Source organism: Mycobacterium kyogaense, from assembly GCF_036946525.1.
GTDB classification, from domain to species: Bacteria; Actinomycetota; Actinomycetes; order Mycobacteriales; family Mycobacteriaceae; genus Mycobacterium; species Mycobacterium kyogaense_A.
In genome coordinates, this window is the sequence record NZ_JAQIIY010000017.1 from 1 (window position 1) to 57469 (window position 57469).

The following is a 57469-nucleotide window of genomic DNA, read 5'->3' on the forward strand; positions in this document are numbered from 1 at the left end:
CCGAGAAGGATCCCGACCGCGACACTCCCGACGTGGACAAGGACAGCGGCGAACCGACCGCCTAACGCGTCGCGACTGGATCGCCGCGGCGCTTGGTCTCCAGCCGATACCACGTCCACCAGAACAGCAGTGCCGACGCGATCGACCCCGCCGCGGCCAACCACTGCGAGCTGAGGAACAGCCGCCACGACGTCGGCTCGTCCTCGACGTGAGCCGCCACCGCGTGCAGCATCTGGATCCCGCCGAGGCCGAGGCACGCCGCACCCACGACACCGACGGCGACGACGAACACCGTCCGCAGGAGGTAGCGCTGCGGACTGGGTGACACGACAGCGCGGATCCGGCCGGTGCGCGACAGCAGCAGCGCGGCCAGGCATGCCACGGCCAAGGCCACCGCATCGGCGGCCAACGTGTCCGACAGCCGGTGCGCCTGGATGATCACCGTGTACGCGCCGATGCCCACCGCCCACGTCAACGTCAGGAACATCGCGACACCGCGGAAGCGGTACGGCATCACGATCATCGTCGCGAACAACAGGCACATGGCCGCCGTGGTGTGTCCGCTCGGCAAGGTGTTCTCCGCGAACTGCCCGTCGACCGTGGTCAGGTCGGGCCGGGACAGCACGTGGTACTTCAGGATCTGCGTGACGGCCTGGCCGCCCAGGATCACGCTCACCCCCGCGACCGCCAGCCACACCTGGCGCCGCAGCAGGCCGATCGCGGCAACGAGCACCGTGGCGGCGATCTGGGAACTGACCGTGATGGTGTGGAACGCCCGCAGGGCGACCCGGTGCAGTTCGGGATCGACCTGATCGGCACCGCGCAGCGCGGCGTCCTCGATGCGCTGACCCAGCGTGGTCTGGACGGCCAGGAGGTACACCGCGACGAAGAACAGCAGGGCCCACGATCAGCACGGCCGCCCACTGCCGGCGAGCGCGCCGCAGCCGGTCATCCCCGACGTCGGCGATGCGCCGTCGCGCCCTGGTCACCGGCCATCCCCCCGTCGGCGCTCGCGAAAACAGGAAACGCCCAAACCGGCAATCGGTTTGGGCGTCGTCTCTGTCGGGGTGGCGGGATTCGAACCCACGACCTCTTCGTCCCGAACGAAGCACGCTACCAAGCTGCGCCACACCCCGTGTGAAGCCACGACAGCGTATCGCACGGCCCCGGTGTGAAGCCAAACGCATGACACGCCGCGGGATGGAATGGGTATGTCAGTGGTGTTGTGCACACTGACGAACAGCAACGATCGAAACGAGGCAGGTCATGACCGGACTGGGTGCTTCCCTCTACCTGGGCTTCTTCGCGCTGGCAGCGCTCTGGTTGTTCCTGACTTCCGACGGGCCCCTGTCGCCGCTGTCCCGTCGGTCGCAGGATCAGGGCCAGCGTCCCGATCGTTCGAACTCGGCGAGCACCTCGGCCGGTTCCGACGGATCGAGTCCGTGGCTGCTCAGCCACTCGTCGCAGAAGTAGGTGTCGGCGTAGCGTTCACCGCCGTCGCACAGAAGCGTCACGACCGAGCCGGACCGGCCGGCCTCTGCCATCTCACACAGCAGCTGGAACGCGCCCCAGACATTCGTCCCGGTCGACGGACCCACCCGTCGGCCCAGCACCCGGCTCACGTGGTGCGCAGCAGCGACCGATGCCGCGTCGGGCACCACCACCATCCGATCGACCACACCCGGCAGGAACGACGGCTCCACCCTCGGACGGCCGATGCCCTCGATGCGTGAGGAATGTCCGGTGACCACATGCGGGTCGTCAGACTCGTACGACGGATAGAACGCCGAGTTCTCCGGGTCGACCACGCACAGCCGCGTCGGATGCCGGCGGTAACGCAGGTAGCGGCCGATCGTCGCGCTCGTACCGCCCGTCCCGGCCCCCACCACGATCCAGTCCGGAATCGGATGGGTCTCGCGCACCATCTGATCGAAGATCGACTCGGCGATATTGTTGTTCCCCCGCCAGTCGGTGGCCCGCTCGGCGTTGGTGAACTGATCGAGGTAATGCCCGCCCGTCTCCTCGGCCAGCCGCTGCGCCTCCGCGTACACATGCGCCGACTCGGTGACGAAATGGCAACGACCACCCTGTGATTCGATCAACGCGACCTTGGTCGCACTGGTCGACGCCGGCATCACGGCGATGAACGGCAGCCCGATCATCGATGCGAAGTACGCTTCCGACACCGCCGTCGAGCCCGAGGACGCCTCGATCACCGTGGTTCCCTCGCAGATCCACCCGTTGCACAACGCATAGAGGAACAGCGAGCGCGCCAACCGGTGCTTGAGGCTGCCGGTGATGTGGGTGCTCTCGTCCTTGAGGTACAGGGCGAGATCGCAGTCCTGCCCCCACCGCGACGGCAGCGGGTAGCGCAGCAGATGGGTGTCGGCGCTACGGCGCGCATCCGCCTCGATGAGCCGCACGGCGCTGTCGACCCACGAACGGGACCGGTCCTGCGCGGCCGACGTGGCCGGGTGGCTCACCGCGCCGATACGGTCGGATGCGACTGTCCGGCAACGCTTCCGGCGTCAGAGCCGCCCGTCGGGGCGGCGATCAGCGTCAGCAGCGTCGCCTCCGGGCGGCAGCAGAACCGCAGCGGTGCAAACGGCGACGTGCCGATGCCCGCCGACACGTGCAGCTGGGTGCGTGCACCCCACCGGGACGGGCCCTTGACCCGCGAGCGATCCAGCTCGCAGTTCGTGACGATCGCGCCGTAGAACGGCAGGCACAGCTGCCCGCCGTGGGTGTGCCCCGCCATCACCAGCTGATAGCCGTCGGCGGCGAAACGGTCCAGCACCCGCGGCTCGGGGGAATGCGTCAACCCCAGCGTCAGGTTCGCCGTCGGATCGGCCGCTCCTTCGATGGTGGCGTAGCGGTCCCGCGACAGGTGCGGATCGTCCACGCCGGCCGCCGCGATCCGCAGACCTGCGACGTCGAGGTCACGCCGCGTGTGCGTCAAGTCCAGCCAACCCCGCTCGGTGAACGCCGCGCGCAGATCCTGCCAGGGCAGCGGTTCACCGTGGATGCGGTGCGTCGGCTTGGTCAGATAGTTCGCGGGATTCTTCAGCCGAGGCGCGAAATAGTCGTTGCTGCCGAACACGAAGACCCCGGGCACCGACAACAGGTCGCCCAGCGCCTGCACCACGGCAGGTACTGCCTTCGGGTGAGCCAGGTTGTCCCCGGTGTTGACCACCAGATCCGGCTGCAGACTCGCCAGATCACGCAACCAGGCCTGCTTGCGGCGCTGCCCCGGACGCATGTGAATGTCGCTGATGTGCAACACCTTCAGCGGTGACGAACCCGGCGACAGGACCGGCATCGTGGCCTCCCGCACCACGAACGCATTGCGTTCGATCACCGAGGCGTATGCGATGCCGGCCACGAGCGCACCGGCTGACACGAGGGTGGTGTTCTTCGCGGCGGTCTTCACCGTCGAACCAGCAGAACCAGGCATCGCACAAGCGTACTGCCACCGGCTGTGCCGCGAGCGGCGCGCGTCGATCAGGGCGGTGGTGGCGGCGCGGGTGGCGGCGGTGGGCCGAGCACCGGCACCGTGATCGGCGGTAGACCCGGGATGTTGATCACGGTCTCCCCGACCGGAGGCGGCGGGGCACCCGGAGGCAGCGCGCCCGGCGGGGGCGGCGGCGGGGCCGGAGCGATGCCGTTGGAGATCTGGATCGTGATGATCGACCCCGGCACCGTCTGCCCACTCGGCGACGTCCCGACGACCGTGCCGTAGGACGACCCGCTGTTGACCGGGGTGGCCTGATCGGCGACCTGGAAGCCCGCCTCCCGCAGCCGTGCCCGCGCAGTGTCCTGGCTCATCCCGGCCACGCTGGGCACCCGCGAACCGGGCGCCCCGTCGACGTATCGAGGATCGGTTGGCGGCAGCGTGACGTCGGTGAACGGGGTGGTCAGGGGCTCCATCGCGGTGAACCAGGTGCGCGCCGGCTCGTTGCCGCCGAACAGGTTTCCGTCACCGCACTGACGCAGCGGGAACGAGCACAGTTCGCCCGGGGAGTTGGAATCGTCGTAGATGTAGTTCGCGGCCGCGAAATGGTTCGTGAAGCCCAGGAATCCCGACGAGCGGTGCGCCTCAGTGGTACCGGTCTTGCCGGACATCGGCAGGTTCCAGCCGACCGAGCCCGCCGCGCCGGCTGCGGTGCCCCCGCCCTGGTCGTCCTTGCTCATCGCATTGGCCAACGTGTTAGCCAATCCCTCGGGCACCGCCTGCTCACACGTCTCCGTCGTCACCGAGACCTCTTCGCCGCGGCGATCCAGGACCTGCGCGATCGGGTTGGGCGGGCACCACGTGCCGCCGGAGGCGAGCGTGGCGGCGACATTGGACAGTTCCAGCGCGTTCACCTCGACCGGACCCAGCGTGAACGATCCGATGTTCTGCCGTTTGATGAAGTCGGCGAGGCTCTCATTGCTCTCGGGGTCGTAATCGCGTGCGGTTCCGGGCAGCGCATAGGAGCGCAGCCCGAGCCGCACCGCCATGTCGACCGTGCGCTGCACGCCGACCTGCGCGATCAGCTTCGCGAACGCCGTGTTCGGCGACGTCGCCAGCGCATCGGTGACACTCATCTGGCCGCGATAGTTGCCCGCGTTCTGCACACACCACGTCGCCGGGGGGCAGCCCTTGGCGCCGCCGGAACCCAGCCCCTTGGCCTCGAACCGTGACGGTGCATCGAGGGTGGCGTTGATGCCCATCCCCATGTCCAGTGCCGCGGCAGTGGTGAAGATCTTGAAGATCGACCCGGCGCCGTCACCCACCAGGGAGAAGGGCTGCGGCTGCATCGTTTCGCCGGCGTCGAGGTTCAGCCCGTAGGTCCGGTTGCTGGCCATCGCCAGCACCGGGTGGGACTCCTTACCCGGCTGGATCACGCTCATCACGCTCGCGACACCGTCAATGTCTGGAGCGGCGATGCTGGTGATCGACGACTTCACGGTGTTCTGTACGTCGGGGTCGAGCGTCGTCTTGATCAGGTAGCCGCCCTTGGCCACCTGGTCCTTGCTGATCCCGGCCCGGGCCAGGTAGTCGAGTGCGTAATCGCAGAAGAAGGCCCGATCGCCGGCGGCGATGCAGCCGCGCGGCAATTCCTTCGGCGCGGGCAGGATGCCGAGCGGTTCCTGCTTGGCGGCGCGCAACGCGTCGGCCTGGTCGGGGATGTTCTCGATCATCGTGTCGAGCACCAGGTTGCGCCGCGCCAGCGCCCCGTCGGGATTGGTGTAGGGGTTCAACGTGCTCGTGGACTGCACCATGCCGGCCAGCAATGCGGCCTGCTGCCAGTTCAACTCCGAGGCGTTGATGCCGAAGTAGGTCTGCGCCGCGTCCTGGATACCGAAAGCGCCGTTACCGAAGGAGACCAGATTGAGGTATCGGGTCAAGATCTCCGGTTTGGTGAACGTCTTGTCCAGCGTCAGAGCCATGCGGATCTCGCGGAGCTTGCGCGCCGGGGTGGTCTCGATGGCCGCGCGCTTCTCGGCGTCGGTCTGAGCGATCACGAGCAGCTGGTAGTTCTTCACGTACTGCTGTTCCAGCGTCGAGCCACCGCGGGTGTCGAGGTTGCCCGACAGGTAGCCGGAGAGCCCCGTCAGCGTGCCCTGCCAGTCCACCCCGTTGTGCTCGGCAAACCTCTTGTCCTCGATCGAGACGATCGCCAGCTTCATCGTGTTGGCGATCTGATCGCTGGGGACCTCGAAGCGCCGCTGGCTGTAGAGCCACGCGATGACATTGCCCTTGGCGTCGACCATCGTCGACACCTGGGGCACCTCGCCCTCGACGAGCTGGGCCGAGCCGTTGGCCACCACGTCGGAGGCGCGGTTGGACATCAGACCCACCCCGCCGACCACGGGGAACATCAAACCGGCGGCGACGACGCTGGCAAGAAGGACGCACCAGCCGAGCTTGATGACCGTGACCGCCCGCGGCGGCCGGGCCCTCTCGTCCTGCGGCATGGGTACAGAGTAGCGACGCCGGTCCAGCACACCGCCGTCGAGCGCCCCCTCCTGACTCCTGGCAGGACCTGACAAACGCCGAGGTCGCGCATCAGGTTCGGCACTGTACCGCCGTGACGGCACGGTTGTCCCAAAAAAGTGGTCACGAACGTATTGCGCAAAACGCCGGTGACCACCTAAATTGAGCGCACGGTGCGATACAGGTCACACAAGACCCTCGCAGTGTGGCGTAGATCGCACTCAGGTGATCGACGTCGGGGAATCAGCCGTCTGCGTTGTCGGGGCGCGGCCAGAACTAAGGGGATCGCTGGTGTCAGTTACCAAGCCCGCCGCTCGCAAGAACACGGTGAATGAGACTGCCGAGTCCATTCTGCACGGCAAAGAGGCAGAAGCCCGTATTGCATGGGTTTCGCAGGCCCGGTGTCGCCAGACTGACCCCGACGAACTGTTCGTCCGCGGCGCTGCCCAGCGCAAGGCCGCGGTCATCTGCCGGCACTGCCCCGTGATCGCGGAGTGCGGCGCCGATGCCCTCGACAACCGCGTGGAGTTCGGTGTGTGGGGCGGAATGACCGAGCGGCAGCGTCGCGCACTGCTCAAGCAGCACCCGGACGTGGTGTCCTGGTCGGACTTCTTCGCAGCCCAGCGCAAACACCGCAGCGCGGGATAGTCGCCCCGCCTCGTCAGAGGCGTCAAAATTTGCTTCGCGGACTGACGCGGCCTGACTGGATCAGGCCGCGTTCGTCTGCCCGGTGATCTGATCGGCGATCGCTCGCAGCGCCTCGAGATCCGACACGTCGAACGGCAGGGACGGCACGCCGACGATCGCCACATGGGGGTTGGCGCCGGTGAACCGCGACAGCAGCCGCACCTCCCGCTTGGCTGTCGAGGCCCGGTCGGCGTGCACCCGCAACACCGCGGACGTCAGCGATCCCGGCTCTGCGCCATCGAGCGCATCGGCCGCCTTGTTCGCCGCGTCGGTGGTCAGATCGCACAGCGTCGGATGGGTCCGGTTGAGGATCAGGCCCGCCAACGGCATGCGCTCCGAGGACAACCGGTCGACGAAGAACGACGCCTCCCGCAGCGCATCCGGTTCGGCCGCCGAGACGACGACGAACTGAGTGCCGCGGCGCTTGAGCAGTTCGTAGGTGCGGTCGGCCTTCTCACGGAACCCGCCGAACGTGGCGTCCAGAGACTGCACGAAACCCGCCGCGTCGGAGAGCATCTGCGACCCCAGGATCGTCGACATCCCCTTCATCGCAAGTCCGACCGCACCGGTGACCAAGCGGCCGATGCCGCGCCCAGGTGCGAGCAACAGCCGCCAGAGCCGGCTGTCCATGAAGCTGCCCAATCGCTTCGGCGCGTCGAGGAAGTCCAACGCATTGCGCGACGGTGGCGTGTCCACCACGATCAGATCCCACTTGTCTTCTGCCAGAAGCTGTCCCAGCTTCTCCATGGCCATGTATTCCTGCGTGCCCGCCAGCGAGGTGGCCACGGTTTGGTAGAACTGGTTGTCCAGGATGGCGTCGGCGCGATCGGGTCCCGAGTACTGGACGACCATCTCGTCGAACGTCCGGCGCATGTCCAGCATCATCGCGTACAGCTCACCGGACACCTCCGGTGCCAGCGGGACGCGTTGAGGAACGTTGCCCAGATCCTTGATGCCGAGCGCCTGGGCGAGCCGCTTGGCCGGATCGATGGTCAGGACGACGACGGTGCGGCCGTACTCGGCGGCGCGAAGCGCCATCGCCGCCGCGGTGGTGGTCTTGCCGACACCGCCTGCGCCGCAGCACACGACGACGCGATTGGCCTTGTCGCGCAGGATCGATCCCATGTCCAGGGTCACCGGAGCGGTGCTCATCATCTGCCTCTCGTCACCGCACGCCCTGCTGGGCGAGCGCTTCGGCCAATTCGTACAGACTCCCCAGATCGACGCCGTCGGCCAGCGCAGGCAGATCCAGGCGTGGGACCTCGAGTTCGGTCAGCTGCTCGGCACTCTCGGAACGCGCCGCGATACGCGTCGCGTGCTCGATCGTCTCGGTGAGCAGACCGGCGAAGTCGTTGTCGGACAGAGTGATTCCCGCAGTGGACAGGCTGGCGCGGATCGCATCGGCGTCGACGTCGCCCTCGGCGGCCTTGACCAGATCATCAGGCGGCAGGTAGGCCGGGATGTTGCGGTTGATGATCACCGACCCGATCGGCAGCTCCATCTCGCGCAGTTCGGCGATGGCCTCCAGGGTCTCCTGCACCGGCAGCGCTTCCAGCAGGGTGACGAGGTGGATCACGGTGAGGTCGGAGTGCAGCAGCTTCACCACGCCGTCGGCCTGCGAATGCACCGGACCACCCTTGGCCAGGTCGGAGACGGCCTTGGTGACGTCGAGGAAGCGGGCGATGCGGCCGGTCGGCGGTGAGTCGACTACGACGGCGTCGTAGTACCCGTACTTGCCCTTTGCTTCCTTCCGGGTGCGGGTGACGACCTCTTTGATCTTCCCGGTGAGCAGCACGTCACGCAGGCCCGGGGCGATCGTCGTCGCGAACTCGACGGCGCCGATGCGACGCATGGCCCGGCCCGCCAGCCCCAGGTTGTAGAACATGTCGAGGTATTCCAGGAACGCGGCCTCGGTGTCGATGGCCAGTGCGTTGACCTGGCCGCCGCCCTCGGCGGTCGCGATCTTCACCTCTTCGTAGGGCAGCGGCGGAACATCGAAGAGCTGCGCAATGCCTTGGCGCCCTTCGACTTCCACGAGTAGCACCTTGCGTCCCCCTGCGGCCAGGGCCAGGGCCAGGGCGGCGGCGATGGTCGACTTGCCGGTGCCGCCTTTGCCGCTGACGAAATGCAGGCGCGCCTCGGCCAGCCGCGCCGGCCACGAACCGTGCGGTGAGCCCTCTGCTGTGGTTGCCACCACTGCATGCTAGCCATAGCGATCCGCGCGCCGGATAAGCTCAGCCGCATGAGCGAACAGACCCGCTGGGAGTACGCGACCGTTCCGTTGCTGACACACGCGACCAAACAGATCCTCGACCAGTGGGGCGAGGACGGCTGGGAGCTGGTGTCGGTGCTGCCCGGTCCGACAGGCGAACAGCACGTGGCGTACTTGAAGCGCGCGAAGTGACGCAACCCTGGTCCGAGCGGCTGGACGAGCTGGGCATCGCCCTGCCCGAGGTCGTCGCCCCGCTGGCCGCCTACGTGCCCGCGGTCCGCACAGGCAACCTCGTCTACACCGCTGGGCAACTGCCCATTGCCGGAGGTGAGCTCGTCGAAACGGGCAAGGTGGGTGCCGAGGTGTCCGTCGAAGACGCCGCCCACCTGGCCCGCCGGTGCGCGCTGAACGCGCTCGCCGCCGTGGACGCCCTCGTGGGTATCGACGCGGTGGTGCGGGTGGTGAAGGTCGTCGGCTTCGTCGCCTCCGCACCCGGGTTCGGCGGACAACCCGTCGTCATCAACGGGGCGTCAGAGCTGTTCGGCGAGATCTTCGGTGACGCGGGCGCGCACGCCCGATCGGCCGTCGGGGTGTCGGAGCTGCCGCGCAATGCGCCGGTGGAAGTGGAGATCATCGTCGAGGTCTCCGCCTAGGTCGCTGAGTGGAGCACCCCGCGTACGGACTGCTACGACCGGTCACCGAGACCGCGTCGGTGCTGCTGTGCGACAACCCGGGGCGCATGACACTCGACGGCACCAACACGTGGGTGCTGCGTGGACGCGGCAGCGACGAGATGGTGGTCGTCGACCCCGGGCCGGACGACCGCGACGAGCACATCGAACGGCTCGCGGCGCTGGGCCCGATTCCCCTGGTGCTGATCAGCCATCGGCACGAGGACCACACCGGCGGAATCGACCGGCTCGTCGACCTGACCGGCGCTGTCGTGCGGTCAGTGGGCAGCGGGTTCCAGCGGGGCCTCGGCGGACCGCTGACCGACGGCGAGGTGGTCGACGCCGCGGGCCTGAAGATCACGGTGCTGGCCACGCCGGGCCACACCGCGGACTCGCTGTCCTTCCTTCTCGACGATGCCGTGCTGACCGCCGACACCGTGCTGGGTCGGGGTACGACGGTGATCGACAAAGAGGACGGCGACCTCGGTGACTATCTGGAGTCACTGCATCGGCTGCGCGGTCTCGGCCACCGCACGGTGCTGCCCGGACACGGGCCCGATCTCGAGGACCTGGCCGCAGTCGCCGACACGTATCTGGCGCACCGGCAGGAACGCCTGGACCAGATCCGCGGGGCGCTGCGTGAGCTCGGAGACGACGCCACCGCCCGCGCCGTGGTCGAACACGTCTACACCGACGTCGACGAGAAACTGTGGGACGTGGCCGAGTGGAGCGTGCAGGCGCAGCTGAACTACCTGCGCCGCTGACCCCACCCAAACCGACGTTTGGGTGCGAAAAAGAGGTGATTCCACGCCCAAACCGACGTTTGGGCGGGGTTCTCGCTCGTTACCTCGCTCGGCGGGCCAGGCGCTCGCTGTCGCTGATCAGCACGCTCTTGCCCTCGAGGCGAATCCAGCCGCGGTGAGCGAAGTCGGCCAGCGCCTTGTTGACCGTCTCGCGAGAGGCGCCGACGAGCTGGGCGATCTCTTCCTGCGTCAGGTCGTGAGTGACGCGCAGCGCGCCACCTTCCTGCGTTCCGAACCGCTGGGCCAGCTGCAGCAGCTGTTTGGCGACGCGGCCCGGGACATCGGTGAAGATCAGGTCAGCGAGGTTGTTGTTGGTGCGGCGCAGCCGGCGTGCCAACACGCGCAGAAGCTGTTCGGCGATCTCGGGGCGATCGGCGATCCAGGCGCGCAGCGCCTCACGATCCATCGACACGGCCCGCACCTCGGTGATGGTGGTCGCGCTCGACGTACGCGGACCCGGGTCGAAGATCGACAGCTCACCGAACATGTCCGACGGTCCCATGATCGTCAGCAGGTTCTCGCGGCCGTCCGGCGAACGCCGGCCGATCTTCACCTTGCCGGTGATGATGATGTACAGCCGGTCGCCGGGCTCACCCTCGGCGAACACGGTGTGCCCGCGGGGGAAATCAACAGGCTGGAGCTGCTTGGTCAGCGCGGAAACAGCGCTCGGTTCGACCCCTTGGAAGATTCCGGCCCTGGCCAGGATCTCGTCCACGTTGCCCCTCTTGTAGAAGATGTTGGTGTTCAGACTTACTCGCCGACGTCGGATACGAAGGCCGAATCAGTCTAGAGCCATGTCCTGCCGTGACCTGCTCACGCTACACAGAATTGGCATGTCGGGTCTGCTGAAACCCGTTATTAGCGCCATGCGGGAACGAAGCCAGCGTCGGCAAACCCGACCGCGCCGGTACCGGTGCCGTCGCCTCACGCACCACTCGCCGCCGATTCTGGTCGGTGATCGCGGTGTCCAGTCCGTCGCGCACGAGCGCGTCGACATCGCTGGCCTCGGCCTGATTCAAGAAGTCGGCGACCTCGGCTGCCGAGATGGTCTGCTGGCGCAAGCCAGCCTCCACTCTCTCCAGCCCGAAGGTCGCCAGCATCAACAACCCCGGGATCAGCGCGACGAGCAACCACGACACATGCGGAAGTAAACACGTCCAAGGTCTCGGACGGATCACGAAAAGCCCACGTTAACGACCGATCTGAACACGAGTTGCCGTCGGCCGTGTCGGAGGTGCTCAGTACGCTGGCGAGGTGACCGTGACCAAACGGACCAGCAAATGGGAGAAAGAGACCCACCTGGGTCTGGTGCGGCGCGCCCGTCGCATGAATCGCACGCTGGCCGAGGCGTTTCCGCACGTGTACTGCGAGCTGGACTTCACCAACCCCCTCGAGCTCACCGTGGCCACCATCTTGAGCGCGCAGAGCACCGACAAACGCGTCAACCTGACCACGCCCGCGTTGTTCGCCACCTACCGCACGGCGCAGGACTACGCCCAGGCGGACAGAGCGCAGCTCGAAGAGTTGATCCGGCCCACCGGGTTCTTCCGCAACAAGGCGTCGTCGTTGATCCGGCTGGGGCAGGAGCTGGTCGAACGCTTCGACGGCGAGGTGCCCGCCACCCTCGAGGAACTGGTGACGCTGCCCGGCGTGGGGCGCAAGACGGCGAATGTCATCCTCGGCAACGCGTTCGACGTCCCCGGCATCACCGTCGACACCCATTTCGGCAGGTTGGCGCGGCGATGGCGCTGGACCGCCGAAGAAGACCCGGTGAAGGTCGAGCACGCTGTCGGCGAGCTGATCGAACGCCGCGAGTGGACGCTGCTCAGCCATCGGGTGATCTTCCACGGCCGGCGGGTGTGCCATGCCCGCAAGCCGGCCTGCGGAGTGTGCGTGCTCGCCAAGGACTGCCCCTCCTACGGCATCGGACCCACCGATCCGCTGGTGGCGGCCCCGCTGGTCAAGGGCCCGGAGACCGAGCATCTGCTTGCGCTGGCCGGCCTGTAGAGAGTGCCGATGAGCACGTCGGCACGGTGGAGTGTCGTGGCACTGGTCGTCCTCCTCGCGCTCGGGATCGCGCTGTTCAACGAATTGGCCGACGATCCGACCGGCCCCGCCGCGCCCGCGACACCCGGCGCGGTGTCCCCGCGCGACAAGCGCGACGCCGATACCCCGGCCGCGCTGGCCGGGCCGCGCGCGCAGGCCGCCCTCGCGCCCTGCCCCACCCCCGGCGCCGGTCCAGGTCCGGAGGTGCTGCGCGGCATCGTCGTCGAATGCGCAGGTGACGGAACGCCGGTCGACGTCGCGCGTGCGGTCGCAGGCCGGCCGACGGTGCTCAACCTCTGGGCCTACTGGTGCGGTCCGTGTGCCGACGAACTGCCTGCGATGGCGGAGTATCAACGCCGGGTGGGACCGTCTGTCCTCGTGCTCACCGTGCACCAGGACGAGAACGAGACCGCCGGGTTGCTCCGACTCGCCGACCTCGGCGTGCACCTGCCGACGCTGCAGGACGGACGACGCCAGATTGCCGCTGCGCTGCAGGTTCCCAACGTGATGCCGGCGACGGTGGTGCTCCGCGCGGACGGTAGCGTGGCGCAGATCCTGCCCCGGTCGTTTGCCACCGCCGACGAGATCGCCGACGCAGTGGATCCGACGATAGGAGTGAGGTGAGCTGGCAGATCAGGGACGGTGAACTGACTCCCGACGCCGCACCGCCCTGGCTGGCCCCCCTCGTCACCGATCCGACCGCCGTCAAGGACGCCTACCGCCGGCGGGTGCCCGCCGAGGTCCTCGCCGCGCTGACCGCAGCCAACGCCACCGCAGCCGTCACCGGTGCGCGCCGCGACGCCGCGGTACTCGTGCTGTTCTCCGGCCCCGATGACGGCACACCGGGCGAACTCCCGGCCGACGCGGACCTGCTCGTCACGATGCGGGCCTCCACACTGCGCCACCATGCCGGCCAGGCCGCGTTCCCCGGGGGCGCCGCCGATCCCGGCGACCGCAGTCCCGTGCACACCGCGCTACGCGAAGCCACCGAGGAGACAGGTCTCCAAGCCGCCCGGCTACGCACTCTCGCCACGCTGGACACGATGTTCATTCCGCCGTCGGGATTCCAGGTCGTGCCGGTGCTCGCCTACTCCGCCGACCCCGGCCCGGTCGCGGTCGTGGACCGGTCCGAGACTGCCGTCGTGGCGCGGGTCCCTGTGCGCGCCTTCGTGAACCCGGCTAACCGGCTCATGGTCTACCGCAAGGAGAACACTCGCCGCTCGGCCGGTCCGGCTTTCCTGCTCAACCAGATGCTGGTGTGGGGATTCACCGGGCACGTCATCGCCGCGATGCTCGACGTCGCGGGGTGGACGCAACCCTGGGACACCGACTCCGTCCACGAACTCGGCGATGCAATGGCGCGCGTCGAGGGTGCGGGCAGCTACGGTGAGGTCCAACGATGACATCGTCACAGTGGCTGGACATAGCCGTACTCGCCGTAGCGCTGATCGCCGCCATCTCGGGCTGGCGATCCGGCGCGCCCGGTTCTGTGCTCGCCCTGGTCGGCGTGGTGCTCGGCGCAGTCGCCGGCGTGCTGCTCGCCCCACACGTGGTCAACCACATCGACGGGCCGCGGACCAAGCTGTTCGCCACGCTGTTCCTGATCCTGGCCTTGGTGGTGGTCGGTGAGATCGCCGGCGTGGTCCTCGGCCGCGCAGTTCGCGGCGCGATCCGCAATCCGACTCTGCGCGTGGTGGACTCGGTGATCGGCGTGGCCGTGCAACTGGTCCTCGTGCTGACCGCGGCCTGGCTGCTGGGCACTGCGCTGATCTCCTCGCCGCAGCCCAATCTGGCCGCCGCGGTGCAGGGATCGCGGGTGATCGCCGAAGTCGACTCGATCGCGCCGAGCTGGTTGCGCTCCGTGCCGGGCCGGCTGTCCGGACTGTGGGACACCTCCGGGCTGCACGACGTGCTCAAGGACTTCGGCCCGACGCCGGTCGCCAACGTCGACGCGCCGGACGCGTCGCTGGCCAATTCCGCGGTCGTGGGGACGACACGGTCCAGCGTGGTCAAGGTGCGCGGCGTCGCGCCCAGCTGCCAGAAGGTACTCGAAGGCAGCGGGTTCGTCGTCGCCCCCAACCGGGTGATGTCGAACGCTCACGTCGTCGCCGGGTCGGAGACCGTGACCGTCGAGGTCGACGGAAAGACCTACGACGCCAAGGTCATCAGTTACGACCCCAACGCCGACATCTCGATCCTCGACGTTCCCGATCTTCCGTCCGCGCCGCTGCAGTTCGTCGACACCGAGGCGCCCGCGGGCACCGATGGCATCGTGATGGGCTATCCCGGAGGTGGCGACTTCACGGCGACACCGGCGCGGGTGCGCGAGGTGATCGAGCTCAACGGTCCCGACATCTACCGCAGCACCACCGTGACCCGCGAGGTCTACACGATCCGCGGCACCGTGAAGCAGGGCAATTCGGGCGGCCCGATGATCAACCGGTCGGGCAAGGTGCTCGGAGTGGTGTTCGGCGCGGCAGTCGACGACGTGGACACCGGATTCGTGCTGACCGCCCAGGAAGTGTCCCGGCAGATGGCCAAGGTCGGCAACGTCGCGCCGGTGCCGACGGGCGCCTGCATCAGCGGCTGATCAGCCGTACACCTGACGAAGAAACCGCTCGAGCTGCGCATTGACCGCCTCCGGCGCCTCTTCGTGCGCGAAATGCCCTGCGCCGTCGACGGATACGTAGCGGCCGTGCGGCGCGTATTTCTGTGTGCGGATCACCGGGTCGGCGAGCACATAGGGGTCGGCGTCGCCGCGCAGATGCAGGACGGGCACCCCGATCGGGCGCTTCATCGAACGCATGAACCGGCGTCCCTCGCTGCGCAGCTGGCTGCGTACCGCCCAGCGTTGGTACTCCAGTGCCGAATGCGCCGCCGACGGGATCTGGATCGCCCGCCTCAGAAGGGGCATGGTCTCGGCGAAGTCTGCACCCGCCTGCCACGGCGCGCTGGACCGCGCACGCACGATGCGCTCGAGTTCGGCCCCGTCGTGACGAGTCAGGGATCGTTCCGGCCACATCGGCACCTGATAGCGCAGCATCGACGGCAGCAGCGCCCGGCCCTGATCGCGGCGGCGCACCGTCGAGGCGCGCAGCGCCGCCGGATGCGGTGAGCTGACCACCGCAATCGCGTGCACCACACGGGGGTGCAGGACCGCGGTCGCCCAGCAGACCAGTCCACCGTCGGCATGACCGACCAGCGTGGCGGTGTTGTGTCCCAGCGCCCGCACCAGGCCCGCTGTGTCGCCGGCCAGCGTCCAGCCGTCGTATCCGCGCGGTGGCTTGTCGCTGGCGCCGTACCCGCGCAGATCGACCGCCACCACCCGCGCCCCCGACAACCCCCGCAGCTGGTGACGCCAGGACCACCAGAACGAACCGAATCCGTGCAGCAGGATCACCAGGGGACGGTCGGTCAGCGGCCGGGACTGATCGTCGGCACCCGCCTCTCGCTCGGCCTCGACGACGTGGAAGCGAATGCCGTTGGCGTGCACGTCGAGATGACGCCACGGTCCGCCGATGCGAACGACCGACGGATCGGGTGCGGCCATTACCAGCCGGACGGGTCCGTCGCCGCCGGCTGCTTGCCGTTCGTCGTTCCCGCTGCCGAGACGGCCTTCTTGTCAGCGCCGCCGCTGAACGCCTCAGGGATTTCCTTGACCGATTCGATGGTCTTGCGGGGACCGCGGATGCGCCGCACCTTGAGGAAGCCGACCAGGGCCAACGCCGCGGTCACCACGACCATGATCCCGAACACGATCAGGAACGCCGCCCAGCGCCACAGCCACGTGTCGAGCAGCTCGGCGACGAAGAAGAAGAAAAAGAACGTGGAGTAGAACAGCACCACCAGCGCCAGGATGAAGAAGACGCTGCCGGTGAGGCCCTTCTTGACGTCGCGGGTGATCTCAGCCTTGGCGAGCTCGACCTCGGCCCGCACCAGGGTCGAGACCTGGGCGGTCGCGTCCTTGACCAGGTCACCGATCGACGGGTCCGGCTTCGGCGCGTGCGGATCCACCAGCGGTATGGATGTCACCGTCGCCGGTGCGCCGTTACTGCGATCGCTCACAAGAGCTTCCTTCCCCGCATCTGATCTGGTCGCGGCTTATGTTGCCACGTGGCGTGAAACGAAACGATCCGGCGGTGACGTTAGACTGCCTTGATTCCTTGGTGATTTCTTCTGGCGGGTCGGGCCACGTCGATTGGGGTGAGTGTGAAGACGAACGACCGGCCGGCTGTTTTCTCTGCGATCTGCGCGATTCTCGGGACTTTCGTGCTGCTGAGCGCCGGTATCGCGCATGCTGCCGTCCCCGTCACCCTCGGCGGCGGCTCCGGTCTGGTCGTCAACGGCGACACCCTGTGCACGTTGACCGCGATCGGCTCCGACCGCAGCGGCAACCTCATCGGCTTCACCTCCGCTCACTGCGGCGGGCCCGGCGCAGTCGTCGCCAGTGAGGCCGAGCAGGATGCCGGCATCGTCGGCACCATGGTGGCTGGCAACGACGTCCTGGACTACGCCGTCATCAAATTCGACCCGGCCAAGGTGCGCCCCGTCGACGAGGTCAACGGGTTCCGGATCGACGGCATCGGCCCCGACCCGGTGTTCGGGCAGGTGGCGTGCAAGCTGGGCCGCACCACCGGCTACTCGTGCGGCGTGACATGGGGACCCGGCGAACAGCCCGGCACCATCGTCAACCAGGTGTGCGGGCAGCCCGGTGATTCCGGCGCCCCGGTCACCGTCGACAACAAGCTCGTCGGCATGATCCACGGCGCATTCTCCGAGGACCTGCCGACGTGCGTGGTCAAGTTCATCCCGCTGCACACCCCCGCGGTCACGATGTCGATCAACACGCAGTTGGCCGACATCGCGGTCAAGAACAGGCCAGGGACGGGCTTCGTCCCCGTGCCCTGACCTGACGTTCCTCAGCGGACGGCCCGGCGCAGCCGGATCGCGGCGCTGACGATCAGCGCTATCACCGCACCGACGAGTGCGGCGCCGAGTAGTGCGACACCCTGGGCGATGTCGAAGTTCCAGCCGAGCACATTGATCGTGGTGTGCACCGTGTTCTGCAACACGAACACCAGCAGTGCGACGACGAGCAGGAACGCGACGCCCACCGAGAACTTCGCGGCGACACCGGAACGGCGGGCGGGGGTGTGGGTCGTGGTGCTCATGATCAGTCCATCTCCTCTGTGATTCGTTGTCACAGGTGAGACGGACCTCGGGAGCAGAAACGAACGCCGCGCGGGCGTGATGCTTCACACCCGCGCGACGGGTTTACTTGCTGGCCCGGATGGCCTCGAAAACGCTCGGGTCCACGAGCGTCGACGTGTCACCCAGCTCGCGGCCCTCGGCGACGTCACGGAGCAGCCGGCGCATGATCTTGCCGCTGCGCGTCTTGGGCAGCTCCGGGACGACGTGGATCTCCCGCGGTTTGGCGATCGGGGAGATCTCCCGCGCGACTTCGGCGCGCAGCTCGTCGACCATCGTCTCCTCGCCGCCGTGCGCCGACGATTTGAGGATGACGAACGCACAGATCGCCTGGCCGGTCTGCTCATCGGTGGCGCCGACGACGGCGGCCTCGGCCACCCCGGAATGCCCGACGAGCGCGGACTCCACCTCGGCGGTGGAGATGCGGTGCCCGGAGATGTTCATGACGTCGTCGATGCGGCCCAGCACCCAGATCTCGCCGTCGCTGCCGTAGCGGGCGCCGTCACCGGCGAAGTACCACCCCTGCTCGGCGAAGCGGGACCAGTACGTCTCCTTGAACCGCTCCGGGTCGCCCCAGATGCCGCGCAACATCGACGGCCACGGCTGGTCGAGCACCAGGTAGCCGCTGGTCTGCTCGCCGTGGTCGGTGCCCGGTGAGAGCTCGTTGCCGTCGTCGTCGACGATCTTCGCCGAGATCCCGGGCAGTGCCCGCATCGCCGACCCCGGCTTGCAGTCGGTGACGCCCGGCAGCGGGGAGATCATGATGGCGCCTGTCTCGGTCTGCCACCACGTGTCCACGATCGGGGTCGCGTCGGCGCCGAAGACCTTGCGGTACCAGCGCCACGCCTCCGGGTTGATGGGCTCGCCGACCGAGCCCAGCAGCCGAAGAGTCGACAGATCGTGGTCGGCGGCGATCTGCCGGCCCCACTTCATGAAGGTGCGGACCAGCGTCGGGGCGGTGTAATAGATGGTGACGCCGTACTTTTCGATGGTCTCGAAGTGGCGATGCTCGGTCGGGGAGGCAGGGGTGCCCTCGTAGACCACCTGTGTGACGCCGTTGGACAGCGGCCCGTACACGATGTAGGTGTGCCCGGTCACCCAGCCGATGTCGGCGGTGCACCAGTAGACGTCGGTCTCGGGCTTGATGTCGAAAACGTTGAAATGCGTGTACGACGCCTGGGTCAGGTAGCCGCCCGAGGTGTGCATGATGCCCTTGGGCTTGCCGGTGGTGCCCGAGGTGTAGAGCAGGAACAGCGGGTGCTCGGAGTCGAACGCCTCCGGGGTGTGGTCGGTCGACGCCTTCGGCACGACCTCGTCCCACCACAGGTCACGCCCGTCGGTCCAGGGCGTGTCGATCCCCGTGCGGCGCACCACCAGCACGTGCTCCACGGGGCTGTCGTCACCCAGGCCGGCGATCGCCTCGTCGACCCCCTCCTTGAGCGACACGGCCTGCCCACGCCGGTACTGACCGTCGGTGGTGATGACGAGCTTGGCCTGTGCGTCGTCGATGCGGGCCTTCAGCGCGCTGGCCGAGAAGCCGGCGAACACCACGGAGTGCATGGCGCCGAGACGGGCGCACGCGAGCATCGCGATGATGGCCTCGGGCACCATCGGCATGTAGATCGCCACCCGATCACCGGCGGCGAGGCCGAGGTCGGTCAACGCGTTGGCTGCTTGAGAGACTTCGTCTTTGAGCTCGGAGTAGGTGATGGAGCGGGAATGGCCGACCGGTTCACCTTCCCAGTGGATCGCGACCCGGTCGCCGTTGCCGGCCTCGACGTGGCGGTCGACGCAGTTGTAGGCGACGTTGAGTTTGCCGCCCACGAACCACTTCGCGAACGGGGCCTCCGACCAGTCCAGCACCTCGTCGAACGGTGTGTCCCACGCCAGCCGCTCGGCCTGAGTCGCCCAGAACCCCAGCCGGTCGGCAGCGGCGTCGTCATAGAGTGCCTCGGTTGCGTTGGCCTGGGCGCTGAACTCGGAGGCAGGCGGGTACGAGGCCTGAACGTCAGCATGCGTCTCGGTCATGACTGTGAGGGTAGTCACCCAACGTTGCATCGACGTTGGCAACGCACAACCGCCGCTGCGGGCGGTGTGCGGCGGGCGGTGAACGACGCAACCGGCGCGCCGATCGGTCCGTCGACCATGGATTAGGGTGCGGGCGTGACCGATCCGCTTGCTCCGCTGACCACTCTGCCCGGCGTCGCCGAGGCGGGGGAGGAGGCGCGCGAGGCCCTGGGCCGGGCTCACCGCCACCGAACGAATCTGCGCGGCTGGCCCGGGACCGCCGCGGAGGCCGCGCTGCGGGCTGCTCGCGCATCGTCGGTGCTGGACGGGGGACCTTTGCATTTCGCGGCGCCCGACTCGGGCACGGGTACCGACAAGGATCCGGTGCTGGCCGGCGCGCTGCGGGTGGCCGAGGCGCTCGAGGGCGGTCAGGGCTCACTGATCGGCGTCTGGCGGCGTGCTCCGCTGCAGGTCATCGCGCGGCTGCACTCGCTGGCCGCGGCGGACCTCGTCGACGCCGACGCGCTGGGCCGGCCGCGCACCGAACCCGACATCGGACGCCGCCTGGAACTGCTGGCCGACCTCGCGACCGGCGGGACGCGGGTACCCGCGACCGTGCTGGCCGCGGTCGCCCACGGTGAGCTGTTGACGCTGGCGCCGTTCGGCAGCGCCGACGGGGTGGTGGCGCGCGGGGTGTCCCGACTGATCACCATCGCCAGTGGACTGGACCCGCACGGCCTCGGGGTGCCGGAGATGCACTGGATGCGCCGGTCCGGCGACTACACCGCTGCCGCACGGGGTTTCGCGTCGGGCACGCCGTCCGGGTTGGCGGCGTGGCTGGTGTTGAGCAACGAGGCGCTGCACGCCGGCGCCCGCGAGGCGCTGTCGATCGCGGCGTCGGCCTCGTCCTAGACAGTGCTCAGCAAAGACAAAGCGGGCGGCGTTCCGAAGTAATTCGAAAAGTACTTCGGCGCGCCGCCCGCCAGCACGAGCCTCCGGTTACCATGCGTGCGTTGTGGGTTGCGTGGGTGGCCTCGGCGCTGTGCGATCCGCTTCGGCTGCAACCCCACCCAAGGGGTCGTCGTGGCCGTCCGATCTTCTCACTTACGCAGGCCCGCAACACTTTTGCCTGTTCCGCGGCATGTGCGCCGCGTGGGTTCCGGGACTCGTGCTGGGGAGCCGAGGTCGGGAGATCGAGCCTTCTCTTCCGGCTCGACCTTGGCCTCACCCGGCTTCCGTGGTTCCTTTGTACTACGTGACCGCGGTCACATCAAGGGCCAAATGCGTCGGTTTCCCGATTCGTTACGCGGACACTGCAGCTACGTCGCCGGGAGGCCTGAGCCGCCGCACGGTCAGAAGGCGAACCGGCGCAACAGCGTGTAGGTGAGTGCACCCGCTGCTAGCGCGCTGATGCCGACGGCCGCCGTGGTCGCGACCGCCGCCCCCGACGGTGCCGGCAGCCTGTCGCGGAGGGAGACGGGGTTGGAGAACGACCGGACCGGCCAGTCGCGGGCAGCGGCTTCCTTGCGCAGTGCGCGATCTGGGTTGACGACGGTCGGATGCCCGACCGTCGTGAGCATCGGCACGTCGGTGATGGAGTCCGAGTAGGCGTAGCAGTGCTCGAGCGCGTATCCCTCGCGAGCGGCCAACGCGCGGATGGCCTCTGCTTTGCCTTCCCCGTAGCAGTAGAAGGCGATGTCGCCGGTGTACCTGCCGTCTTCGACGACCATCCGGGTGGCCATCGCATGGGTCGCACCCAGGGCCCGCGCGATCGGCGCGACGATCTCCTCACCCGACGCGGAGACCACGACCACGTCACGTCCGCACAGCTTGTGATCGGAGATCAACTCCGCAGCTTCTGCGAAGACCAGTGGGTCGACGATGTCGTGCAGCGCTTCACCGACCACCGACTTGACCTGCTCGACGTCCCAGCCTGCGCACATCGTCGTGATGTGGTCGCGCATCCGGTCCATCTGATCGTGGTCGGCGCCGGACATCGTGAACAGGAATTGCGCGTACGCGGATTTCAGGACGGTCCGCCGATTCATTAGCCCTTGGCTGTAGAACGGTTTGCTGAAAGCGAATGTGCTGGATTTCGCGATGACGGTTTTGTCCAGATCGAAGAACGCCGCGGTTCGCACGGGGCGCTCGCTCGACGGCGTCCCGTCGGCTGTCGGGGCGCCCGCCACGGGGTCGGAGAGGCTCACTGCGTCAGCATAAGGCGCGGTCGCGTGACAGATTGCGACAGATCGTACAAAATGGCAGTTCACGACACGTGGCTTCGTCTGCAACCTTTTCAAGATCTGCGTCGACTTCTCTGCGGTGCGGTCTTGCGCCAGCCCGCTCGGGCGTGTGTATAGTGGGCATCACTCGGCTTATGCCGGGTGTGCATCAGCCCGACCCCCCGGGGCTGATACACGACGACCTCCGCCTCCTCCCCCCCTGGCGGGGGTCGTCCCTTTTCTGGACCATTTCGTAATGCGGATAGGTCGCCCCCTTCCCAGAAGTTGCGGAACGCCATTTTCGGCGGACATTGATTTCGTGAATCGCGGGCCTGTGGACAACTCCGCGGTCATCCACAGATCCCCATGATGCTCTGGCTGGCTGGCCTCGACGCCACGCAGTCTTGGGGACATGACCGGTGCCGCCGTCCTGATCGTCGTGTCCGACCCCGTCCTGCGTGGCCTCGTCGACCGTGTGGTCGCCGCGGCTGGTGTGCACGCCGTGCGCAGCGCCGATCCGTCGGATCGGCGGGTGTGGGCCGGCGCGGCCGCGATCCTGCTCGACGACGCCGCGGCGCGCTCCTGCGCGGAACGCGCGATGCCGCGACGCGTGGGAGTGGTGTTGATCAGCGGTTCTGCGCCCGACGCGGGGCATTGGGAGGCCGCCGTCGCGGTGGGTGCCCAGCACGTCCTGACGCTGCCCGCACAGGAAGCCGACGTCATGGAGGTCTTGACCGAGGCTGCCGACGAGGCCCGTGACGGCGGACCCCGCGGCGCGGTGGTGGCGGTGATGTCGGGACGTGGCGGGGGCGGGGCGTCGGTGTTCTCGGTGGCGCTGGCCCGGGCCGCAGGCACCGCGCTTCTGATCGACGCCGACCCGTGGGGTGGCGGTCTCGATCTTGCGCTGGGCAGCGAAACCGAGCCGGGTTTGCGGTGGCCCGACCTCACATTGGCCGGTGGACGCCTCACGTATTCGGCGCTCGACGCTGCGCTTCCCCACATTCACGGGGTGGCGATTCTGGCGGGCAGCCGGATGCTGGCCGGCGAACAACTCGCCGGGGACATCGATGCGCGTGCCCTGGGCGCGGTGGTCGATGCCGGTAGCCGCGCGGCCATGACCGTGGTGGTCGACGTCGCTCGGCGGCCCACGGCGGCCACCGAGACGGCCGTGGCGGCAGCAGATTTGGTGGTGTTGGTCACACCTGCTGACGTGCGGTCGTGTGCCGCGTCGGCAGCGACGGCCCAGTGGGCGTCTGCCTGCAACCCCAACACCGGTCTGCTCGTGCGCGGGCCGTCTCCCGGCGGTCTCCGGCCGATCGATGTGGCGCGCATCGTCGGGCTGCCTCTCGTGGCGACGATGCGCCCTCAGCCGGGGCTGGACCAACACCTCGAACGAGGTGGCGTCCGGCTGCGAGGGAACTCACCCCTCGCGGCGGCCGCCCGCACGGTGCTGGCGGTACTGCAATCGAAACCGCATGCCGGCTCACTCGGCGACGTCGCCGCATGAACGCGCCGCTGCTCGACCGGGTGCGCGAGCGCCTGGCCGCAGACGGTGGACCACTTCGGGCGAGTGTCGTCGCCGCCGCCATCCGCGCCGAGTCCGGAGGGGTGCTGGGGGACACCGAGGTGCTGTCCAGCCTGCGTGAACTGCAGACCGAGCTGGTCGGTGCGGGCATCCTCGAGCCTCTGCTCACCGCACCCGGTACCACCGATGTGCTCGTCACGGCCCCCGACGCGGTATGGGTCGACGACGGAACGGGTTTGCGCCGCACCGGTGTGCGATTCGCTGACGACGCCGCCGTCCGACGCCTCGCGCAACGGCTCGCTTTGACTGCGGGGAGGCGCCTCGACGACGCCCAGCCGTGGGTCGACGGCCATCTCGCAGACCTGGGGGGTGCCGTGGGAAAGCCGCTCAGTGTGCGGCTGCACGCCATGCTCCCGCCGCTTGCCGCGGGCGGTACGTGTCTGTCCCTTCGCGTGTTGCGTCCGGCCAGCCAGGATCTCGACGCACTGGCGGCCTCCGGCGCCATTCCCGCCGAGGCGGCCGCGCTGCTGCGCGACATCATCACCGCGCGGCTCGCGTTCGTGGTCAGCGGTGGTACCGGCAGTGGGAAGACGACACTGTTGGCCGCGCTGCTCGGGGCCGTACCCGCCGACGAGCGGATTCTGTGCGTCGAGGACGCCGCGGAGCTGGCACCGCCGCATCCGCACCTGGTCTCGCTCGTGGCCCGTGCCGCCAACGTCGAGGGGGTCGGTGAGGTCACCGTTCGCGACCTGGTCCGACAGGCCTTGCGGATGCGACCGGACCGCATCGTCGTCGGCGAGGTGCGCGGCGCCGAGGTGGTCGACCTGCTCACTGCGCTCAACACCGGCCACGACGGCGGCGCGGGGACCATCCACGCCAACAGCCCCGGCGAGATTCCCGCCCGATTCGAGGCACTCGCCGCGCTGGGCGGGCTCGACCGCGCAGCCCTGCACAGCCAGCTCGGAGCGGCGATCCAGGTGGTGCTGCACGTGTCACGCAGCCGAGGGGGTCGGCGCCGCCTCGCCGAGATCGGGGTGCTCCGACGCGGCGGCGACGGACGGGTTTGTGTGGTGCCGAGCTGGGACGCCGACACGGGTTTCCGGGAAGGCGCCGATGCGCTGCGGCAGCTCATCGATCGCGGGTGCCGGACATGACCGTGGCGGCGATGGCCCTGGCGCTGGCCGTGCTCGCGCTGCCACCGGTGACACGGGCGCCCGTGCGTCCGGTGGCGTCGCTGCGACGGCGTAAGCCTCCCGCGATCGTCATGGCGCTGCTCGCCTGTGCTGTGTCGAGCTGCGTTCTCCCGATCTCGGTGGTGCTGGCCGGCACGATGATGCTGGCAGTGCTGGTGCTACGGCATCGGTGGCGTGGACAGCGGCGTGTCGGCGCCGACGAGGCGAGCGCGCTGCACGTTGCCCTGGACGTCCTGGTGTCCGAACTGCGCGTCGGTGCGCACCCCGGTCGCCGCGATCGACTCCGCCTCCCGGGAGATCGGTGGGCGGGTGGGCGAGTCGTTCGCCGCCGTCGCGGCCCGCGCGCTTCTCGGTGCTGACGTCGTGGCGGGACTGCGGGCGGAGTCGCGTCGCTCGCTGGTGCCGGGCCACTGGGAACGGCTCGCAGTGTGCTGGCAGCTCGCCGCGCGGCACGGTCTGGCGATCGCATCGCTGATGCAGGCCGCACAGCGTGATCTCGCCGAACGTGAACGGTTCCGGTCCAGAGTGGATGCCGGGATGGCGGGGGCGCGCACCACGGGCAATCTGCTGGCCGGGCTGCCGGCCGTGGGCGTGCTGCTCGGCTGCGCGATCGGTGCGGATCCGCTGGGTTTCCTCACATCGGGTGGCGCCGGTGGCTGGCTGTTGTGTCTCGGTGCCGCGCTCGTCGGGGCGGGTCTGCTTTGGTCGGACCGCATCACGGCATCGGTGCTGACATGACGTGGGCCGCGGTGTCGCTGGCGCTGGCTGTGCTCGTCCTCCCGCAGTCCTGTACGCGCAGGACGACGGCGCGGCGGCGGCCTGCATCGGCGAGATCCGCACCGGCGTCTGACGGCCCGTTGGCGGTGGCGGCTGCGCTCGATGCCTTCGGGGCGTGCCTTCGGGCGGGCATGGCGGTGTCGAGCGCCGCCGCGGCGGTCGCCGACGCGGCGCCGCCGGCGTTGGCAGTGGTGTTGCGGCGCGGCGCTGACCTGCTCGCGCTGGGGGCGGACGCCGGCCGAGCCTGGGCGGAACCCGCAGCGATCGCAGACACCCACGTCCGCGCCTACCTGCGCATGGCGCGGCGTTCGGCGGCGTCGGGGACGGCTCTGGCGCAGGGCGTCGAAGACCTCGCCACCTCGCTGCGCGCCGAGGCGGCTGACGCCGCCGGGGCGAGAGCCGAGCGCGCCGCCGTACTCATCGCCGGCCCGCTGGGGCTGTGCTACCTGCCGGCGTTCATCTGCCTGGGCATCGTGCCGGTCATCGCGGGGCTGGCCGGAGATGTCCTGCGATCAGGAGTGTTGTGACAACCAATGAGGAGGATCTGCATGCTCAATCACCGTTTTGCCGCTCTGCGCGCACGGCTGCTCGTGCTGGCGACGGCCGACGATGGGATGTCGACCGTCGAGTACGCGATCGGAACGATTGCCGCCGCGGCGTTCGGGGCGATCCTGTACACCGTGGTGACGGGGGACTCGATCGTCAGCGCGCTGACGAACATCATCACCCGCGCGCTGAACACCAACATCTAGATGCCGGTTTCGCCACCGTCGAGGCGGCATTCGCTCTTTTCGCGCTCATGGCGGTGGTGGTGGTCTGTCTGGCCGGGCTCACCGCGATCACGATGCAGGTGCGGTGCGTCGATGCCGCCAGGGAGGCCGCCCGGTTGGCGGCACGCGGCGACGAGGGCGCGGCCGCCGCGACGGCTCGCCAGATCGCACCCACTGGTGCCGGGATCGAGCTGCGGCGCGACGGCGGGTTCGTCGTCGCCACGGTCACGTCGCGCGCGGCACTTCTGCCGGGTGTCGCGATCACCGCCCGCGCGGTCTCGGCGCTGGAGCCGGGCGCGTGACGACGCGGGTGCGGCGACGATCCTCGCGGCGTTCCTCATCGCGGCGGTAGCGGCTGTCGTGACCGGCGGTGCCCTGCTGGGGTCGGCCGTGGTGGCCCGGCACCGCGCGACCGCAGCGGCAGACCTCGCGGCGCTGAGTGCGGCCGCAGCGTTGCCCGGCGGTCGTGAGGTGGCCTGTGCCACGGCTGCTTCCGTCGCCCGGTCGATGGCCTCTACGGTGATCGGATGCGACGTCGATGGACTCGATGTGCTGGTGACCGCCGATGTGGCGCCGGGCTTCGGTGCTGCGCTCGTCGGTTCGGCCACGGCCGCCGCGCGCGCGGGGCCGGTGGACGCGCCGGGGTTTACGGCGCCGTAAGGCGGGATACGCACCCCTCATGACCGGCCGCGAAATGCTCGCCGGCCGCTACGAGATGCGCGGCCTGCTCGGCCGTGGCGGCATGGCCGAGGTCCGCGACGGTTGGGACACCCGGCTGTGCCGGCCAGTGGCCATCAAGGTGCTGCACCCGCACATGGCCCACGACCCGGACCTGCGGCGGCGATTCGAGGTCGAGGCGAGGGCGGCCGCAGCCCTCGAGCACCCCAACGTGGTCGCCGTGCACGACTTCGGTGAGCACGACGGGTCGCCGTTCATCGTGATGGAGCGGCTACCCGGGCGCACCCTGCACGACATGATGGGTGTGGGTCCCATGACACCGCACCAGGTTCGCTCCGCCCTCGACGACGTCCTCGCGGGCCTGAGCGCTGCCCACGCTGCCGGAGTGCTGCATCGCGACGTCAAGCCGGGCAACATCCTGGTCTCCTCGGCCGGGGACCGGCTGAAGGTCGCCGACTTCGGCATCGCCAAGACCGGCGGCAGCGCCGAGACCAAGACCGGTCAGATCATCGGGACGATGTGCTACATGAGTCCGGAGCGGGTCACCGGCGCACCGGCGTCGGTTGCCGACGACCTCTACGCCGTCGCCGTGATCGGTTACGAGGCGCTGGTCGGTCAACGCGTCTTCCCCCACGACAACCCCGTCGCCCTGGCCCGCGCGATCTTGGATGCACCGCCGCCCCCGCTGGGCACGGTCCGCACAGACGTCGATCCGGCGCTGGCGGCTGTCATCACCCGCGGGATGGCGCGCGATCCCGCGTACCGCTTCGCCAATGCCGACCACATGCGCGCCGCGCTGGCCGGCGACCCCGCCGCCCTCACGCCCGCGCCGGCCATGACAACCGCGCCGCGGTCCGCCACCCGGGTGATGGCCAGCCCGCTGCCGCCCACGGCCGGGTACCCGCCGCCTCCACCGGTGCGCGCGCCGCTGCGGCGTCGGAACCCGCGCCGCTACGTGCTCGCCGGCGCCGCCATCGCCGCGGCATTCGTCGTCTCGGCGCTCGCGCTGGCGCTGGATCCGTTCAGCTCGTCGCCATCCCCGGCGTCGGTGAGCACGAGCACCAGCCTGACCCCGACGACACCGCCGCCGACGCCCAGCGTCACCCCGGTGACGTCGGCCCCTCCGCCGGTAGTGGCGCCTCCGCCCGCTCCCGAGCCGGCGCGCGGCGGTCCAGGTCCTGGACCCGGTCGCGGTCACGGAAACGGCAACGGCAAAAAAGACAAGCCCTAGCCGCCCGGGAAACTCAGCGCTCTTCGAGTCGCGCCTCGGTCAGTTCCTCGTCGGTCGGCAGGCGCAACTCCGCGAGGCCTGCGATCACCCCGTCGTGCAGTTCGATGCGGTGCACCGTCACGTGCACCGGCGTCCACCCGCCGTCGCGCGCGATCACCCGCAGCACACCTGAGACAGAACCCTCTCCGAAACCTGCAGCCATCTCCGCGACGGTGGGCCGATCGTGCGGATGGATCGCGTGCTCGCTCGCCATCCCGGCTCGCCAGTCGAAGAACGGCGCCGGATCGTCGAGCCACTTGACGAGCATCCAGTGCGCGGGGTCGACCAGCGCGCGGTGGATGCCGGGCCGGGCCAGGCTGGCCAGGATGCGTTCGGCCAGTGAGGCTTCGCTGTCGCCCCTGCCCTCGTGAACGCTGCGCCAGTTCATCGCCCGGCACACCAGCCGCGGTGAATCGTCGTCGTCGACTTCCTCGAGCGAACGTGCCACGAACCCGACGGTGATCTGCTCGCCGCGGTGATCGGTGACGTCCCAGGTGGTGCAGATCGTCACCCCGGGCCGCGGTGTGATCACCATGCTGATCACCTCCGCCTCGTGCGGGTTGAGGTCCCGGCGCGGCAGGTCGTCGGCGAAGGCCCGACTCTGCGTCGGCTGCGTCGTCGGATCCCAGCCGCCGATCTTCAGAGACTCAGGCGTGTCGGTAGCGGTGCCGTTGGTGAGGTCCCACAGCAGGCAGCCCACCTCGGGTCGGGGTGGCGGATCCTCGTCGGCCGCGCCGATCCACATCTGCACCCCGTGGATGCGGCCGTCGGACATCGCGACCACCTCGGTGCGGATCACGCAGTCGTTCTTCGGTGTGATGCTGCTCAGCCCGGATCCACCTCGCACGGTCTCGCTGATCGCAGTCTGAATCGCCATCAGGTGAGGGTTGCGCCGCAGCAGAGACGAGATCGGGATCAAATTCTTGGTGTGGGCCCCCTGAGCGACCACGGTCGGTTCGCTCCCCAGCGTCTCCACGAGCATCCAGTCGTGGCTCATGAAGGCGATCCTACCGAGACGGCGGCTGCGAAATCCGTATCTTCACCCCCCTCGGGTATGTCGATATGCCCCGTGACGAGCGGTTTCGTCTTGCCTCGGTGCACCTCGCCCGGTAGGTTTCCCACCATTGAGGCGGGTACGGATTCCGTACGCCGGAGTCCGCGGCGATCGTCGAGGGGTCGGTCGCTACTGCAGGTCACCGACGGCAGCACTGCCGACAGCGTCGAGCACCCGGCGCAGCACCAGGACTGCACCGTCCTTGTCGAGCGGGTCGTTGCCGTTGCCGCATTTCGGTGACTGCACGCACGACGGACAGCCCGCCGGGCATTCGCACGCCTCGATCGCCGAGGCCGTCGCGCCCCACCAGCGCTCGATCGCGCCGAACCCCCGGGCCGCGAATCCTGCACCCCCCGGATAGCCGTCGTAGACGAAGATCGTCGGCAGTCCGTCCACCGGGCCGACCGCGGTGGACACACCGCCGATGTCGCCACGGTCGCAACTGGCGATCAGCGGGAGCAGTCCGATGGCGGCGTGTTCGGCCGCGTGCAGGGAACCGGGGGTTCGCAGCGGGTCGATTCCGCTGTCGGACAACGCTTCTGGAGTGATCGTGCACATCACCGCCATGGTCTCCAGTGTGCGCGTGGGCATGTCGAGTTCGCAGAAATCGATGACCTCGCCGTCGAGGCGGCGCCGCAGATATCCGGTGACGGTGTTGCTCACGCACACCGGGACCAGCCCGATCGTGACGTGACCGTGCGTCGAACGCTCGCCGGGACCGGTGACGGTGATGTCGGTGAGTTCCCTTGCGAAGGTGGTGTATCCGGGATCTTCGGCGTGCACGAAGGCGATGCCGTCCTCGAAGTCCAGCGAGTCCACCAGGTAGGTCTCACCCTGGTGCAGGTATACCGCGCCGGGATGTACCGAGGCTGCGGCCTGTCCGGCGCTGGCGCTGCCCAGCATTCGGCCGGTGTCCGCCTCGAGGATCGCTATCTGACCGCCGATGGACCCCCGGATGTCCACGGCCGGATGGGGATCGAGACCGGGGGTGGGGAAGTATCCGCTGGGCCGGCGACGCAGCAGTCCGTCGTCGACGAGGGTGCCCGCCACCGCCTCGGCATCCCAGGTGCGTACCTCGGCGTCGGTCAACGGCAGCTCGGTCGCGGCGCAGAGCAGCTGCGGCCCGAGGACGTAGGGATTTGCCGGGTCGATCACGACGCGTTCGATCGGCTTGTCCAGCAACGCGGCCGGATGGTGCACCAGGTAGGTGTCAAGCGGATCGTCGCGCGCGATGAGCACCACCAGGGCGCCCTGGCCGCGCCGGCCCGCGCGGCCGGCCTGCTGCCAGAACGACGCGACGGTGCCCGGAAAGCCCGCCAGCACAACGGCATCCAGGCCTGCGATGTCGACGCCGAGTTCGAGCGCGTTCGTCGTCGCCATGCCTCGCAGGTGCCCGTCGGCAAGCGCTCGCTCCAGGGTGCGGCGATCCTCGGCGAGATATCCCGCCCGGTAGGACGCCACCTGCTCGGCCAGCTCCGGCGCCGTCTCGGCCAGTCTGGTCCTCGCGCCCAGTGCCGTCAGTTCCGCTCCGCGGCGGGAGCGCACGAACGTCAAAGTCCGTGCCCCCTCGATGATCAGGTCCGCCATCACCCGTGACGCCTCTGCCCCCGCCGAGCGGCGCACCGGCGCTCCGTTCTCGCCGACCAGATCGGCGAGCAGCGCCGGTTCCCACAGCGCGATCGTGCGCGCCCCCTGCGGTGAGCCGTCGTCGGTGACCTCGATCACCGTCTGGCCGATCAGCTCGGCGGCGGTGATCGCGGGCTCGGCGGTCGTGGCACTGGCGAAGATCACCGTGGGCATCTGGCCGTCGGGGGAGTAGCGCGCGCACAACCGGAGCAGCCGCCGCAGCACCATGGCCACGTTGGAACCGAAAATCCCTCGGTAGTAATGACATTCGTCGACCACCACGAACTTCAGGTGTCGTAGGAAGACGGCCCAGCGGGCATGGTTGCGCAACAACGAGAGGTGGATCATGTCGGGGTTGGAGAAGATCCATCGGGAGCGTTCGCGCGCGAACCGCCGGACATCGGTGGAGGTGTCGCCGTCGTAGGCCGTCGGGGCGACATCGTCGAGGCCCGCTTCTGCGGTCAACGCTGCGACAGCGCGTAACTGGTCGTGTCCGAGGGCCTTGGTGGGGGACAGATACAGGGCGCGGGATCGCGGATTGTCCGTCAGCGCCGTCAATATGGGCAGTTGGTAGGCCAGCGACTTGCCCGACGCGGTTCCCGTGCTGAGTACGACGTGACGTCCCGCCCTGGCATGTTCGGCGGCGGTGAGCTGATGCGACCACGGGGCGGTGATGCCGCGATCGACGAACGCCTGCACCACATCTGAGGGCGCCCACGACGGCCAGGGCCGGCTGTGTGCGGGGCGTGGCGGCAAGTCGGCGACGTGACGCAACGGATGTTCCTCCGGCGCGGTGCCGTCGACCGCGCAGGCGAGCAGCGCGCGGCCGAAGCCAAGCGCTGGATCGGGCACCTCGGAGCCTCCCACCCATCCCCTACGTCGTGTCGTACGTGAATTGTGGACTACATGATGCTGTGAAGCGCTTGTCGGACTGTCGCAGCAGCCCTGTTCATGATTGACTAGCGGCGGTCGCAGCTTCTGTGTTCGTGTATACGCACTCGCAGGAACAACGTTGCGGTCGCGGTTCCTGCGAGGGTTGTAGGTCGGGTCGAGTTCCGAGCACTCCACGAAGGTATGGCGGTCGGAACGGGCCCGGTCTGCCGAAAGACGGTGGGCCGCACCCGGTGAAACACAGAGAAGGAAATTACGAAAGATGCCACAGGGAACTGTGAAGTGGTTCAACGCGGAGAAGGGCTTCGGCTTCATCGCCCCCGAGGACGGCTCCGCTGACGTTTTTGTCCACTACACGGAGATCCAGGGTTCCGGCTTCCGCACCCTGGAAGAGAACCAGAAGGTCGAGTTCGAGGTCGGCCAGAGCCCCAAGGGGCCGCAGGCCACCGGCGTTCGCGCCGTCTGAGTCACCTTAAAGACCTGGCACCCCCGCGTCACCGCTCGTCGGCGGCGCGGGGGTGTTTCGTTTTCCCGGTGTCGCGGTAGCCGCGGCGCCGCGTTCACGCCCGCATCCGCTGTGATGGTGCGCCGCTGGCCTACTGTCATCGGTGTGAGCCAGCTGTCCTTCTTCTCGGCTGAGTCGGTGCCGCCGGCTGTCGCCGATCTGACGGGGATGCTGGCCGGGCCGGGGCAGGCCGTCCTGGTCGCCAACGGGCAGGGACAGGCTGCGCGTCTGTCGGTGGTGGTGGACCGGCAGTGGCGGGCCGAGGCGCTGGCCGAGATGATCGCCGACGCCGGTCTCGCACCGGAGATCTCCCGGACCGACGAGAACACGCCCTTGGTGCGCACCGCCGTCGACCCCCGATTGACGCCGATCGCGCTGGAGTGGACGCGCGGAGCGGTCAAGACGGTGCCCCCGCAGTGGCTGCCGGGGCCGCGGGAGCTGCGGGCGTGGACTCTGGCGGCGGGCAGTCCGGAAGCCGACGACCGCTACCTCCTCGGGCTCGATCCGCACGCGCCGGACACGCATTCCGTGCTCGCGTCGGCCATGATGCGGGTCGGAATTGCACCGACGCTGATCGGGACGCGGGGTGCGCGCCCGGCGCTGCGGATCAGTGGCCGACGACGGCTGTCGCGCCTGGTAGAGAACGTGGGGGAACCTCCGGAGGATGCCGAAGCGTTGGCGTCATGGCCGCGTACCTAACGGCGTGCGGACGGCGTTGCGGCGGGGAGCCGGTTTGCGTCGGCCCGCGCAGAGTGCGAAATTGATCGTTGCCGGGGCGGGGTGGCGCAAAGATGTGCGAGTCCGCCGACGGTGCAGAGAAGAAGTAGTAGTAGGAGTCGAAAAGTGAACGGGATAGGTGGCTGACGGAGACCGCGATCGCGGTGCCAACAGCAGAGTGCGGCGGCTCGTCATAGTCGAGTCGCCTACCAAGGCGCGCAAAATCGCCGGCTATCTCGGGTCCAACTACATCGTCGAATCGTCGCGTGGACACATCCGTGACCTGCCGCGTAACGCCGCGGACGTCCCGGCCAAGTACAAGTCGGAGCCGTGGGCCCGTCTCGGCGTCAACGTCGACGAGAACTTCGAGCCGCTCTACATCATCAGCCCGGAGAAGAAGAGCACGGTCGCCGAGCTGAAGGACCTCCTCAAGGGTGTCGACGAGCTCTATCTGGCCACAGACGGTGACCGCGAGGGCGAGGCGATCGCCTGGCATCTGCTCGAGACCCTCAAACCGCGCGTCCCCGTCAAGCGCATGGTGTTCCACGAGATCACCGAGCCCGCGATCCGCGCCGCCGCGGACGATCCCCGCGATCTGGACACCTCGCTGGTCGACGCGCAGGAGACCCGCCGCATCCTCGACCGCCTCTACGGCTACGAGGTCAGCCCCGTGCTGTGGAAGAAGGTCGCCCCCAAGCTGTCGGCCGGTCGCGTGCAGTCGGTCGCGACCCGCATCATCGTCCAGCGTGAGCGCGAGCGGATGGCGTTCCGCAGTGCCGGCTACTGGGACGTGACGGCTGAGCTGGACGCCAGCGTCTCTGACGCGCAGGCCACGCCACCCACCTTCACGGCCAAGCTCAACACCGTCGACGGACGGCGCGTGGCAGCCGGCCGCGACTTCGACTCCCTCGGCGGGCTCAAGAAGCCCGACGAAGTGCTCGTCCTCGACGAATCGGCCGCGAATGCGCTGGCAGCTGGCTTGCAGGGGGCGCAGCTGCAGGTGGCCTCGGTCGAGCAGAAGCCCTACACCCGGCGGCCCTATCCGCCGTTCATGACCTCGACGCTGCAGCAGGAGGCCGGCCGCAAGCTGCGGTTCTCATCGGAACGCACGATGAGCATCGCCCAGCGGCTGTACGAGAACGGCTACATCACCTACATGCGTACCGACTCGACCACGCTGTCGCAGTCGGCCATCAACGCGGCCCGCACGCAGGCCCAGCAGCTCTACGGCGAGGAGTACGTGCACCCGTCGCCGCGCCAGTACACCCGCAAGGTGAAGAACGCCCAGGAAGCACACGAGGCCATCCGGCCCGCGGGCGACGTCTTCCAGACGCCGGGGCAGCTGCACGCCGCGCTGGACACCGACGAGTTCCGGCTCTACGAGCTGATCTGGCAGCGCACGGTGGCTTCGCAGATGGCCGACGCGCGCGGCACCACGCTGAGCCTGCGCATAGCCGGGTCCGCGCGGGGCGGCGAGCAGGTCGTGTTCAACGCCAGCGGCCGCACGATCACGTTCGCCGGCTTCCTCAAGGCCTACGTGGAGAGCCTCGACGAGCAGGCCGGCGGTGAGGCTGATGACGCGGAGAGCCGGCTGCCGAACCTGACGCAGGGGCAGCGGGTCGACGCCAAGGACCTGACGGCCGACGGGCACACGACCAGCCCGCCCGCCCGCTACACCGAAGCCTCGCTGATCAAGGCCCTGGAAGACCTGGGTATCGGTCGGCCGTCGACGTACAGCTCGATCATCAAGACCATCCAGGACCGCGGCTACGTCCACAAGAAGGGCAGCGCGCTGGTCCCGTCGTGGGTGGCGTTCGCCGTCATCGGCCTGCTCGAGCAGCACTTTGCGCGGCTGGTCGACTACGACTTCACCGCGGCGATGGAAGACGAGCTCGACGAGATCGCGGCAGGTAACGAGCGACGGACCAACTGGCTGTCCAACTTCTACTTCGGCGGCGAGCACGGCGTGGACGGCTCGATCGCGCGCGCCGGCGGTCTGAAGAAGCTGGTCGGCGGCAACCTCGAGGACATCGACGCGCGAGTTGTCAACTCCATCAAGCTGTTCGACGATGCGGAGGGTCGCGCGGTCAATGTCCGCGTCGGCCGCAACGGCCCGTACCTGGAGCGCATGGTGGCCGATCCGGACAACCCGGGGGAGCTCAAGCCGCAGCGCGCCAACCTCAACGACGAGCTGACGCCGGACGAGTTGACTCTGGAGCTTGCCGAAAAGCTTTTCGCCACACCGCAAGAGGGCCGTTCGCTGGGTGTCGATCCGGAGACGGGGCACGAGATCCTGGCACGGGACGGCCGCTACGGGCCGTACGTCACCGAGGTGTTGCCCGAGCCGCCGGAGGATCCGGACGCTGGTACGACGGCGAAGAAGGGCAAGAAGCCGACGGGTCCGAAGCCGCGTACCGGATCGCTGCTGCGGTCGATGGATCTGGAGACGGTGACGCTCGAGGATGCGCTGAGGCTGCTCTCGCTGCCGCGTGTGGTGGGCGTCGACCCGGCCAGCGGCGAGGAGATCACCGCGCAGAACGGTCGCTACGGGCCATACCTCAAGCGCGGCACCGACTCTCGTTCGCTGGCCACCGAAGAGCAGATGTTCGACATCACGCTCGAGGAAGCGTTGAAGATCTACGCCGAACCCAAGCGCCGCGGCCGTCAGGGTGCGGCGACCCCGCCGCTGCGGGAACTGGGCAACGATGCGGCCTCGGGTAAGCCGATGGTAATCAAGGACGGCCGCTTCGGCCCCTATGTGACCGATGGTGAGACCAACGCCAGCCTGCGCAAGGGTGACGACGTCGCGTCGATCACCGACGAGCGGGCGTCCGAGCTGCTGGCCGACCGGCGTGCCCGGGGACCGGTCAAGAAGAAGGCGCCGGCCAAGAAGGCAGCGAAGAAGACGCCGGCCAAGAAGACGGCGGCGAAGAAAGCCGCCGCGAAGAAAGCCTGATCAGCGCGAGGACTTCGACACGTCGCCGGGGACCTCGACCTCCGGCGGGCTGACCAGCCCCACCGGCCGGGCCAGCTGGGTCGAGGCGATGCGACCGCGCAGGTTCACCGTCTCGCCGACGTCCCAGCACAGCGCCTCGGAGTCCAGGGCTTCACTGACCGCGATGGCCGATGCCAGGACGTGCCCCTTTTCCAGTTTGGCCAGCTCGGTGAGCCGCGCTGCCTCGTTGACGGGGTCGCCGATCACGGTGTACTCGAAGCGTGCCTGCGCGCCGATGTGGCCGGCGATGGCCCGCCCGGCGGACACCCCGATGCCGAACTCCGTTTCGCCCAGCACCTCGATCAGCTCGTCGTGTAGCTCGCGGGAGGCGGCCAGCGCGGCGCCGGACGCGTCGGGGTGTTCGATCGGGGCGCCGAAGATCGCCAGCGCGGCGTCACCCTGGAACTTGTTGACGAACCCGCCGTGCCGGTTGACGGTGTCGACGACCACGCGGAAGAAGTCGTTGAGCAGGCTGACGACGTCGGCAGCGGGCATGGTGGCTGCCAGGTTCGTCGAGCCGACCAGGTCGACGAACAGCACCGCGACGTCGCGCTCCTGGCCGCCCAGCTCGGTGCCGCGCTCGAGCGCTCGCCTGGCCACGTCTTCACCGACGTAGCGGCCGAACAAGTCCCGCAGCCGCTGCCGTTCGGCCAGGTCGCGCACCATGTCGTTGAAGCCGGCCTGCAGCAGGCCGAGCTCGCTGGCGTCGTAGATCTGCATGTGGGCGTTGTAGTTGCCCCGTTGCACCTCGCCGAGCGCCCATCGCAGCTGCCGTAGTGGGTCGGCGATCGACATCGCGACCAGCACGGTGCTGGAGAGTCCGATCACCAGCGCGACGATCGCGAGCAGCAGGATCGTGGTGATCACCCGGTCGGCTGGTGCGGTGAGGATCTCGAACTTGCTCGCCACCAGGGCGAGCAGGATGGCCACCAGCGGCACCCCGGTGGACAAGACCCACGTCAGCACCTGCCGCAGGATGACTCCGGGTGCGTGGAAGCCTTCGGGCACGCCACCGCGCAGCGCGGCGACCGCCACGGGCCGCAGCACCCGCTCTGACTGCAGGTATCCGATGATGGCGGTGGCGGTGGCGCCCAGTCCGGTCGCGACGGCGACGACGGGCGCGGACTTACTGGCGACAGGCCAGCTGGCGATGATGAACACCACCGAACCGAGGAGCCAGTTCGTGGCGCTGATCAGCGAGCGGTAGAACGGCATCCGCAGCGCCCGCATGCGGGCCACCTCGGTGTCGGTGGGGTCGCGATCGCCGAGCAGCATGTCGCGGCGCTGCCAGCGCATCACCGGGATCAGCATGCGCAGCGTCAGGTACGAGGCCACGGTGAACGACACGAACAGGTAGCCCAGGAAGACCGACAGGTTGTAGGTGGGCAGGTCCTGTAGCTGGATGCGGTCCTCGGGAGGTAACCCGAATCGCAGGAATCCGAGCACCAGCAGCGCGCCGATGATGTCGGCCTGCAACATGCCGAGGGTGAACACCGGCCACGGGGTGCGCGCGACCCAGCGGACGAATGCACGGATTCGTCCCACCTCGATCGCTTCTGCAGCCACGCGTTCACCGTATCGGGCGGACCTGACGGTCACGGGGCCTCTGGGACGGACGTGTCGGTTCGCAGCACTACTGTTATCGGCGATGGCGGGTGTTTTTTCGCGTCTTGTGGGCCAAGACGCTGTGGAGGCGGAGCTGACCGCCGCGGCACGGGCCGCGCGCGGTGATTCCGCTCACATGTCCTCTTCTACAACGGGGGCAGCCGGCGTGGGCACGATGACGCATGCGTGGCTGATGACGGGTCCGCCGGGGTCCGGGCGGTCGGTGGCGGCATTGTGTTTCGCGGCAGCGCTGCAATGCACATCCGACGGTGTTCCCGGGTGCGGGGAGTGCCGCGCGTGCAGCACGACGATGGCGGGCACCCACGCCGATGTCCGCAGGATCATCCCCGAGGGGCTGTCGATCGGCGTCGACGCGATGCGCACGATCGTGCAGATCGCGTCGCGGCGGCCGGGTACCGGCCGGTGGCAGATCGTGGTCATCGAGGACGCCGACCGGCTGACCGAGGGCGCCGCCAACGCCCTGCTCAAGGTAGTGGAAGAGCCGCCGCCGTCGACGGTGTTCCTGCTGTGCGCGCCGTCGGTGGATCCCGAGGACATCGCGATCACGTTGCGTTCGCGGTGCCGGCACATCGCCCTGGTCACCCCGGGGGTCGATGCGATCGCCAAGGTGCTGGTGGAGCGCGACGGCCTGCCGGAGGCCGAGGCGGCGTGGGCGGCGTCGGTGAGCGGCGGCCACGTTGGCCGGGCGCGGCGGTTGGCCACCGATGAGCAGGCCCGGGACAGGCGTCGACGGGCATTGAGCCTGGCGCGTGAGGCGGCGACTCCGTCGCGGGCATATGCCGCGGCCGAGGAATTGGTGTTGACCGCCGAGGCGGAGGCCAAGGCGCTGACCGGGGACCGCAACGAGGCCGAAGCCGACGAGCTGCGCACAGCACTGGGTGCCGGCGGCACGGGAAAGGGCACGGCCGGCACCATGCGCGGCGCAGCCGGCGCCCTCAAGGATCTGGAGAAGCGGCAGAAGTCCCGCCAGACGCGCGCCTCTCGTGATGCGCTGGACCGGGCGCTGATCGACCTCGCCACGTACTTCCGGGATGCGCTGCTGGTGTCGTCGGGCGCCCCGGCGATCGCGGCGAACCACCCCGATATGGCGGACAAGGTGGCCGCGATGGCCGCGCACGCGTCGCCCGCCGCGCTGCTGCGCTGCATCGAGGCGGTGCTCGAGTGCCGCGAGGCGTTGGCGATCAACGTCAAGCCGAAGTTCGCCGTCGACGCGATGGTCGGCACGGTGGGTCAGGCGCTGCGTTCCTGACCGTGCGTGGCTGACCGTTTTGGGCCGACGCCACGCCCTGCCGTAGACTCGTCCCGCCCGACCAGGCCGCCTTAGCTCAGTCGGTAGAGCGATTCACTCGTAATGAATAGGTCGGGGGTTCGATTCCCCCAGGCGGCTCCATATTTCGCGTCAGCCACGGCCCCGGTGGGGTCATCCCAGGGCGGCCATGATCTCCGGAATCGGTCGCAGGTGTTCATCGAGCAGGGTGCTGACCAGGTCGACGTCGTTATCGGCCAGCGCTGCGACGATGGCTCGGTGCTGAGCGTCGATCTCCGGCGCCCGCTGCGGGCGAATCTGCATGGCGCGCACCGCAACTCGTTGCTGGCGTGAACGCAGCGCGTCGTACAGTTCGACCAGCACCGAGTTGCGGTGCGCGTCGACGATCGCGCGGTGGAACTCGCGATCCAGTTGGGCGACGGTGAACCAGTCCTGCTCGCGGCCGGCTTCCTCGATCGCTGATGCCAGGACCGGGAGGGTGACGGGTGCGCCCGCGCCGGCGGCGCACAGCGCGCGTGCGGCGTGGCCTTCGATGAGCCGCCGCGCGGCGTAGACCTCTTCGAGTTCGCGGCCGGTGACGCTGCGGACCTGGGCGCCGCGACGGGGGAGCAGGTCGATGAACCGTTCGGAGTGGAGACGGTGGAATGCCTCGCGCACCGGGGTGCGGGACGTACCCACGGATTCGGAGATCCACGCTTCGTCGAGAAACCGGCCCGCGGGCAGGGTGCCGCGGATGATCTGGTCGCGCACCCATTCGTAGGCACGCTCCCGCGCGGACTGATTCGAGCCGGGCTCGCTGACTGTTATCGACACCGACAACCTCCTCGTGGCCGTCTACATTAGTGGACACACTACGTATACGTGTGTATACAACAGATGTACGTCAAATGTGCCGGCCGCCACAGCGCGGTCCCGAGGAAGGAGAACCGACCCGATGCTCCCGACGACACCTCCCGAACGCCGCTACGCCGTGTGGTTGTCCGGACCGAACACCGCCGCCGCTGAGATAGCCCGTCAGGTCGGGTATGGCGCCGCTGTGCTGGACATCGAACACGGCACCTTCGATCTCGCCGCGCTCGAACACTTCATCCCGCTGTGCAAGGCGATCGGTCTCGAGGTGATCGCCAAGGTGCTCGGCCCCGAACGCGGTCCGATCCAGCAGGCACTCGATTTCGGCGCCGACGTGGTGGCCATCCCGCACGTCGAGAACGCCGCCCACGCCCGCGCCGTCACCGCGTTCGCCAAGTTCCCGCCGCTAGGCGACCGCAGTTTCGCCGGAGGCCGGACATCGGCCTACGGTGGCTTCACCGACGACTGGGTCCGTGACCAGGACTCCCGAACCCGCTGCTACCCGATGATCGAGGACGCAGGAGCCATCGAGCAGATCTCCGACATCCTGGCGCTGGACACCGTCGACGGAGTCTTCATCGGCCCGTCGGATCTGTCCCTGCGCCGCGGCCGGGGCGCCTACACCCGCGACGACGGCGACTTCGACGATCTGGCCCGGGTGGCGGCGGCTGCGAAGGCGGCAGGCAAGCCGTGGCTGCTGCCGGCGTGGTCGTCGGCCGAAAAGCGATTCGCAGTCGAGAACGGTGCCGATCAGCTGGTCCTGACCATGGAGCACGGCGCACTCCTGGCCGGCTTCAGCGCCGCACATGCCGAGGTGGCCGACCTCGACCGCGTGCCGAGCCTCGCCGGGACAGCGCCATGACCGAGACACGGGAGGGCGCAGACGCCGCCGCGCTGCCGTCGGGTCTCGGCCGCACCCGCTGGTACATCGGCGGGCTGCTCGGCGCCGGCATGTTCGTCAACTACATCGACCGCGTCAATCTGTCGGTCGCCACCCCGGCGATCATGGCCGACTTCGACATCTCGGCCGCGCAGATGGGCGTCGTCGCGTCGGCGTTCCTGTGGACCTACGCGATGCTGCAGATGCCCATCGGCACGATCGTCGACAGGATCGGAGTGCCCTGGGTCAACCGCGTCGGCGTGTCGCTGTGGGCACTCGCATCGTTCCTGTCCGCGGCAGCCGGTGGCCTCGGCCTGTTGATCGTCGCTCGCCTGCTGCTCGGCATCGGGGAGGCGCCCGCGGTCCCGGCGGGCTGGAAAGCAATCGGCCAGTGGTTTCCCAAGCACGAACGCGGCACGGCGACTTCAATTTTCGACGGCTGCGCCAAGCTGTCCAACGTCGTCGGCATTCCGATCATGGCGTTCCTCGTCTCGACGTGGAGCTGGCATGCCGCGTTCCTGTTCACCGGTGCGCTGAGCGTCGTGTACCTGGTGGCGTGGTGGCTGCTGTACCGCTCGCCCGCGGCTGCGGTGGCCGAAGGGAAGATGTCGACCGCCGAACTGGATTACCTGCGCGCGGGTGAGGCCGAGGACGAGAACGCCCACGGCGCAGGTTCGCTGGCCGGCGTGGGATATCTGCTGCGTCGCCGCAAGACCTGGGGGTTGGCGTTGGGCTACGCCTCCTATACCTACGCCTACTACGTACTCCTGACGTGGCTGCCCGGTTACCTCGAGAAGGAATTCGGGGTGAACCTGCTCAAGGGCGGCATCTACAGCATGATCCCGTGGCTGGTCGCGGTCATCGCCCAATTCCTGATCGCGGGTGTTCTGATGGATCGCTGGACACGGCGCACCGGCGACATCACCAGGGTGCGGCGGATCGTGTTGGTCACGAGCATGCTGGCGTCCCTGGCCGTCACGGGTGCCGCCTACGCCGACACGATCGAGGTCGCGGTGGTCTTCCTGTCGATCGGTGCCGCCGGGCTGGCAGTGTCGGTGCCGGCGGGCTCGAGCATCGTGTCGCTGATCGCGCCGCACGGCTACACCGGGTCGCTGGCGGGCATCGTCAACTTCGTCGCCAATCTGATCGGCATCGCGGCGCCTATCGTGACAGGTATGGTCGTCGACCGCACCGGCTCCTTCTCGGGGGCCTTCATCGCCACCGGGGTGATCCTGGTCGGCGGAATCTTCTGCTACACAATAGTTCTCGGCCGCATGGACCGGATCTCCGCGCCCGAGACGGGAGACAAGGAGTTCTCATGACGACGTCGGTCACCGTTGCCGTGGCGCAGTTCGCGCCCGGTGAGGACAAGGACGCCAACCTCGAGGCCGTCACCAGCTACGTCACCGACGCGGTGGCACAGGGCGCGAACCTCGTCGTGTTCCCCGAGTACGCGATGTTCACCGCACCCGCCATGGACGAGAGGTTCCTCGCCTCGGCCGAGTCGCTGGACGGCCCGTTCGTGACGGCGCTGCAGGACCTCGCCCGCCGTGAGGGCGTGACGCTCGTCGCGGGCATCAACGAGACCACCGACAGCGCAGATCAGATCCACAACACTCTGCTTGCCGTCGACGACGGCGGCAAGGTCGCGGCCACCTACCGCAAGCTGCACCTCTACGACGCGTTCGGCTACACGGAATCCAGCTTCGTGCGCGCCGGAGCGATCGGCACGCCCGAGACGTTCCGCGTCGGCGCGCTCACCTTCGGCATGCAGACCTGCTATGACCTGCGCTTTCCCGAGGCGACCCGGCGTCTGGTCGACGCCGGCGCCGACGCCGTGCTGATCCCCGCGGAATGGGTGCCCGGCCCGCTGAAGGAGAACCACTGGACCACGCTGGTGCGTGCCCGGGCGATCGAGAACACCATCTACGTCGCGGCCGCCGACCAGTGCGGCGCCCACGGCGCCGGTAACAGCATGATCGTCGACCCGATGGGTGTGCTGCTGGCCTCCCTCGGCGAGGAAGCCGGGGTGGTGTCCGCGGCGCTGAGCCCGGCGCGTATCGAGCAGGTCCGCGCGAAGAACCCGGCGTTGGCGCTTCGCCGGTTCACGGTCGTCGAACGCTGAGGGGTCGAACGCTGAACCCTCAGCGGGGCGCGAGGAACCCGACGGGTCCCGCGGCCACGCACACCGACAGCGCCGCGGTGTTGGCGTGCACGGTGATCGCATCGCCCGCTCCGGGCAGCCGGACGAACACCCGGTTCAGTCCTGGCCGCACCGGCACTTTGACCTCGTCGCCCTCGCTGAGCCGAACCTGCATCGAACCATCGGAATTGGCAAGGTAATTCAGCTCCACGGTCCAGTCAGCCGGCAGCAGTGGCCCGTCGAGTGGCATGCGGACGGGAAGATCGGGTTGCGCGAGGTACCCGCATCGGGGATCGGGGCCGGGACGGATGCTGCGCACCCACGTGACGACGGCCTCGACCAGCCGGCCCGAGGAGTCGAGCATCCTCAGATCTGTTGTCGTGGAGCTGAACTCAGGGCGATCGGGTACCAACGCGAACATGTGCGACGTCAGGTTCTCCGGCGACGCCACCCGCTGCAGCACCAGCGGATCGACCTCCTGGTCCAGCATCGGCGCGCTAGAGGTGGCCGCTGCGGCAGCCAGCCCGGCGCGGGCGTTGAGCAGGTACGCCTTCGTCGGATTGTCGCGCCAGCTGGTCAGGAACGTCGACGTCGAATAGAGGCTGCTGGCCACGACAAGTGTTGTCGCGCAGGCAACCACGGGCCGTAGCCACGGAGCAGAGGGTCGGCGGGCCGGTGCCAGCAGCCCGATCGCGGCGAGCAGTGTCAGCACGACAACGAGGTCGGGTAGATAGCGCAGGGTCTGCGCGAGTTCCAGCGCGGTGAAGCGCGAGGACCGCATCAGATAGATGGGGACCTGGCAGGCCACCGCGTAGCCCAGCGCGACCGCCCACACCACACCAGTGCGCCGCCGCCGCGCCACCGTCACCGCCACCACAGCGGCCAGCGCGACCCAGCCGAGCACCATCACGGCCACCGGCGGGGTGGCCCACGGCGAGGCCGGCGCCCACCGCTGCCACTGCCACGGGCCGCCCACCAGACCGGGCACGATGCCGTGGGTCACGGAGCGCCACAGCAGATCCCACGTCATCGCGAGATCGAAACTCCAGCGCTGCTGGTCCACCACCGCGAGGTAGACGCCCACCCAGGCGGCGGTCAGCGCCAGGCACGCCAGCCACAGGGGTCGGCCGCGGCGCCACACCTGCGCGACGCTCGCCGAGGAGGTCACGTGGCCGTACACCGCGGCGATCGCGAACGCCGTGAACGGGATGATGGCCGCCTTCTCGAAGAACAGCAGGCCACCGAAGAATGCCGCCGTGCCGGGCACCGCGAAGCGGCGGGAACCGGTGCGCACCAACTGGATCGCATCGGCGCACACCCATGCCATCGCGGCGAGCATCGGCAGCGAGTTCAACCCGGCCGCCCACCACGCGAAGCTCGGCACCGCCAGCGGGGTGAACAGCGCGAACGTCAACGGGAGCAACAGCGCCGGACGCCAGCCCAGGATCACGTGCAGCGCGCGCAGCAATGCCAGCGACGCCACCAGCGCCAGCACCACCAGGCTGATCGCCGGGCCGATCCAGTCCAGCGGTGCGATTCGCGTGATGAGCCCGGCCACCAGGAACGCGCCGGGCATGACGTGCCCGTCGTGGTCGTCGAACAGGTATCCCGGCGAGAGCAGCGGCTGAGTGCCGGCGCGGCCGACGAGGATCAGGTCGTCCCAGTAGAAGTAACCGCCGAACGCGAGCACCGCGCGCACGGCCAGATGCAGCGCGATGAGGGCGACGGCAGTGCGGGCGACCCATCTCATGACGACTGCGACTGTAGGTGATGCGCGGCATCCGGGGCCGCCGCCGGTATGGTGGCCCGGTGCGCACACTGGTCACCGGGGCTGCCGGTTTCATCGGATCGACGCTGGTCGACAGGTTGTTGGCCGAGGGCCACTCGGTGGTCGGTGTCGACGATCTGACCTCGGGCCGCAGCGAGAACCTGGGCCCGGCCGAGCGCCACGACACCTTCGATTTCGTCAAAGCCGACATCGTCGACGCCGACCTGGTGGCGCTGGTGGCCGACGTCAAGCCGGAGGTCGTCTTCCACCTGGCCGCCCAGATCTCGGTCAGCCGTTCGGTCACCGAGCCGGTGTTCGATTCCAGCGTGAACGTCGTCGGAACGGTCCGCCTCGCCGAGGCGGCGCGCCTCGGCGGCGTCCGCAAGGTCGTGCACACCTCGTCGGGTGGGTCCGTCTACGGCGCCACGCCCCGCTATCCCACCGACGAGAGCAACCCCCTCGACCCGGCGTCGCCGTATGCGGCCAGCAAGGTCTGCGGCGAGGTGTACTTCGGCATGTTCCGCAACCTGTACGGCCTGGACTGCAGCCACATCGCACCCGCGAACGTGTACGGGCCGCGCCAGGATCCGCACGGTGAGGCCGGTGTCGTCGCGATCTTCTCGCGGGCGCTGCTCGCGGGACGGCCGACGAAGATCTTCGGCGACGGCAGCGACACCCGCGACTACGTGTTCGTCGACGACGTCGTCGACGCGTTCGTGCGTGCCGGCGGCGAGGCCGGAAGTGGGCAGCGGTTCAACATCGGCACCGGTGTGGAGACCTCGACTCGGCAGCTGCACTCCGAGATTGCCGGGGCCGCAGGCACATCCGACGAGCCGGAGTTCCACCCGCCGCGCCTGGGCGACGTGCGCCGGTCCTGCCTGGATAACAGCCGCGCCGGCGAGGTGCTCGGCTGGCAACCGCAGGTCCGGCTCAGCGACGGCGTCGCCCGCACCGTGGACTACTTCCGCAACGAGGTCTGACCGCCGTCCGGCTCGCGGGCGTTCTGCAGAGCCACCGCGCGGGCCAGCCGGGTGTACTTGAGCTCGATGTCCTTGAACCGCATGTACGTCGAGAGCGTCGTGAACGCGAACGCGATGATCAGCACGTACTCCAGCAGATCGGTGCCGCGGTCCACGCCCAGCCAGTTCGCGACGACGGTGGTGTCGTCGGGGCGCAGGATCGCGTAGATGCCGGCGATCACGAACAGCACGTAACCGACCTTCACCCACGCCTTGGACCGGGCGCTGGAGCGTGAGCGCAGCAGGTACACCAGCAGCACCAGCACCGACGCGATCAGCAGGACCTGTATCCAGTTCATCGGGTGGTCCTCCTGCGCAGCAGACCGTCGAAGACGATGTTGACCCCGTTCAGCAACGGTTGGCCCTTGGCTTTCGAATAGTCGGTGTACCGGATGTCGACCGGCACTTCGGCCACCCGCCAACCGTTTTCGTGCGCGAGTGCGATGAACTCGCCGGCGTGGCCCATACCGCTGATGGTCAGGTCGAGTTCGTCGGCGACGCGCCGGTTGAACACCCGCAGCCCGTTGTGGGCGTCGGTCAGACCGAGGCTGCGGTTGCGGCGGCTCAGGATGGCCGCGCTCCGCAGGATCAGCCGCTTGAGCGGAGGGGTCTGGGTCGGTCCGCCGGCGAAGCGGCTCCCGACGACCAGGTCGACCTCGACGGCGCGCAGGTGGTCGATCATCGAGACGACGTCGTCGACGCGGTGCTGCCCGTCGGCGTCGAATGTCGCGAACAGGGCGGCCTCGGGACGCGCGCGGGCGTACTCGACACCGGTCTGGATGGCCGCGCCCTGCCCGAGATTGACCGGGTGGGTGATGACGTGTGCGCCGGCGCGCAGCGCGGCGTCCCCGGTGCCGTCGGTGCTGCCGTCGTCGACGCAGACCACGTTGGCGAACACCGCGCGCACCTCACCGATGACGTCCTCGATCACGGTTGCCTCGCGATAGGCGGGGATCACGATCCACACGTCGCGGCGCTGGTCGGAGGTGTCCGGGGACATGATGGGCAACAAAGTACACGCTCTAGCGTGGCGAAACCTTGGCAAGGGCGACCAGGTGAACGGCGATGCCCAGCAGCGGGCCGCACAGCAGGGCCACCACGGTCCGCACCTCGAGCTCGAGCGGTAGAGCCAGTAGCGCTGCCGCGGCGACGGTCGCCGACACCCAGCCGACGGCGTAGGCGCGGTGCAGGGCCGCGGCTACTGCTGCTGCCCCGGTGAGGGTGAGCAGCGCGATCATCACCGCCGCGGCGGTCAGCCAGCCGAGCAGCACCCCGTCGGCGACGTAGTCGGGGCCGAAGGCCTCCCGCAGCAGCCACGGCCCGAACGCGGCGGCCGCGGCCACGCCGACCGCACCGAGCACCAGCACGGCGGCGGCGGGGACGATCAGTGCCCGCAGCCGGTGTGCCCGCTGGTCGACGAAGTGGGCGATCAGATTGCCCTGCATCGCGGTCAGCGGCACCAGCAGCGGTGCGCGCGTCAGCGTGACGGCCAGGATCACCACGCCACCGGCTGCGCCGAGATCACCCGAGGTGGCCTTGAGCAGCACCGGAAAGCCCATCACCAGCACGGCGCTGGCCCCGGCCGCGGCGATCGAGTGCCCGGCGCCGCGCAGGAACGTCGCGGTGGTGCCCGGGGTGTGCACGCGTGCGGCGGCGCGGGTGACGGGGGAGCCGGCCAGCATCAGCAGCCAGCCGACCGATCCGGCGACGGTCGCCCACAGATAGCCGCCGAGCCCCCAGCCCAACGCGAAACTGGCCCCGGCCACCGCGACCCGGAGCAGCGCGTCGGCGACCATCAGCGCGCCGTACTCCGACCAGCGGTCGCCCCCGGCCAGCAGACCGAGCAGCGTGGTGTGCACGCAGAACCCCGCCAGTCCCGCGGCGAGCAGGACCACGCTGAGCAGCCGGGCGTCGGCGAAGACGTGCCCGGCCCACAGCGGTGCGGTGACGGCGATGGCGGCCGCGGCGGCCAGGCCCACCCCGGTGCCGATGCGCACCGGGCGGGTGCGCTGGCCGCCGGGGGCGACCGTCCTGGCCTCCCGCACCTCGCGTGTCGTCTCCTGTAGCAATCCGAACGCCGCACCGCTGGCCAGGCCGAAAGCGCCCCAGAACACCCCGAACACCGAGAAGCCGGCGGGCTCGAGGTCGCGGGCGGCGAGGTAGAGCACGGCGTACCCGCACAGCGCCGACACCGCGGTGGCCGCCCCGACGCGCACGACGCTGCTGCGCGTGACGGCGCCGGGGCCGACGGTGGCGTCGGTCACGGGTCCAGCGACGGGACGTCGGTCTCGTACAGCCAGGCCGCCCACAGCGGGCGCAGCGACGTGTCGGCGTAGCCGGCGGCCAGGCCGATGAAGTCGTCGGTGACGACGCTCGCGTGCCGGTGCCTCGTCGTCCAGTCCTTGAGCAGGGCGAAGAAGTTCTTGTCGCCCAGCGCTTTTCGCAGTGCGTGCAGGGTGAGCGCACCCCGCTTGTAGACGCGGTCGTCGAACATGTCGCGCGGCCCGGGGTCGGCGAGTACCAGATTGTGCGGGGAGTGGGTCAGCCGGTGGTGGTAGTGCCGCGCCCACTCGTCGGCGCTGCGCTGCCCGCAGTGTTCGGACCACAACCATTCGGCGTAGCAGGCGAATCCCTCGTGCAGCCAGATGTGGCGCCACCGCTGGACGGTGACGGAGTTCCCGAACCACTGGTGGGCGAGTTCATGGGCGATCAACCGTTCGGCGCCACGCTGCCCGTCGCAGTGGTTGGCGCCGAAGATCGAGATGCCTTGTGCCTCCAGCGGGATCTCGAGCTCGTCGTCGGTGATCACCACGGTGTACCCGGTGTCGAGCGGGTAGGGGCCGAAGAGCTTGGTGAACAGCTTCATCATCTGGCCCTGCCGGCCGAAGTCGTGGGCGACGGTGTCGCGCAGCCGCTCCGGGGCGACCGCGTGGATCGACACCCCGTTCTTGGCGATGCGGTGCCGCTCGTAGGGTCCGATCTGCAGCGTGATCAGGTACGTCGACGTCGGTTCGGCTTGCTCGTAGGTCCACGTCGTCATCGCCGCCCGCACCCGCTTGTGTAGCAGCTTTCCGTTGGCCAACGCGAAATACGGGCTTTCCGTGCTGATCTGGATGCCGAAGCTGGCCTTGGCGCTGGGGTGGTCGTCACAGGGGAACCACGACGACGCACCGTTGGGCTGGCCCGCCACCAGTGCGCCCTCGGTGAGCTCCTCGAATCCGACCTCGCCCCACAGGGATCGGACCGGGCGGGGGGTTCCCCCGTAGCGCACGACGATCGTCATCGCCGCACCGGCACGCAGCCGATCGGTCAGGCCGATGTGCAGCTTGCCGTTCGAGGTGCGGAAGTTGTTGGGGCGCTTGCCGTTCACCGTCACCTTGGAGACCGACAGAGCCGCGGACAGATCGAGGGTGAAGGTCTGCAGTTCGGCGAGCGTGGCCGCGGTGATGGTGGCCGTGCCGGTCAGCCGGTTGATCGCCACCTTGTATTCGAGGTCGAGCTCGTAGCGCGACACCCGGTAGCCGAAGTTGCCGGTGCCGGGCAGGTAGGGGTCGATGACCGGCGGGGACCCCAGCTTGCGCGCCTGTTTGCGTGCCCTCACGCCGCCGCCGGCTTCTTCTTGCCGCCGGTGTCCGCGCGTTTCTTGCGCGGCGGCAGCCACGGCGCGATCGGGTTGCCCTGCCAGCGGGTCGACGGCGGCACCTCGTCGCCGCGCACCACCAGCGAGGCCGGGCCGACGGTGGCGCCTGCGCCCAGCCGGGCCGCGGGCAGCGCCACGCAGTGCGGTCCCAGCGTCGCGCCGGCCTCCAGCACCACGGTGTCCATCCGCATGATGCGGTCGTGGAACAGGTGCGTCTGCACCACGCAGCCGCGGTTCACCGTCGCGCCGTCGCCGAGCGTCACCAGGTCGGCCTCGGGCAGCCAGTACGTCTCACACCACACTCCGCGTCCGATCGTCGCGCCCAGTCCGCGCAGCCACAGGTTCATCACCGGTGTACCCGACGCGGCCCGGGCGAACCACGGCGCCGCGACCGTCTCGACGAAGGTGTCCGACACCTCGTTGCGCCACACGAACGACGACCACAGCGGATGTTCGATCGCGGTGATCTGGCCCACCAGAAGCCATTTCGCTGCGACCGCGATCCCGCCGGCGATCGCGCCCGCGGCCAGCAGCACCACCCCCGTCAGCAGCGCGGCGCCCAGCCAGCCGAAGGTCCCCGCCAGCGACTGTGCGGCCAGCAGTACGCCGACGCCGATCGCGAACGTGACGACGACGGGTACGAACCGGAACGTCTCGACCGCCGCGCGCAGCACCCGCAGCCGCGTCGACGGGTGGAACGTGCGCAGCGCGTCGGCGGCGGTCGGCTGGCGGCGCAACCGCATCGGCGGGCTGCCCAGCCACGACGAGCCGGCCTTCGCCTTGTGCGGGGTCGCCGAGAGCACCGCGACCAGCCCGTCGTCAGGCACTCGGCGGCCCGGCTGCGTGATGCCGGAATTGCCGAGGAACGCGCGCTTGCCCACGGTTGCCCGGGCCACGTGGATCCAGCCGCCGCCCAGCTCGTAGGAGGCGACCATCGTGTCGTCGGCGAGGAACGCGCCGTCCTCGACGACGGTGAACTTGGGGATCAGCAGCGCGGTCGAGATCTCGGTGCCCTTGCCGATCTTCGCGCCCAGCAGGCGCAGCCACCACGGTGTCGCCAGCCCGGCGTAGATCGGGAACAGGTAGGTGCGTGCCCCGTCCATCAGCCGCTCGGTCGCCCACAGCTGCCACCCCGACCGACTGCGCACCGGGTGGTAGCCCTCGTGCAGGCCGACGGCGAGCAGGCGCACCCCGACCACGGTCAACGCGGCGTAAACGAGCATTGCCGCCGCGGTCGCCGGCACCGTCCACGCCAGGGCGGGCAGCAGCGCGTCACGCACGGTCGTCGTGCCCTGCACTGCCCAGCCGATCACGGCGAGCCCGGCGGCCAGCGCCGAGAGGGGCAGAGCGCCCAGCAGCATCGAGGTCACGCCGTAGACCGCCACCCACACCGGGGCCCGCGGCGGCCGGTGATCGGGCCACGGATGCTTGGCCTTGCCGGACTTCACGGCCGGCGAGCCCTTCCAGTACTGCCCGTTCTTGACCTTGCCGACGACACCGGAACCCGGTGCCACATCGGCGTTCTTGCCGACGACCGCGCCGGGCAGCAGTGTGGTGCGCGCACCGATGGTCGAGTCGTTGCCGATCGTGATGGGGCCGACGTGGAACAGGTCGCCGTCGATCCAGTGCCCGGTCAGGTCGACCTCGGGTTCGATCGAGCAGCGGTGCCCGATCCGCAACATCCCGGTGACGGGCGGTGCGGAATGCAGGTCGACCCCGCTGCCCACCGAATTGCCCAGGGCGCGTGCGTAGTACACCAGCCAGGGGGCGCCGGCCATGTTCTCCGCGCCGCTGGCGTCGGCGAGCCGCTCGGCCAGCCAGATGCGCAGGTGTACCGATCCGCCGCGCCGGTAGGTGCCGGGTGTCAGCGTGCCGACGAGGATGCGTGCGCCGAGCACCGCGATGCCCATCCGCCCGGGCGGGGAGACGAACAGGACGAAGCCGGCGAGGATCCACCACCAGCTCAGCGGCCGCGCCCATCCCACCAGATCGGTCGCGGCGGCGAGGTTGTTGGCCGCGGCCAGCCACACCACCCACTGCATGCCGGTCAGCGTGGCCAGCGGCAGTGTCAGCGCCACCTGGACGGCCTGCGTCAGCCGCGCCACGGGACGCACGGTGCGGGTCTCGACGGCCGGCGGCGGTTCCAGCTCGTCAAGGTAGCCCGCGAGCGATCCCAGGCGGGGATGGTCGTAGAGGTCGGCGACGGTGACCTGCGGGTAGCGCTGGCGCAGCACCGCGATCAGCTGGGCGGCACTCAGTGATCCACCGCCGAGGGCGAAGAAGTCGGCGCCCGGGCCGTCGACCGGGGCGGCGAGCACGTCGCGCCACAGCCCGGCCAGCCAGCCGAGCGTGCCGCCGAGCTCGGGCGCCGCGTCGTCCTCGCCGCCGCCGACGGGCCAGGGCAGTGCGTCGCGGTCGACCTTGCCGGACGTGCGGGTCGGCAGCTCGTCGACGACCACCAGCCGCGGCACCAGCGCCGCGGGCAGTGACTCGCTCAGCCGGGCACGCGCAGACGCCAGGTCGAACGCGCCACCGGGTGCCGCGACGACGTAGCCGACGAGCAGCGGGGTGCCGCTCGCGGTGCGGCGGACGGCGGCCGCACCGCCGCTGACCCCGGGCAGGTGCACGAGCGCGGTGTCGACCTCGCCGAGTTCGATGCGCCGGCCACCGACCTTGACCTGGTCGTCGGCGCGCCCCATGAAGTAGAGCCCGTCGTGTTCGAGGCGGACCAGGTCCCCGCTGCGGTAGGCGCGACTCCACGCGAGAGTTGGCATGGCGGCGTACTTCTCGGCGTCCTTCTCGGGGTCGAGGTAGCGCGCCAGGCCGACCCCGCCGATCACCAGCTCGCCGACCTCGCCGGGGTGCACCGGGGTGCCGTCGGCGCCGACGACCGCGAGGTCCCACCCGGGCAGCGGCAGCCCGATGCTCACCGCGCCGGTCCCAGTCAGCTGCGCAGCGCACGCGACCACGGTCGCCTCGGTGGGGCCGTAGGTGTTCCACACCTCCCGGCCCTCGACCGCGAGGCGCGCGGCCAGCTCCGGCGGGCATGCCTCGCCGCCGAAGATCAGCAGCCGCACCGCTTCGAGCGCCTCGGCGGGCCACAGCGAGGCCAGCGTCGGCACGGTGGAGACCACGGTGATGTCGCGCGACACCAGCCACGGCCCCAGGTCCATGCCGCTGCGCACCAGCGAGCGCGGCGCGGGCACCAGGCAGGCGCCGTGCCGCCACGCCAGCCACATCTCCTCGCAGGAGGCGTCGAACGCCACCGACAGCCCGGCCAGCACCCGGTCACCAGGACCGAGCGGGTTGTCCTGCAGGAACATCTCGGCCTCGGCGTCGACGAAGGCGGCCGCGTTGCGATGGGTGACGGCGACACCTTTGGGGGTGCCGGTCGATCCGGAGGTGAAGATGATCCAGGCGTCGTCGCGGCTCAGCGGGGCGGCTGCCCGCCATCCGCGCGACGTTCCGGGGCCACGGATCAGGCCGCGTTCGGTGATCACGCCGACGACCTCAGCTTCGGTGAACACCAGTTCAGCGCGTTCGGGTGGGTCGTCGGCGTCGACGGGAACGTAGGCCGCGCCCGCGGCGAGGGTGGCCAGGATCGCGACGTAGAGCGCGTAGGTACCCGACGGCATCCGGATGCCGATCCGATCACCGCGGCCGATGCCGCGCGCGGCCAGCCACGCCACGCTGTCCTCGACGTCGGCGATCAGTTCGGCGTAGGTGAGCTGCACGGTGCCGTCGTCCAGAGCGGTCGCATCGGGATGGCGCCGTGCGGTGTCGTGGAGGATGTCGATCAGCGTGCGCGCCGGCGGAGCCTGCGGGGACAACAGATACTGCCGGGGGATCTCCGAGGTTGGATCCGGTGCCGTCACGGGTACAAACTACTCATTGCGCGAGGCCACTTCTCGCCGTCGGGGGGCCGCTGATTCGCGTGTCGACGGCCCGACTGGCAGAATCACCCGCTTGGAGGGGAGTATTCCTTCGCCACAGTGTCGTCATCACGTCGCCCGCGTACGGGCGACCGGTGCTGCGGGCCGGATGCCGGGAGCGGCTGCGGTGGAAGAGACCTCCGGCGTTGACTTGACGACCGGAGGTTAGATGAACGTCAGTGCTCTCGAGTGGGGGATCACGCTCAGCGTGACCATCGCGATCCTGCTCTTCGATGTGATCGTGATCGGGCGTCGCCCGCACGAGCCGTCCAAGCGGGAAACCGGTACCGCGCTGACGATCTACGTCGGCCTCGCGATCGCGTTCGGGATCTGGACCTGGTTCTTCCACGGCAGCCAGTACGGCGTCGAGTTCTTCGCGGGCTGGCTCACCGAATACAGCCTGTCGGTGGACAACCTGTTCATCTTCTTGATCATCATGGCGAGCTTCAAAGTGCCGCGGGTGTATCAGCAGCAGGCCCTGCTGGTCGGCATCATCCTCGCGCTGATCTTCCGCGGCATCTTCATCGCTCTCGGCGCCGTCGCGATCGAGCAGTTCTCCTGGGTCTTCTACCTGTTCGGCGCGTTCCTGGTCTACACGGCGATCAAGCTGGTGCGGGACACCGACCACGACGACGACGGCGAGAACGGCGTGGTCCGCTTCGCGCAGAAGCACCTGAAGTTCACCGATCAGTGGGACGGCCTGAAGCTGTGGGTGAAAGAGAGCGGCGCCGGACGGCTGATGACGCCGATGTTCCTTGTGATCATCGCTCTCGGCACCACCGACCTGCTGTTCGCGCTGGACTCGATCCCCGCGATCTACGGCCTGACCCGCGAGCCGTATCTGGTGTTCGCGGCCAACGTGTTCGCGCTGATGGGTCTGCGGCAGCTGTACTTCCTGCTCGGTGACCTGCTCAAGCGGCTGGTGTACCTGTCGCAGGGGCTCGCGTTCATCCTGGGCTTCATCGGCGTGAAGCTGCTGCTGCACGCGCTGCACGAGAACGAGGTGCCGTTCATCAACGGTGGCGAGCCGCTCAAGGTGCCGGAGATCCCGACGCTGGCCAGCCTCGGCGTGATCGTCGTCACCTTGCTGATCACCACGGCGGCGAGCCTCTACAAGACCCGGGTGCACGACGCCCGCAAGAACGGCGACAGCACAGCCGGCGAGACGGCTCAGGATCCCGCGGACCCCGCGGCCGACACGTCGCGCTGATTCCCTTGCGATCGCGCTGATCCCAAGGGGGACGGCGGCGCCGCGCGGTGGTTAGCGTGGCCGGATGCGGATCTTTCTCGACGACGATGCCGGGGTGCGGGAACTCACCGATGGCGGTCAGCCCGTCATCCGCGTGTCCGCGCCCGACTTGCAGCGGGCTCGGCAGGTCCGAGCGCGGATCCGGTCGGGCCCCGGCAATGCTGCCGTGATCCTCGACGTCACGGTCGCGGTCGCGCGGGACTTCCGGGCGGCGCGCGGCGCATTCGGTGAATTGGGGGCCCAGGCCGGCGACACCATCCGCTACGCGGGCACCGTCGCCGGGCTGGTCGGGCTCATCGACGACATCGAGACCGCCGGGGTGGCCGACGGCGTGACGCTGATCGGCGCGTCGACGCAGCAGGATCTCGATCGCATCGGACGTGACGTGCTGCGGGCCCTGGCGGCCCGCCATCAGGCCCGCGCGTCCTGAAGCGCCTCGTCGATCAGCCGGGCGTAGCGCAACGAGCGGCTCGTGCCCGTCGTCCCCGCCCCCATCTTGTTCATCACGTACGCGAAGGTGGCCCGGCGGTCGAGGTCCATCACGACCAGCGAGCCGCCCCAGCCGCCCCACCAGCAGACCCTGCCTGAGGGGACGGCGGGCACGCTCTCGGGCGTCGGCAATCCGAAGCCGAGACCGAAGCGCAGCGGGATGCCGAGCACCAGGTCGGTGCCGTGCGACTGCTCGGCGAAGATCTTCTCGATGGTGGCCGGGGAGAGCACCCGGACGCCGTCGACAATGCCGCCCAGCGCGATCGGCCGCAGCGCACGCACCAGACCGCGTGCGTTGCCGTGGCCGTTGGCGCCGCCGATGTCGGCGCGGCGCCAGGGCGCGGTCTCGGCGACCGCCACACCGTAGGCGCCGGGCGGGAACGCCGCGAACGTCCGCACCGCGGGATGGTCGGGGCCGAGCCGGTCCAGGCCGCGGTCGCGCGGTGGGGGAGCGAGGAGTTCGGCGATCCGCGGCTCGTCGTCGTCGTGCGCGCCGATCTGCACGTCGGCGTGCAGTGGCTGTGAAATACGGTCGCGAACAAAGTCTTTGAGTGACTGGCCGGTGATGCGGCGGATCACCTCGCCGATCAGGTGGCCGTAGTTCATCGCGTGGTAGCCCGACGCCGTGCCTAGCTCCCACCACGGGGCCTGGTGCGCCAGATGGGTGGTGGCGCGCTCCCAGTCGTAGATGTGCTCGACCTCGAAGGGCACCTGCCAACCCGACACGCCTGAGGTGTGCGAGAGCAGGTGGCGGACACGGATGCCGTCTTTGCCGTTGGCCCCGAACTCCGGCCAGTACCTGGTGACCGGCGCGCCGGGATCGAGGTCGCCGGTGTCGACGAGCAGCAGCGCGGCCAGCGCGGTCAGCGTCTTGGTGCACGACCAGAAGTTGACGATCGTGTCCTGTTGCCAGGCAACGGTTTCGGCGCGATCGGCGAAGCCGCCCCAGATGTCGGCGACCAGTTCACCGTCGACGTCGACGGCCAGCGACGCACCCAGTTCCTCGTCTGTGCCGATCTCCTCGGCCAGAGCGGCGGCGAGGCGGTCGAAGCGGGGTTCCCAATGACCGTGCACGGCGCCATGCATAGCGCCGAGCCTATGTGGTCCCAGCGGTCACCAGTTGTCGTAACCGCCCTCGGGTCCGAGCATGCGTTCCAGCCGGGTGCGGTTGATCCTGGCCAGTTCGTTGCGCACGATCTTGCGCTCGGTCTCGTAGTCGTTGAGCAGCCGGTCGCCCATCGTGGCCAGCACGGTCTCGGCGCTGTAGCCGTTGACGTACATCACGAAGCCGAAGCCGAAATGGTCGAGGTAGGTCTTCGACGCGTCGGCCAACCGGGCCATCATCTCGGGGCGCGCGTCGGCAATGGCGCACTGCTCGGCCGCGGACTTCTCGCTGCCGGGCCGTCGTCCGACGTCGGGGTAGGCCTGCAGGATTGAGTCGATCGAGTCCTCGCCGAGCGCGAAGAGCAGCGAGTCGGCGCAGCGGAACAGCTGGTCGTGGGTCTGGAACGGGCGTTGCCTGGCCAGGTCGGCGGCCAGCGGCACGCTGGAGCAGCATTCGTAGACGGCGTGCACGGCGCGGCGCATCGGCAGCGCGTTGAACGCTTCCAGACCGATTCCCTGATGCAGCAGCACACCGCAATGATCGAACGGGCAGACGGCGGGCACGTAACGCCGTGTTACGGCCAGGTCAATTCCGGCGTGGGGACCCCGAGATGTAGGGGAAAGCTAGTGGCCCTCGGTCTTGGCCCGCTCGATCGAGCGGTTCACCTCGGCCTCGGCCTCCTCGCGGCCCACCCAGTCCGCGGCGTGCACGAACTTGCCCGGCTCGAGGTCCTTGTAGTGCACGAAGAAGTGCTTGATCGCGTCGAGCTCGAACTCCGACACGTCGCCGATGTCCTGGATGTGGTCCCACCGCGGGTCGGCGAGCACGCACAGCACCTTGTCGTCGCCGCCCTTCTCGTCGGTCATGCGGAACATGCCGACCGGGCGGGCCTCGACGATGCAGCCCGGGAACACCGGCTCGGGCAGCAGCACCAGCGCGTCCAGCGGATCGCCGTCCTCGCCGAGGGTGTCCTCGATGTAGCCGTAGTCGGTGGGATAACCGAACGCGGTGAACAGGTAGCGGTCCAGCTTCACCTTGCCGCTGTCGTGGTCGACCTCGTACTTGTTGCGTGAACCCTTCGGGATCTCGATGAGAACGTCGAACTGCACCGGGAGGCTCCTTACGCATGGCGGTCGATCAACAGGCCGGAACCACCTTAATGGGGAGCGATACCCTGCACTACGGGGGTGCTTCGGTAATCGAGTGACAGGGGAACCATGCGGCCGACTCGATGGCGGCGGTCCACGTACGCCCTGGTCGGCCTCGCCGTGGTGGTCGTGGTGGCCGTTCTGGTGGTGGCGGCCGCGCTGGTCGTCGGCAAGCAGCCGTCGCAGGCTGTGGCCGTCAAGGCCGCACCGGCGCCCGCGACCGCGGATCCCGGCGTGGTTCCCGTGCCCGACACCGCTGACGCACCGACGCCCGCCGGTCTGGCCGGCGTGCTGCGTCCGGTGCTCGCCGATCCGAACCTGGGCCAGTTCACCGGGCGCATCACCGATGCGATCACCGGCGACGAGCTGTGGTCCCAGGGCCCGCATGTGCCGATGCAGCCCGCCTCGGTGAACAAGATGCTCACCACCGCCGCGGCGTTGCTGACGCTGGACCGCGACGCCCGGCTGACGACGAAGGTGGTGGCCACCTCGCCCGGGACCGTCGTCCTCGTCGGCG

General features: G+C 69.2%; 54 protein-coding genes, 2 tRNA genes and 1 pseudogene (1 of these 57 cut by a window edge). 30 read left to right on the forward strand and 27 right to left on the reverse strand.

All coding sequences use genetic code 11. The features are described 5' to 3' along the window. Positions 1-61: 61 nt before the first annotated feature. From PGN37_RS14890 to ponA2, 5 genes are all read right to left on the reverse strand, one after another. Entirely contained in the window at positions 62-880 is an 819-nt protein-coding gene (locus PGN37_RS14890) for a phosphatase PAP2 family protein (RefSeq protein ID WP_335331800.1), read from the reverse strand. Positions 881-1062: 182 nt separating this feature from the next. Then, a tRNA-Pro gene (locus PGN37_RS14895) sits at positions 1063-1136 on the reverse strand. A gap of 240 nt (positions 1137-1376) precedes the next feature. Then, positions 1377-2483, reverse strand: coding sequence for a PLP-dependent cysteine synthase family protein (locus PGN37_RS14900; RefSeq protein WP_335331801.1), 1107 nt, complete (start codon positions 2481-2483; stop codon positions 1377-1379). Next, on the reverse strand, positions 2480-3454 hold the full coding sequence (locus PGN37_RS14905; RefSeq protein ID WP_335331802.1) for a metallophosphoesterase: 975 nt from the start codon (positions 3452-3454) through the stop codon (positions 2480-2482). Before PGN37_RS14905 ends, PGN37_RS14900 begins: the two co-directional genes overlap by 4 nt. A 47-nt stretch (positions 3455-3501) precedes the next feature. Continuing rightward, positions 3502-5961 (reverse strand): transglycosylase/D,D-transpeptidase PonA2, encoded by a 2460-nt coding sequence (gene ponA2 / locus PGN37_RS14910; protein ID WP_335331803.1) that lies wholly within the window; start codon positions 5959-5961, stop codon positions 3502-3504. A 310-nt stretch (positions 5962-6271) separates the two neighbouring features. Here ponA2 and PGN37_RS14915 point away from each other — a divergent pair, with 310 nt between their 5' ends. Continuing rightward, entirely contained in the window at positions 6272-6628 is a 357-nt protein-coding gene (locus PGN37_RS14915; RefSeq protein ID WP_442932935.1) for a WhiB family transcriptional regulator, read from the forward strand. A gap of 60 nt (positions 6629-6688) precedes the next feature. Here PGN37_RS14915 and PGN37_RS14920 read toward each other — a convergent pair whose 3' ends face one another. Further along, the gene (locus PGN37_RS14920; protein ID WP_335331960.1) at positions 6689-7819 is read right to left on the reverse strand and encodes an ArsA family ATPase; all 1131 of its coding nucleotides are present in this window, start codon (positions 7817-7819) and stop codon (positions 6689-6691) included. 13 nt (positions 7820-7832) lie between these two features. Next, complete coding sequence (locus PGN37_RS14925; RefSeq protein ID WP_335331805.1) at positions 7833-8864, reverse strand: ArsA family ATPase; 1032 nt, start codon at positions 8862-8864, stop codon at positions 7833-7835. A gap of 45 nt (positions 8865-8909) precedes the next feature. Here PGN37_RS14925 and PGN37_RS14930 point away from each other — a divergent pair, with 45 nt between their 5' ends. From PGN37_RS14930 to PGN37_RS14940, 3 genes are read left to right on the forward strand one after another with little or no spacing between them, the layout of a single operon-like run. Further along, positions 8910-9071: a DUF4177 domain-containing protein gene (locus PGN37_RS14930; RefSeq protein ID WP_335331806.1), complete on the forward strand. Its 162-nt coding sequence runs from the start codon at positions 8910-8912 to the stop codon at positions 9069-9071. Then, on the forward strand, positions 9068-9532 hold the full coding sequence (locus PGN37_RS14935) for a RidA family protein (protein ID WP_335331807.1): 465 nt from the start codon (positions 9068-9070) through the stop codon (positions 9530-9532). The genes PGN37_RS14930 and PGN37_RS14935 overlap by 4 nt, the downstream gene beginning before the upstream one ends. A gap of 8 nt (positions 9533-9540) precedes the next feature. Next, positions 9541-10314 (forward strand): MBL fold metallo-hydrolase, encoded by a 774-nt coding sequence (locus tag PGN37_RS14940; RefSeq protein ID WP_335331808.1) that lies wholly within the window; start codon positions 9541-9543, stop codon positions 10312-10314. A 79-nt stretch (positions 10315-10393) separates the two neighbouring features. Here the strand turns inward: PGN37_RS14940 and crp are convergent, their stop codons facing one another. After that, on the reverse strand, positions 10394-11068 hold the full coding sequence (crp, locus tag PGN37_RS14945; RefSeq protein ID WP_046365140.1) for a cAMP-activated global transcriptional regulator CRP: 675 nt from the start codon (positions 11066-11068) through the stop codon (positions 10394-10396). A 103-nt stretch (positions 11069-11171) separates the two neighbouring features. Next, positions 11172-11492 carry a hypothetical protein gene (locus PGN37_RS14950; protein WP_335331809.1) on the reverse strand — a complete coding sequence of 107 codons (321 nt, stop codon included), beginning with the start codon at positions 11490-11492 and terminating at the stop codon, positions 11172-11174. 187 nt (positions 11493-11679) lie between these two features. Between PGN37_RS14950 and nth the strand changes: the two genes are divergently transcribed. From nth to marP, 4 genes are read left to right on the forward strand one after another with little or no spacing between them, the layout of a single operon-like run. Next, on the forward strand, positions 11680-12360 hold the full coding sequence (gene nth, locus PGN37_RS14955) for an endonuclease III (RefSeq protein WP_335331961.1): 681 nt from the start codon (positions 11680-11682) through the stop codon (positions 12358-12360). Positions 12361-12369: 9 nt separating this feature from the next. Next, positions 12370-13023 carry a TlpA family protein disulfide reductase gene (locus tag PGN37_RS14960; protein ID WP_335331810.1) on the forward strand — a complete coding sequence of 218 codons (654 nt, stop codon included), beginning with the start codon at positions 12370-12372 and terminating at the stop codon, positions 13021-13023. Then, entirely contained in the window at positions 13020-13802 is a 783-nt protein-coding gene (locus tag PGN37_RS14965; protein ID WP_335331811.1) for an NUDIX hydrolase, read from the forward strand. The genes PGN37_RS14960 and PGN37_RS14965 overlap by 4 nt, the downstream gene beginning before the upstream one ends. Continuing rightward, positions 13799-14989, forward strand: coding sequence for an acid resistance serine protease MarP (marP, locus tag PGN37_RS14970; protein WP_335331812.1), 1191 nt, complete (start codon positions 13799-13801; stop codon positions 14987-14989). Before PGN37_RS14965 ends, marP begins: the two co-directional genes overlap by 4 nt. Here marP and PGN37_RS14975 read toward each other — a convergent pair whose 3' ends face one another. Together PGN37_RS14975 and PGN37_RS14980 are read right to left on the reverse strand one after the other, a co-directional pair. Then, positions 14990-15949, reverse strand: coding sequence for an alpha/beta fold hydrolase (locus tag PGN37_RS14975; RefSeq protein WP_335331813.1), 960 nt, complete (start codon positions 15947-15949; stop codon positions 14990-14992). Beyond that, on the reverse strand, positions 15949-16464 hold the full coding sequence (locus tag PGN37_RS14980; protein ID WP_335331814.1) for a phage holin family protein: 516 nt from the start codon (positions 16462-16464) through the stop codon (positions 15949-15951). The genes PGN37_RS14975 and PGN37_RS14980 overlap by 1 nt, the downstream gene beginning before the upstream one ends. A 189-nt stretch (positions 16465-16653) precedes the next feature. On the opposite strand from PGN37_RS14980, the gene PGN37_RS14985 reads away from it, so the two are divergent. Next, a complete protein-coding gene (locus PGN37_RS14985) occupies positions 16654-17307 on the forward strand; it encodes a S1 family peptidase (RefSeq protein WP_335331962.1) in 654 nt (217 codons plus the stop codon). An 11-nt stretch (positions 17308-17318) separates the two neighbouring features. On the opposite strand, the gene PGN37_RS14990 is transcribed toward PGN37_RS14985, so the two are convergent. Continuing rightward, positions 17319-17570, reverse strand: coding sequence for a LapA family protein (locus tag PGN37_RS14990; protein ID WP_335331815.1), 252 nt, complete (start codon positions 17568-17570; stop codon positions 17319-17321). A gap of 103 nt (positions 17571-17673) precedes the next feature. After that, positions 17674-19635: an acetate--CoA ligase gene (gene acs, locus PGN37_RS14995; protein ID WP_335331816.1), complete on the reverse strand. Its 1962-nt coding sequence runs from the start codon at positions 19633-19635 to the stop codon at positions 17674-17676. A 135-nt stretch (positions 19636-19770) separates the two neighbouring features. Between acs and PGN37_RS15000 the strand changes: the two genes are divergently transcribed. After that, positions 19771-20526 (forward strand): oxidoreductase, encoded by a 756-nt coding sequence (locus PGN37_RS15000; protein ID WP_335331817.1) that lies wholly within the window; start codon positions 19771-19773, stop codon positions 20524-20526. Between the two features lie 440 nt (positions 20527-20966). Here the strand turns inward: PGN37_RS15000 and PGN37_RS15005 are convergent, their stop codons facing one another. Next, positions 20967-21821, reverse strand: coding sequence for an HAD-IB family hydrolase (locus tag PGN37_RS15005; RefSeq protein ID WP_442932936.1), 855 nt, complete (start codon positions 21819-21821; stop codon positions 20967-20969). A gap of 427 nt (positions 21822-22248) precedes the next feature. On the opposite strand from PGN37_RS15005, the gene ssd reads away from it, so the two are divergent. From ssd to PGN37_RS15050, 8 genes and pseudogenes are all read left to right on the forward strand, one after another. Next, the gene (ssd, locus tag PGN37_RS15010; RefSeq protein ID WP_335331818.1) at positions 22249-23343 is read left to right on the forward strand and encodes a septum site-determining protein Ssd; all 1095 of its coding nucleotides are present in this window, start codon (positions 22249-22251) and stop codon (positions 23341-23343) included. After that, the gene (locus PGN37_RS15015; protein ID WP_335331819.1) at positions 23340-24515 is read left to right on the forward strand and encodes a TadA family conjugal transfer-associated ATPase; all 1176 of its coding nucleotides are present in this window, start codon (positions 23340-23342) and stop codon (positions 24513-24515) included. Before ssd ends, PGN37_RS15015 begins: the two co-directional genes overlap by 4 nt. After that, positions 24512-25292, forward strand: a pseudogene (locus PGN37_RS27335) (type II secretion system F family protein). Before PGN37_RS15015 ends, PGN37_RS27335 begins: the two are co-directional and overlap by 4 nt. Further along, complete coding sequence (locus PGN37_RS15030) at positions 25289-25858, forward strand: type II secretion system F family protein (protein ID WP_335331822.1); 570 nt, start codon at positions 25289-25291, stop codon at positions 25856-25858. The pseudogene PGN37_RS27335 and the gene PGN37_RS15030 overlap by 4 nt, the downstream one beginning before the upstream one ends. Positions 25859-25879: 21 nt before the next feature. Next, complete coding sequence (locus PGN37_RS15035) at positions 25880-26083, forward strand: DUF4244 domain-containing protein (RefSeq protein WP_335331823.1); 204 nt, start codon at positions 25880-25882, stop codon at positions 26081-26083. 47 nt (positions 26084-26130) lie between these two features. Next, positions 26131-26403 (forward strand): TadE family type IV pilus minor pilin, encoded by a 273-nt coding sequence (locus tag PGN37_RS15040; protein WP_335331824.1) that lies wholly within the window; start codon positions 26131-26133, stop codon positions 26401-26403. Next, entirely contained in the window at positions 26354-26761 is a 408-nt protein-coding gene (locus PGN37_RS15045) for an Rv3654c family TadE-like protein (protein WP_335331825.1), read from the forward strand. Before PGN37_RS15040 ends, PGN37_RS15045 begins: the two co-directional genes overlap by 50 nt. A 19-nt stretch (positions 26762-26780) precedes the next feature. Continuing rightward, complete coding sequence (locus PGN37_RS15050; RefSeq protein ID WP_335331826.1) at positions 26781-28010, forward strand: serine/threonine-protein kinase; 1230 nt, start codon at positions 26781-26783, stop codon at positions 28008-28010. 13 nt (positions 28011-28023) lie between these two features. Here PGN37_RS15050 and PGN37_RS15055 read toward each other — a convergent pair whose 3' ends face one another. Beyond that, positions 28024-29046, reverse strand: a complete 1023-nt coding sequence (locus PGN37_RS15055) for a PAS domain-containing protein (protein WP_335331827.1) — start codon at positions 29044-29046, stop codon at positions 28024-28026. 186 nt (positions 29047-29232) lie between these two features. Further along, on the reverse strand, positions 29233-31581 hold the full coding sequence (locus PGN37_RS15060; protein ID WP_335331828.1) for a DEAD/DEAH box helicase: 2349 nt from the start codon (positions 31579-31581) through the stop codon (positions 29233-29235). Between the two features lie 301 nt (positions 31582-31882). Between PGN37_RS15060 and PGN37_RS15065 the strand changes: the two genes are divergently transcribed. The 3 genes from PGN37_RS15065 (at position 31883) to topA (ending at position 35798) form a co-directional block, all read left to right on the forward strand. Then, complete coding sequence (locus PGN37_RS15065) at positions 31883-32086, forward strand: cold-shock protein (RefSeq protein ID WP_006243848.1); 204 nt, start codon at positions 31883-31885, stop codon at positions 32084-32086. Positions 32087-32230: 144 nt separating this feature from the next. Beyond that, entirely contained in the window at positions 32231-32824 is a 594-nt protein-coding gene (locus PGN37_RS15070; protein ID WP_335331829.1) for a hypothetical protein, read from the forward strand. Positions 32825-32981: 157 nt separating this feature from the next. Then, complete coding sequence (gene topA, locus PGN37_RS15075; protein WP_335331830.1) at positions 32982-35798, forward strand: type I DNA topoisomerase; 2817 nt, start codon at positions 32982-32984, stop codon at positions 35796-35798. Here topA and PGN37_RS15080 read toward each other — a convergent pair whose 3' ends face one another. Beyond that, a complete protein-coding gene (locus PGN37_RS15080) occupies positions 35799-37436 on the reverse strand; it encodes an adenylate/guanylate cyclase domain-containing protein (RefSeq protein ID WP_335331831.1) in 1638 nt (545 codons plus the stop codon). 49 nt (positions 37437-37485) lie between these two features. On the opposite strand from PGN37_RS15080, the gene PGN37_RS15085 reads away from it, so the two are divergent. Both PGN37_RS15085 and PGN37_RS15090 read left to right on the forward strand, forming a co-directional pair. Continuing rightward, positions 37486-38712 (forward strand): DNA polymerase III subunit delta', encoded by a 1227-nt coding sequence (locus tag PGN37_RS15085; protein WP_335331832.1) that lies wholly within the window; start codon positions 37486-37488, stop codon positions 38710-38712. Between the two features lie 65 nt (positions 38713-38777). Then, positions 38778-38853: transfer RNA gene (locus PGN37_RS15090), tRNA-Thr, on the forward strand. A gap of 30 nt (positions 38854-38883) precedes the next feature. Here PGN37_RS15090 and PGN37_RS15095 read toward each other — a convergent pair. Then, positions 38884-39543, reverse strand: a complete 660-nt coding sequence (locus PGN37_RS15095; RefSeq protein ID WP_335331833.1) for a GntR family transcriptional regulator — start codon at positions 39541-39543, stop codon at positions 38884-38886. A gap of 121 nt (positions 39544-39664) precedes the next feature. Here PGN37_RS15095 and PGN37_RS15100 point away from each other — a divergent pair, with 121 nt between their 5' ends. Genes PGN37_RS15100 through PGN37_RS15110 form a run of 3 tightly spaced genes read left to right on the forward strand, consistent with a single transcriptional unit; the run spans position 39665 to position 42584 of the window. Next, positions 39665-40441 (forward strand): HpcH/HpaI aldolase family protein, encoded by a 777-nt coding sequence (locus PGN37_RS15100; RefSeq protein WP_335331834.1) that lies wholly within the window; start codon positions 39665-39667, stop codon positions 40439-40441. Then, entirely contained in the window at positions 40438-41781 is a 1344-nt protein-coding gene (locus PGN37_RS15105) for an MFS transporter (RefSeq protein WP_335331835.1), read from the forward strand. Before PGN37_RS15100 ends, PGN37_RS15105 begins: the two co-directional genes overlap by 4 nt. Continuing rightward, positions 41778-42584 (forward strand): carbon-nitrogen hydrolase family protein, encoded by an 807-nt coding sequence (locus PGN37_RS15110; protein ID WP_335331836.1) that lies wholly within the window; start codon positions 41778-41780, stop codon positions 42582-42584. Before PGN37_RS15105 ends, PGN37_RS15110 begins: the two co-directional genes overlap by 4 nt. Positions 42585-42603: 19 nt before the next feature. Here the strand turns inward: PGN37_RS15110 and PGN37_RS15115 are convergent, their stop codons facing one another. Then, positions 42604-44352, reverse strand: coding sequence for a hypothetical protein (locus tag PGN37_RS15115; RefSeq protein WP_335331837.1), 1749 nt, complete (start codon positions 44350-44352; stop codon positions 42604-42606). Between the two features lie 59 nt (positions 44353-44411). Between PGN37_RS15115 and PGN37_RS15120 the strand changes: the two genes are divergently transcribed. After that, a complete protein-coding gene (locus tag PGN37_RS15120) occupies positions 44412-45350 on the forward strand; it encodes a GDP-mannose 4,6-dehydratase (protein ID WP_335331838.1) in 939 nt (312 codons plus the stop codon). Here the strand turns inward: PGN37_RS15120 and PGN37_RS15125 are convergent. From PGN37_RS15125 to PGN37_RS15145, 5 genes are read right to left on the reverse strand one after another with little or no spacing between them, the layout of a single operon-like run. Beyond that, complete coding sequence (locus PGN37_RS15125) at positions 45329-45688, reverse strand: DUF2304 domain-containing protein (protein ID WP_335331839.1); 360 nt, start codon at positions 45686-45688, stop codon at positions 45329-45331. The genes PGN37_RS15120 and PGN37_RS15125 overlap by 22 nt on opposite strands. Next, positions 45685-46389, reverse strand: a complete 705-nt coding sequence (locus PGN37_RS15130; RefSeq protein ID WP_335331840.1) for a glycosyltransferase family 2 protein — start codon at positions 46387-46389, stop codon at positions 45685-45687. Before PGN37_RS15130 ends, PGN37_RS15125 begins: the two co-directional genes overlap by 4 nt. 22 nt (positions 46390-46411) lie before the next feature. Continuing rightward, positions 46412-47653 (reverse strand): hypothetical protein, encoded by a 1242-nt coding sequence (locus tag PGN37_RS15135; RefSeq protein WP_335331841.1) that lies wholly within the window; start codon positions 47651-47653, stop codon positions 46412-46414. Next, the gene (locus PGN37_RS15140; protein ID WP_335331842.1) at positions 47650-48990 is read right to left on the reverse strand and encodes a M1 family metallopeptidase; all 1341 of its coding nucleotides are present in this window, start codon (positions 48988-48990) and stop codon (positions 47650-47652) included. The genes PGN37_RS15135 and PGN37_RS15140 overlap by 4 nt, the downstream gene beginning before the upstream one ends. Further along, complete coding sequence (locus PGN37_RS15145; RefSeq protein WP_335331843.1) at positions 48987-52904, reverse strand: Pls/PosA family non-ribosomal peptide synthetase; 3918 nt, start codon at positions 52902-52904, stop codon at positions 48987-48989. The genes PGN37_RS15140 and PGN37_RS15145 overlap by 4 nt, the downstream gene beginning before the upstream one ends. 226 nt (positions 52905-53130) lie before the next feature. Here PGN37_RS15145 and PGN37_RS15150 point away from each other — a divergent pair, with 226 nt between their 5' ends. After that, positions 53131-54171 carry a TerC family protein gene (locus PGN37_RS15150; RefSeq protein WP_335331844.1) on the forward strand — a complete coding sequence of 347 codons (1041 nt, stop codon included), beginning with the start codon at positions 53131-53133 and terminating at the stop codon, positions 54169-54171. A 64-nt stretch (positions 54172-54235) separates the two neighbouring features. Beyond that, a complete protein-coding gene (locus PGN37_RS15155; protein WP_335331845.1) occupies positions 54236-54640 on the forward strand; it encodes a hypothetical protein in 405 nt (134 codons plus the stop codon). Here PGN37_RS15155 and PGN37_RS15160 read toward each other — a convergent pair. The 3 genes from PGN37_RS15160 to PGN37_RS15170 form a co-directional block, all read right to left on the reverse strand. Beyond that, positions 54622-55785: a serine hydrolase domain-containing protein gene (locus PGN37_RS15160; protein WP_335331846.1), complete on the reverse strand. Its 1164-nt coding sequence runs from the start codon at positions 55783-55785 to the stop codon at positions 54622-54624. The genes PGN37_RS15155 and PGN37_RS15160 overlap by 19 nt on opposite strands. A gap of 27 nt (positions 55786-55812) precedes the next feature. Beyond that, positions 55813-56334 (reverse strand): 2-oxo-4-hydroxy-4-carboxy-5-ureidoimidazoline decarboxylase, encoded by a 522-nt coding sequence (locus tag PGN37_RS15165; RefSeq protein WP_335331847.1) that lies wholly within the window; start codon positions 56332-56334, stop codon positions 55813-55815. Positions 56335-56427: 93 nt separating this feature from the next. After that, the gene (locus tag PGN37_RS15170) at positions 56428-56913 is read right to left on the reverse strand and encodes an inorganic diphosphatase (protein ID WP_335331848.1); all 486 of its coding nucleotides are present in this window, start codon (positions 56911-56913) and stop codon (positions 56428-56430) included. A gap of 108 nt (positions 56914-57021) precedes the next feature. Here PGN37_RS15170 and dacB point away from each other — a divergent pair, with 108 nt between their 5' ends. After that, a protein-coding gene (gene dacB, locus PGN37_RS15175; RefSeq protein ID WP_335331849.1) for a D-alanyl-D-alanine carboxypeptidase/D-alanyl-D-alanine endopeptidase crosses the window boundary here: on the forward strand, positions 57022-57469 show its beginning. The gene runs 923 nt beyond the window's last position; only the first 448 of its 1371 coding nucleotides appear in the window; it begins with the start codon at positions 57022-57024; the stop codon falls past the right edge of the window.

Bases quoted from the DNA above. Each gene is read 5' to 3' on its own strand.
- PGN37_RS14905 (WP_335331802.1), bottom strand. From the start codon at position 3,454: ATGCCTGGTTCTGCTGGTTCGACGGTGAAGACCGCCGCGAAGAACACC.
- ponA2 (WP_335331803.1), bottom strand. From the start codon at position 5,961: ATGCCGCAGGACGAGAGGGCCCGGCCGCCGCGGGCGGTCACGGTCATC.
- PGN37_RS14920 (WP_335331960.1), bottom strand. From the start codon at position 7,819: ATGAGCACCGCTCCGGTGACCCTGGACATGGGATCGATCCTGCGCGAC.
- PGN37_RS14930 (WP_335331806.1), top strand. From the start codon at position 8,910: ATGAGCGAACAGACCCGCTGGGAGTACGCGACCGTTCCGTTGCTGACA.
- nth (WP_335331961.1), top strand. From the start codon at position 11,680: ATGAATCGCACGCTGGCCGAGGCGTTTCCGCACGTGTACTGCGAGCTG.
- PGN37_RS14960 (WP_335331810.1), top strand. From the start codon at position 12,370: ATGAGCACGTCGGCACGGTGGAGTGTCGTGGCACTGGTCGTCCTCCTC.
- marP (WP_335331812.1), top strand. From the start codon at position 13,799: ATGACATCGTCACAGTGGCTGGACATAGCCGTACTCGCCGTAGCGCTG.
- PGN37_RS14975 (WP_335331813.1), bottom strand. From the start codon at position 15,949: ATGGCCGCACCCGATCCGTCGGTCGTTCGCATCGGCGGACCGTGGCGT.
- PGN37_RS14990 (WP_335331815.1), bottom strand. From the start codon at position 17,570: ATGAGCACCACGACCCACACCCCCGCCCGCCGTTCCGGTGTCGCCGCG.
- acs (WP_335331816.1), bottom strand. From the start codon at position 19,635: ATGACCGAGACGCATGCTGACGTTCAGGCCTCGTACCCGCCTGCCTCC.
- ssd (WP_335331818.1), top strand. From the start codon at position 22,249: ATGACCGGTGCCGCCGTCCTGATCGTCGTGTCCGACCCCGTCCTGCGT.
- PGN37_RS15015 (WP_335331819.1), top strand. From the start codon at position 23,340: ATGAACGCGCCGCTGCTCGACCGGGTGCGCGAGCGCCTGGCCGCAGAC.
- PGN37_RS15030 (WP_335331822.1), top strand. From the start codon at position 25,289: ATGACGTGGGCCGCGGTGTCGCTGGCGCTGGCTGTGCTCGTCCTCCCG.
- PGN37_RS15035 (WP_335331823.1), top strand. From the start codon at position 25,880: ATGCTCAATCACCGTTTTGCCGCTCTGCGCGCACGGCTGCTCGTGCTG.
- PGN37_RS15040 (WP_335331824.1), top strand. From the start codon at position 26,131: ATGGCGGTGGTGGTGGTCTGTCTGGCCGGGCTCACCGCGATCACGATG.
- PGN37_RS15050 (WP_335331826.1), top strand. From the start codon at position 26,781: ATGACCGGCCGCGAAATGCTCGCCGGCCGCTACGAGATGCGCGGCCTG.
- PGN37_RS15055 (WP_335331827.1), bottom strand. From the start codon at position 29,046: ATGAGCCACGACTGGATGCTCGTGGAGACGCTGGGGAGCGAACCGACC.
- PGN37_RS15065 (WP_006243848.1), top strand. From the start codon at position 31,883: ATGCCACAGGGAACTGTGAAGTGGTTCAACGCGGAGAAGGGCTTCGGC.
- PGN37_RS15085 (WP_335331832.1), top strand. From the start codon at position 37,486: ATGGCGGGTGTTTTTTCGCGTCTTGTGGGCCAAGACGCTGTGGAGGCG.
- PGN37_RS15100 (WP_335331834.1), top strand. From the start codon at position 39,665: ATGCTCCCGACGACACCTCCCGAACGCCGCTACGCCGTGTGGTTGTCC.
- PGN37_RS15105 (WP_335331835.1), top strand. From the start codon at position 40,438: ATGACCGAGACACGGGAGGGCGCAGACGCCGCCGCGCTGCCGTCGGGT.
- PGN37_RS15110 (WP_335331836.1), top strand. From the start codon at position 41,778: ATGACGACGTCGGTCACCGTTGCCGTGGCGCAGTTCGCGCCCGGTGAG.
- PGN37_RS15115 (WP_335331837.1), bottom strand. From the start codon at position 44,352: ATGAGATGGGTCGCCCGCACTGCCGTCGCCCTCATCGCGCTGCATCTG.
- PGN37_RS15125 (WP_335331839.1), bottom strand. From the start codon at position 45,688: ATGAACTGGATACAGGTCCTGCTGATCGCGTCGGTGCTGGTGCTGCTG.
- PGN37_RS15130 (WP_335331840.1), bottom strand. From the start codon at position 46,389: ATGTCCCCGGACACCTCCGACCAGCGCCGCGACGTGTGGATCGTGATC.
- PGN37_RS15150 (WP_335331844.1), top strand. From the start codon at position 53,131: ATGAACGTCAGTGCTCTCGAGTGGGGGATCACGCTCAGCGTGACCATC.
- PGN37_RS15155 (WP_335331845.1), top strand. From the start codon at position 54,236: ATGCGGATCTTTCTCGACGACGATGCCGGGGTGCGGGAACTCACCGAT.
- PGN37_RS15160 (WP_335331846.1), bottom strand. From the start codon at position 55,785: ATGCATGGCGCCGTGCACGGTCATTGGGAACCCCGCTTCGACCGCCTC.